This is a genomic window from Actinomadura violacea (genome assembly GCF_017573465.1).
Taxonomy (GTDB): domain Bacteria; phylum Actinomycetota; class Actinomycetes; order Streptosporangiales; family Streptosporangiaceae; genus Spirillospora; species Spirillospora violacea.
Genome location: NZ_JAGEPF010000026.1, coordinates 1 through 57,671, shown reverse-complemented (window position 1 = coordinate 57,671; position 57,671 = coordinate 1). Strand labels below are relative to the sequence as shown.

44 protein-coding genes (1 of these 44 running past the window's edge) are annotated in these 57,671 nt (G+C 74.0%); 18 read left to right on the top strand and 26 right to left on the bottom strand.

The window, feature by feature from the left end:
- Window positions 1-3,752, bottom strand: partial view of an ATP-binding protein gene (locus tag J4709_RS37165; protein ID WP_208248172.1) — the 5' portion only. 1,750 nt of this gene lie to the left of the window's left edge; the window shows 3,752 of its 5,502 coding nt (coding positions 1-3,752); it begins with the start codon at window positions 3,750-3,752; its stop codon lies off the left edge, out of view.
- A gap of 173 nt (window positions 3,753-3,925) precedes the next feature.
- Complete coding sequence (locus J4709_RS37160) at window positions 3,926-6,037, bottom strand: SpoIIE family protein phosphatase (RefSeq protein ID WP_208248170.1); 2,112 nt, start codon at window positions 6,035-6,037, stop codon at window positions 3,926-3,928.
- A 209-nt stretch (window positions 6,038-6,246) separates the two neighbouring features.
- Between J4709_RS37160 and J4709_RS37155 the strand changes: the two genes are divergently transcribed.
- On the top strand, window positions 6,247-6,633 hold the full coding sequence (locus J4709_RS37155; RefSeq protein WP_208248168.1) for a hypothetical protein: 387 nt from the start codon (window positions 6,247-6,249) through the stop codon (window positions 6,631-6,633).
- A gap of 122 nt (window positions 6,634-6,755) precedes the next feature.
- Window positions 6,756-7,550, top strand: coding sequence for an SAM-dependent methyltransferase (locus tag J4709_RS37150; protein ID WP_307801879.1), 795 nt, complete (start codon window positions 6,756-6,758; stop codon window positions 7,548-7,550).
- A gap of 3 nt (window positions 7,551-7,553) precedes the next feature.
- On the opposite strand, the gene speB is transcribed toward J4709_RS37150, so the two are convergent.
- Complete coding sequence (gene speB / locus J4709_RS37145) at window positions 7,554-8,579, bottom strand: agmatinase (RefSeq protein ID WP_208248164.1); 1,026 nt, start codon at window positions 8,577-8,579, stop codon at window positions 7,554-7,556.
- 26 nt (window positions 8,580-8,605) lie between these two features.
- Entirely contained in the window at window positions 8,606-10,036 is a 1,431-nt protein-coding gene (locus J4709_RS37140) for a purine-cytosine permease family protein (RefSeq protein ID WP_208248162.1), read from the bottom strand.
- A 69-nt stretch (window positions 10,037-10,105) separates the two neighbouring features.
- On the opposite strand from J4709_RS37140, the gene J4709_RS37135 reads away from it, so the two are divergent.
- Both J4709_RS37135 and J4709_RS37130 read left to right on the top strand, forming a co-directional pair.
- Entirely contained in the window at window positions 10,106-10,792 is a 687-nt protein-coding gene (locus J4709_RS37135) for a TetR/AcrR family transcriptional regulator (protein WP_208248160.1), read from the top strand.
- On the top strand, window positions 10,782-12,416 hold the full coding sequence (locus J4709_RS37130) for an amidohydrolase (protein WP_208248158.1): 1,635 nt from the start codon (window positions 10,782-10,784) through the stop codon (window positions 12,414-12,416). Before J4709_RS37135 ends, J4709_RS37130 begins: the two co-directional genes overlap by 11 nt.
- Window positions 12,417-12,428: 12 nt before the next feature.
- Here the strand turns inward: J4709_RS37130 and J4709_RS37125 are convergent, their stop codons facing one another.
- Window positions 12,429-13,349, bottom strand: coding sequence for an SDR family oxidoreductase (locus J4709_RS37125; protein ID WP_208248156.1), 921 nt, complete (start codon window positions 13,347-13,349; stop codon window positions 12,429-12,431).
- Between the two features lie 200 nt (window positions 13,350-13,549).
- On the opposite strand from J4709_RS37125, the gene J4709_RS37120 reads away from it, so the two are divergent.
- Both J4709_RS37120 and J4709_RS37115 read left to right on the top strand, forming a co-directional pair.
- Window positions 13,550-14,272, top strand: a complete 723-nt coding sequence (locus tag J4709_RS37120; RefSeq protein WP_208248154.1) for a TetR/AcrR family transcriptional regulator — start codon at window positions 13,550-13,552, stop codon at window positions 14,270-14,272.
- A gap of 152 nt (window positions 14,273-14,424) precedes the next feature.
- On the top strand, window positions 14,425-14,832 hold the full coding sequence (locus J4709_RS37115; protein WP_173095848.1) for a hypothetical protein: 408 nt from the start codon (window positions 14,425-14,427) through the stop codon (window positions 14,830-14,832).
- A 116-nt stretch (window positions 14,833-14,948) separates the two neighbouring features.
- Here the strand turns inward: J4709_RS37115 and J4709_RS37110 are convergent, their stop codons facing one another.
- Together J4709_RS37110 and J4709_RS37105 are read right to left on the bottom strand one after the other, a co-directional pair.
- Window positions 14,949-15,653, bottom strand: coding sequence for a response regulator (locus tag J4709_RS37110; protein ID WP_307801876.1), 705 nt, complete (start codon window positions 15,651-15,653; stop codon window positions 14,949-14,951).
- Complete coding sequence (locus J4709_RS37105; RefSeq protein ID WP_232384629.1) at window positions 15,650-16,948, bottom strand: sensor histidine kinase; 1,299 nt, start codon at window positions 16,946-16,948, stop codon at window positions 15,650-15,652. The genes J4709_RS37110 and J4709_RS37105 overlap by 4 nt, the downstream gene beginning before the upstream one ends.
- Before the next feature lie 223 nt (window positions 16,949-17,171).
- Here J4709_RS37105 and J4709_RS37100 point away from each other — a divergent pair, with 223 nt between their 5' ends.
- Together J4709_RS37100 and J4709_RS37095 are read left to right on the top strand one after the other, a co-directional pair.
- On the top strand, window positions 17,172-17,864 hold the full coding sequence (locus J4709_RS37100) for an ABC transporter ATP-binding protein (RefSeq protein ID WP_208248152.1): 693 nt from the start codon (window positions 17,172-17,174) through the stop codon (window positions 17,862-17,864).
- Window positions 17,861-20,224, top strand: coding sequence for an ABC transporter permease (locus J4709_RS37095; protein WP_208248151.1), 2,364 nt, complete (start codon window positions 17,861-17,863; stop codon window positions 20,222-20,224). Before J4709_RS37100 ends, J4709_RS37095 begins: the two co-directional genes overlap by 4 nt.
- 66 nt (window positions 20,225-20,290) lie before the next feature.
- Here J4709_RS37095 and J4709_RS37090 read toward each other — a convergent pair whose 3' ends face one another.
- Window positions 20,291-21,196: an oxygenase MpaB family protein gene (locus J4709_RS37090; protein WP_232384628.1), complete on the bottom strand. Its 906-nt coding sequence runs from the start codon at window positions 21,194-21,196 to the stop codon at window positions 20,291-20,293.
- Between the two features lie 84 nt (window positions 21,197-21,280).
- Between J4709_RS37090 and J4709_RS37085 the strand changes: the two genes are divergently transcribed.
- Window positions 21,281-21,898 carry a TetR/AcrR family transcriptional regulator gene (locus tag J4709_RS37085; RefSeq protein WP_208248149.1) on the top strand — a complete coding sequence of 206 codons (618 nt, stop codon included), beginning with the start codon at window positions 21,281-21,283 and terminating at the stop codon, window positions 21,896-21,898.
- Here J4709_RS37085 and J4709_RS37080 read toward each other — a convergent pair.
- A complete protein-coding gene (locus J4709_RS37080) occupies window positions 21,883-22,557 on the bottom strand; it encodes a phosphatase PAP2 family protein (RefSeq protein ID WP_208248147.1) in 675 nt (224 codons plus the stop codon). The two genes, J4709_RS37085 and J4709_RS37080, sit on opposite strands and share 16 nt — an antisense overlap.
- Before the next feature lie 176 nt (window positions 22,558-22,733).
- Between J4709_RS37080 and J4709_RS37075 the strand changes: the two genes are divergently transcribed.
- Window positions 22,734-24,020 (top strand): extracellular catalytic domain type 1 short-chain-length polyhydroxyalkanoate depolymerase, encoded by a 1,287-nt coding sequence (locus J4709_RS37075; RefSeq protein ID WP_208248145.1) that lies wholly within the window; start codon window positions 22,734-22,736, stop codon window positions 24,018-24,020.
- 63 nt (window positions 24,021-24,083) lie between these two features.
- Here the strand turns inward: J4709_RS37075 and J4709_RS37070 are convergent, their stop codons facing one another.
- Complete coding sequence (locus J4709_RS37070; RefSeq protein ID WP_208248143.1) at window positions 24,084-25,004, bottom strand: NADP-dependent oxidoreductase; 921 nt, start codon at window positions 25,002-25,004, stop codon at window positions 24,084-24,086.
- Between the two features lie 29 nt (window positions 25,005-25,033).
- Window positions 25,034-26,230 (bottom strand): MFS transporter, encoded by a 1,197-nt coding sequence (locus J4709_RS37065; protein ID WP_208248141.1) that lies wholly within the window; start codon window positions 26,228-26,230, stop codon window positions 25,034-25,036.
- On the opposite strand from J4709_RS37065, the gene J4709_RS37060 reads away from it, so the two are divergent.
- A complete protein-coding gene (locus J4709_RS37060; RefSeq protein WP_208248139.1) occupies window positions 26,229-27,326 on the top strand; it encodes an ArsR/SmtB family transcription factor in 1,098 nt (365 codons plus the stop codon). The genes J4709_RS37065 and J4709_RS37060 overlap by 2 nt on opposite strands.
- 23 nt (window positions 27,327-27,349) lie before the next feature.
- Here J4709_RS37060 and J4709_RS37055 read toward each other — a convergent pair whose 3' ends face one another.
- Complete coding sequence (locus J4709_RS37055; RefSeq protein ID WP_208248138.1) at window positions 27,350-27,787, bottom strand: hypothetical protein; 438 nt, start codon at window positions 27,785-27,787, stop codon at window positions 27,350-27,352.
- A 299-nt stretch (window positions 27,788-28,086) separates the two neighbouring features.
- Entirely contained in the window at window positions 28,087-28,701 is a 615-nt protein-coding gene (locus J4709_RS37050) for a TetR/AcrR family transcriptional regulator (protein WP_208248136.1), read from the bottom strand.
- Window positions 28,702-28,853: 152 nt separating this feature from the next.
- On the opposite strand from J4709_RS37050, the gene J4709_RS37045 reads away from it, so the two are divergent.
- Window positions 28,854-30,023, top strand: coding sequence for an acyl-CoA dehydrogenase family protein (locus J4709_RS37045; RefSeq protein ID WP_208248133.1), 1,170 nt, complete (start codon window positions 28,854-28,856; stop codon window positions 30,021-30,023).
- 1 nt (window position 30,024) lies between these two features.
- Window positions 30,025-32,130: an acetate--CoA ligase family protein gene (locus J4709_RS37040; protein WP_208248132.1), complete on the top strand. Its 2,106-nt coding sequence runs from the start codon at window positions 30,025-30,027 to the stop codon at window positions 32,128-32,130.
- A 54-nt stretch (window positions 32,131-32,184) separates the two neighbouring features.
- Here the strand turns inward: J4709_RS37040 and J4709_RS37035 are convergent, their stop codons facing one another.
- Window positions 32,185-33,324, bottom strand: coding sequence for a thiolase C-terminal domain-containing protein (locus J4709_RS37035; RefSeq protein ID WP_208248130.1), 1,140 nt, complete (start codon window positions 33,322-33,324; stop codon window positions 32,185-32,187).
- Window positions 33,321-33,800 (bottom strand): Zn-ribbon domain-containing OB-fold protein, encoded by a 480-nt coding sequence (locus J4709_RS37030; protein ID WP_208248128.1) that lies wholly within the window; start codon window positions 33,798-33,800, stop codon window positions 33,321-33,323. The genes J4709_RS37035 and J4709_RS37030 overlap by 4 nt, the downstream gene beginning before the upstream one ends.
- Before the next feature lie 135 nt (window positions 33,801-33,935).
- Between J4709_RS37030 and J4709_RS37025 the strand changes: the two genes are divergently transcribed.
- The gene (locus J4709_RS37025; RefSeq protein ID WP_208248126.1) at window positions 33,936-35,444 is read left to right on the top strand and encodes an MFS transporter; all 1,509 of its coding nucleotides are present in this window, start codon (window positions 33,936-33,938) and stop codon (window positions 35,442-35,444) included.
- 48 nt (window positions 35,445-35,492) lie between these two features.
- Here J4709_RS37025 and J4709_RS37020 read toward each other — a convergent pair whose 3' ends face one another.
- Entirely contained in the window at window positions 35,493-38,294 is a 2,802-nt protein-coding gene (locus J4709_RS37020) for a hypothetical protein (protein ID WP_208248124.1), read from the bottom strand.
- A gap of 60 nt (window positions 38,295-38,354) precedes the next feature.
- Window positions 38,355-39,512 carry a M20/M25/M40 family metallo-hydrolase gene (locus J4709_RS37015; protein ID WP_208248122.1) on the bottom strand — a complete coding sequence of 386 codons (1,158 nt, stop codon included), beginning with the start codon at window positions 39,510-39,512 and terminating at the stop codon, window positions 38,355-38,357.
- 177 nt (window positions 39,513-39,689) lie between these two features.
- Here J4709_RS37015 and J4709_RS37010 point away from each other — a divergent pair, with 177 nt between their 5' ends.
- A complete protein-coding gene (locus J4709_RS37010) occupies window positions 39,690-40,457 on the top strand; it encodes a GNAT family N-acetyltransferase (protein ID WP_208248120.1) in 768 nt (255 codons plus the stop codon).
- Window positions 40,457-41,575, top strand: a complete 1,119-nt coding sequence (gene menC, locus J4709_RS37005) for an o-succinylbenzoate synthase (protein WP_208248118.1) — start codon at window positions 40,457-40,459, stop codon at window positions 41,573-41,575. The genes J4709_RS37010 and menC overlap by 1 nt, the downstream gene beginning before the upstream one ends.
- Window positions 41,576-41,634: 59 nt before the next feature.
- Here menC and J4709_RS37000 read toward each other — a convergent pair whose 3' ends face one another.
- The 4 genes from J4709_RS37000 to J4709_RS36985 form a co-directional block, all read right to left on the bottom strand.
- Entirely contained in the window at window positions 41,635-42,450 is an 816-nt protein-coding gene (locus J4709_RS37000; RefSeq protein ID WP_208248116.1) for a serine hydrolase, read from the bottom strand.
- A 73-nt stretch (window positions 42,451-42,523) separates the two neighbouring features.
- Window positions 42,524-43,930 (bottom strand): SLC13 family permease, encoded by a 1,407-nt coding sequence (locus J4709_RS36995; RefSeq protein WP_208248113.1) that lies wholly within the window; start codon window positions 43,928-43,930, stop codon window positions 42,524-42,526.
- A 50-nt stretch (window positions 43,931-43,980) separates the two neighbouring features.
- The gene (locus tag J4709_RS36990; RefSeq protein ID WP_208248111.1) at window positions 43,981-45,576 is read right to left on the bottom strand and encodes an N-acyl-D-amino-acid deacylase family protein; all 1,596 of its coding nucleotides are present in this window, start codon (window positions 45,574-45,576) and stop codon (window positions 43,981-43,983) included.
- Between the two features lie 13 nt (window positions 45,577-45,589).
- Entirely contained in the window at window positions 45,590-46,282 is a 693-nt protein-coding gene (locus tag J4709_RS36985; protein ID WP_208248109.1) for a MurR/RpiR family transcriptional regulator, read from the bottom strand.
- Between the two features lie 331 nt (window positions 46,283-46,613).
- Between J4709_RS36985 and J4709_RS36980 the strand changes: the two genes are divergently transcribed.
- Both J4709_RS36980 and J4709_RS36975 read left to right on the top strand, forming a co-directional pair.
- Window positions 46,614-47,861 carry an acyltransferase family protein gene (locus J4709_RS36980; protein WP_232384627.1) on the top strand — a complete coding sequence of 416 codons (1,248 nt, stop codon included), beginning with the start codon at window positions 46,614-46,616 and terminating at the stop codon, window positions 47,859-47,861.
- A 143-nt stretch (window positions 47,862-48,004) separates the two neighbouring features.
- On the top strand, window positions 48,005-48,889 hold the full coding sequence (locus J4709_RS36975) for a tellurite resistance/C4-dicarboxylate transporter family protein (RefSeq protein ID WP_208248108.1): 885 nt from the start codon (window positions 48,005-48,007) through the stop codon (window positions 48,887-48,889).
- A gap of 16 nt (window positions 48,890-48,905) precedes the next feature.
- Here J4709_RS36975 and J4709_RS36970 read toward each other — a convergent pair whose 3' ends face one another.
- From J4709_RS36970 to J4709_RS36950, 5 genes are all read right to left on the bottom strand, one after another.
- Window positions 48,906-50,315 carry a DHA2 family efflux MFS transporter permease subunit gene (locus tag J4709_RS36970; RefSeq protein ID WP_208248106.1) on the bottom strand — a complete coding sequence of 470 codons (1,410 nt, stop codon included), beginning with the start codon at window positions 50,313-50,315 and terminating at the stop codon, window positions 48,906-48,908.
- A gap of 115 nt (window positions 50,316-50,430) precedes the next feature.
- Window positions 50,431-51,174: a respiratory nitrate reductase subunit gamma gene (gene narI / locus J4709_RS36965; protein WP_307801870.1), complete on the bottom strand. Its 744-nt coding sequence runs from the start codon at window positions 51,172-51,174 to the stop codon at window positions 50,431-50,433.
- Window positions 51,171-51,806, bottom strand: coding sequence for a nitrate reductase molybdenum cofactor assembly chaperone (narJ, locus tag J4709_RS36960; protein WP_208248104.1), 636 nt, complete (start codon window positions 51,804-51,806; stop codon window positions 51,171-51,173). The genes narI and narJ overlap by 4 nt, the downstream gene beginning before the upstream one ends.
- Window positions 51,803-53,458 (bottom strand): nitrate reductase subunit beta, encoded by a 1,656-nt coding sequence (gene narH, locus J4709_RS36955; protein ID WP_208248102.1) that lies wholly within the window; start codon window positions 53,456-53,458, stop codon window positions 51,803-51,805. The genes narJ and narH overlap by 4 nt, the downstream gene beginning before the upstream one ends.
- Complete coding sequence (locus J4709_RS36950) at window positions 53,458-57,141, bottom strand: nitrate reductase subunit alpha (protein WP_208248100.1); 3,684 nt, start codon at window positions 57,139-57,141, stop codon at window positions 53,458-53,460. The genes narH and J4709_RS36950 overlap by 1 nt, the downstream gene beginning before the upstream one ends.
- Between the last annotated feature and the right edge of the window lie 530 nt (window positions 57,142-57,671).

Below are 57,671 nucleotides of genomic sequence, written 5' to 3'. Positions count from 1 at the left end.
GCGTCGAACGACAGCCGCACCGCGATCTTGGTCAGCTCGGCGGTGTCCCGGTCCCGCTGCCGGCCGATGAGCAGGATCTCCTCCAGCCCGGCGCCCGCGGTCGTCGGCAGCACCCGCCCGACGATCATCTCCAGCTCCGCGCGGGTGAGGTCGATCGGCGGCCACACGTACAGCACGATCCGGTTGGTGTTGAACCGCTTCTTGGACGGCCGCCGCGACTGGGCGCGCCGGATCGAGTCCAGGCAGGTGGCGATCGAGTACTCCGCCATCGGCAGCGTGGCCAGCCGGCCCTCGTTGTCGCGCAGCTCGGTCAGGTCCCGGACCTGCGCGAACGCGACGAGCCGCTCGTCAGAGGGGTTCTCCCGCGCCGCGCACTGGAACAGGTAGACCTCCTCGTCCGCCGACGGCAGCCGGGTGAGGTCGAACTTGCTCAGCCGCTCCAGCTGCATCCGCTGCGCGATGTAGGGGTGCAGGCCGCGGATCAGCCGCTCCTCCGCCATCCCGGTGGTGGACGGGCGGAACGTGAAGTGGTGGTGCATGACCGCGCCGGCGCTGCCCGCGACGGTGGCGGTGAGCCTGCGGACCTGCTCCGGCAGCGGCTGCGCGGCGATCACCTCGTGCAGCGCGGCGGCCATCGCGTCGAAGTCCTCGGGCTGGTTCTCCCAGGCGAGGTAGATGTCGGCGTCGACGGCGTCCTCGCCGGCAGCGAGGTCCGCGAGCCCGCGCAGCGCGCCGCCGAGCTCCTCGAACCGGACGGCGGCGGACGCCACGGACGAGCCCGCCCGCTCGGCGACCACGAACGCGCAGCCCGCGCCGTCGCCGGAGCCCTCGCCGGGGGTGCGGACGGTGCGGACGCCGGTGAGCCCCTTGTTGCCGTAGTAGCGGCGGGTCAGCACCTCGAGCATGACCGAGTTGTCGCGGTCGTGGCGGACGAGCCGCTGCCCGAGCAGCCGCACCAGCGGCTCGGTGCTGCGCACCATCTCGGCGACGCGCTCGGCGCGGTCCGGCGCGTCCGGGTGCGCCTCGAGGTGGCGCAGGTGCCGGCGGACGGCGGCGTAGACGCGGGCGCGGTTGCGGCGCAGCAGCGGCTGGGCGAACCAGGCGAACACCACGCCGCAGGCGAGGTCGTAGACGACCGGGAAGCGCACCTGCGTCGCGGCGACGAGCCGCTCCAGCGCGAGGCCGACGGGCTCGCGCAGCGCCTCGTCCGGCGGCGGCTCCTGCAGCCAGGCGCGCAGCAGCGCGGTGACGACGGCGGCGTCGGTGGACGCGCGCTGCTGGGCGAGGAAGATCCGGAACACCGCGGCCTCGAGCTCGGGCGAGCGGTCCAGGCCGGTGACGCCGTAGTGGCCGAGCGCCTTGGCGAGCTTGGCCCGGAACTCCTCGGGCAGCCCGGCCCGTTCGACGTCGAGGCTCTGCAGGTAGGTGTGGAAGTGCTCGCGGGCGCTGTGCACGTGGCCGGTCGCGCCGGCCGCGTCGCCGTCGGCGGCGGCGGCGGCGGTGTTGCGGGTCAGCTCGGCGAGGTCGGCGAACACGTCGACGAGCGCGAGCTCCTCCTCCACGGGACGGTGGCCGCCGGCGGCGGCCGCCCCGCGGGCGGCGAGGTAGCCGTCGAGCGCGCGGCGCTCGTCGTGCGGGTCGGCGTCGAAGCCGAGCAGCAGGCTGCGCAGCTCCTCCAGGCCGCGGGCGGCGCGCACGCGCGCCGGGACCTCAGCGGGCTCGGCGGGCAGGTCGATCTCGACGGCGCCGGCCGCGGACACCTCCTCGGCCTCGGCCTCGTCGGCGAGCGGTTCGAGCCGCAGCAGCGGCGCGCCGGTCTCCACCTGGCCGCCGACCGAGACGACGCACTCCTTGAGCCGCGCCTTGAACGGCGCGCGCAGCACCGTCTCCATCTTCATGCTCTCCAGCACCAGGACCGGCGCGCCCGCCTCGACCTCGGCGCCGACCTCCAGCGGCGTCGCGACGACCAGCGCGGGCGCGGGCGAGCGGACGACGCCGCCCTCGTCGCGGCTGACGCGGTGCGTGACGCCGTCCACCTCGACCAGGTGGACCGGCCCGTGCGTGCCGGTGACCAGCCGGTACCGGGCGCCGTTGACGATGATCTGGCCGGTGTGCCGGTCGAAGCGGTCGAGCTCGACGGTGGCGGTGCGGACGTCGTCGCCGGCCTCGATGCCGACGCGGAAGCGCTGCGCGCCGATCCGGGCGACGCGCACCCGGTAGCCGGCGCCGCGCAGCTTGAGGTCCAGCGGGCGGCCGCTCTCGTGCCGCACCTGCGGGCGGCCGCCGGACGCCGTGGACAGCAGCCGCCCGCGCTCGGCGCCCTCCTCCGTCTCGTAGGCCTCGATGGCCGCGGCGGCCAGCGCGACGGCGGAGTGCCGGTGCGAGACGAGCCCGCCCTCGGCGCGGACGCGGTCGATCCAGCCGGTGTCGGCGCTGCCGTCGATCACCTCGGGCCGGTCGAGCAGGTCGAGCACGAAACTCTTGTTGGTCGCGCCGCCCTCGATGATGACGGTGGTCTCGGCCATCGCCCGGCGCAGCCGGCCGAGCGCCTCGTCGCGGTCCCGGCCGTAGGCGATGATCTTGGCGATCATCGAGTCGAAGTCGGCGGGGATGGTGTCGCCCTCGGCGACGCCGGTGTCCACCCGGACGCCGGGCCCGGCGGGCAGGTCGAGCCGGGCGATGCGGCCCGGGGACGGCGCGAAGTCGCGGTCGGGGTCCTCGGCGTTCAGCCGGGCCTCGACGGCGTGCCCGCGCTCGGCCGGCGGCGGGCCCTCCAGCCGGCCGCCGGACGCGACGTGCAGCTGCGCCTTGACCAGGTCGAACCCGGTGGTGGACTCGGTGATCGGGTGCTCGACCTGGAGCCGGGTGTTGACCTCCAGGAAGGCGAGCAGGTCGTCGCCGGGGTGGTAGAGGAACTCGACGGTCGCCGCGCCGCGGTAGCCGACCGCGACGGCGAGCCGCTCGGCGGACGCCTTGAGCTCGGCGGCCCGCGCGGGGGGCAGCACCGGCGACGCCGACTCCTCGATGACCTTCTGGTTGCGGCGCTGCACCGAGCAGTCGCGCACGCCGAGCGCCCACGCGGTCTCGCCGTCGGCGATCACCTGGACCTCGACGTGCCGGGCGCCGGTGACCAGGCGCTCCAGGAAGACGACGCCGCTGCCGAACGCGCGCGCGGCCTCCTGGCTGGTGCGCTCGTAGGCGTCGTCGAGCTCGTCCTCGCTGGTGATGACGCGGATGCCGCGCCCGCCGCCGCCGGCGGTGGCCTTCAGCATCAGCGGGTAGCCGATCTCGGCCGCGGCGGCGCGCGCCGCCTCCAGGGTCTCGACCGCGCCGCGGCTCCACGGCGCGACCGGCACGCCGACCTCCTCGGCGATCAGCTTCGCGCCGATCTTGTCGCCGAGCCGGCGCATCGCGTCCGGGCCGGGCCCGACGAACGCGACGCCGGCCTTCTCGCAGACCTCGGCGAACGCCGGGTCCTCGGCGACGAAGCCCCAGCCGACCCAGGCGGCGTCGGCGCCGGTCTCGACCAGCGCGCGTTCGAGCACCTTCATGTCGAGGTACGGGCGCGCGGACGCGGGACCGAGGTCATAGGACAGGTCCGCCTCGCGCACGAAGGTGGCGGACCGGTCGACGTCGGTGTACAGGGCGACGGTCTCGATCCGTGTCCCGGTCTCCGCGGCGATGTCCCGTACGGCGTGGATGAGCCGCACGGCGGCCTCTCCACGGTTGACGATGGCGACACGACTGAACACGCGTCCGAGCCCTCCTGTTGACCACGCTGTCCGCCGGGAACGACGGCTCTCGGCTGTGCCCACCCTTCCGGTTACCGGCGGGTAGCTCCATGTCGCAGACATCGCAGGCTGCGCGGCCCGAGTTGTGGGAAACCTGCAAAAGCCGATCGGCCGCGACCCGGACGCGCGGCGCCCTACACCCCCGCCGGCGGCTCCGTCGCGTGCCGCTCCGGCGGCACGCGCAGGGCGATCATGGCCATGTCGTCGATGCCGGCGGTCGGCAGGTGCGTCAGCAGCCCGTCGCAGAAGGCCGGCAGCGACCTGCGGGCGAACCGCCCCGCCTCGTCGCGCAGCCGCTTCAGCCCCTCGTCGAGGTGCTCGCCGGGCCGTTCGACCAGGCCGTCGGTGTACAGCAGCAGCGTGCAGCCGGGCCGCAGGGTGAGCTGCGCGCTCCGGTACGGCTCGTCGAACAGCGCCCCCAGGCCGAGCAGCGGATTGGCGGCGTCCTCCAGCAGCCGGGTCGTGCCGTCCGGGGCGACCAGGACCGGCGGCGGATGGCCGGCGGCCGCGTACTCCAGCCGCGGACCGCCCGGGCCGTCCGGCGCGACGCGGGCCAGCGCGCAGGTCGCCGAGCCGTCCGGGATCAGCGTCTCCATCGCGATGTTCAGCCGGCGCAGGATGTGCCCGGGGCCCTCCTGCCGGTCGACGATCAGGGCCCTCAGGATGTTGCGCAGCTGGCTCATCGCCACCGCGGCGGCGAGGTCGTGCCCGGTCGCGTCGCCGATCGCCAGCACCGCGGTGCCGTCCGGCAGCACGAACGAGTCGTACCAGTCGCCGCCCACCTCGGCCGTCGCCGGGCTCGCCCGGTACCGCGCGACGATCTCCAGGCCGGGGACCCGCGGCGGCTCGGCGAGCAGGCTGTGCTGCAGCGCCAGCGCCACCCGCTGCGTCCGGTGGTACTCGATCGCGCTGCTCAGCCCGTCGTGGGCGTGCTCGAACATCTGCCGCATCAGGTCGACGTCCTCGCGGCTCAGCGGCTCGCGCTCCCCGCAGACGGCGGCGGTCACCACGGCCGCCACGGCCCCGTCCACGGTCACCGGCATCACCACCACGCTGTTGGCGTCCGCCGCGGCCAGCCACTCGGTCGTGCCCTCGGGCAGCATGTCCGCCGGCGGCCGGCCGGGCGGGAACGTGTGGTGCAGCGGGCGGCTGCGCTGCACCGTCCGGGTGAACCCGCTGTCGGCGGCGTACCACTCCACGCCGAACGGCGGCTGCCGCGGCAGCCCGGACCGCGCCGCCGTCGCGACCCGCTCGGTGAGCAGCGGCGCGCCGTCCGGCCGGTCGACGTAGTCGGGCAGCAGGTGGACGCCGCAGCCGTCGGCGAGCGCCGGCACGAGCACGTCGGCGAGCGCGCCGAGCATCTCGCGCAGCCCGGTGCGCTCGGCGGTCGCGGCTGCGGCCCGGTCGAGCAGCCGCGTGCGGCGCTCCCGGCGCCACTGCTGCTCGATGTCGGTGCAGGTGCCGACCCACTCGACCACCACGCCGTTCTCGTGCACCGGCGCGGCGTTGACCTGGAAGTGCCGGTAGCCGCCGCCGGCCGTCCGCAGCCGGTAGACGTACCGCCAGGGACGGGCCTGCGCGAGCGCCCGCTCCCACGACCGCACGGCGTCCTCGCGGTCCTCGGGGTGCAGCGCGCTCTGCCAGCCCTTGCCGCGGAACCCCTCCCAGTCCTGGCCGGTCACCCGCTCCCAGCCGGGGCTCGGCTCGACGGGCTCGCCCGCCGGGGTCGTCACCCAGACGATCTCGGCGCTCACCCGGATCAGGCTCTGGAACCGGCGCAGGGCGCGGCGCTGCTCGTCGGCCGTCCGCCCGGCCCGCCGGGCCGCGCCGACGTGCTCGCTGACGTCCACGCCCACCGCGAGCACGGCCGGCTCGCCCCCGGCGGCGCGGGACAGGCCGACGCGGGACAGGCTGACGCGGGACAGGCTGAAGGAGAAGAAGCGCTCCTCGTAGCCGGTGTCGGGGAAGAACAGGCTGACCGGGGCCTCGGCGAGGGTCACCGGCTCGCCGCCGTCGAGCACGCGGGCGAGGAGGTCGAAGTAGCCGGTCTGGACGAGGTCGCCGAACGCCCGGCGGACCGGTTCGCCGATCGCGCGGTCGCCGAAGGTCGCGCGGAAGGCGATGTTGGTGTACGCCAGGCGCTGCTCCGGCCCGCTGATGACGGCGACGGTGGCGGGCGCGACGTCGAGCGCCCGGAGCGCCCCGGACGCGGTCCCGCCGTCCCCCCTCGGCCGCTCATCGACCATGGCGTCTCCCCCAGTCGCCGCCCGGGTCGCTATCGGCACTTCACCTCAACATACATCGGGCCCCGTCCTCACCAGCGCTGCGGCCCCGCCGGCGCCGGCCCGGCCCCTGCCCCGAACCGCGGGTTCGAGTTCTGCCCCGCGCTGTAAGGTTCAGTCAGTCCCGCAACGGCCCGGCCGCCGTAACAGTTCATTCGAGCAGAGGTGAGTGGATGTACCCGGTTACTCATGGTGGCGTCGAGCCCGTTCTGCTACAGATCGGCGACATGTCCCTGACGAGTACCCATGTCATTCTCCCGTACGGCAACTACCCTCTGCACGGCTCCCACTGGACCGTTCAGGACTCCGGCCAGGTCACCGAAGGAATCCCCGTGGTCGCCATCGTGCTGACCGTCATCTTCGTCTGGTTCTGCCTTTTGGGACTGCTCTTTCTCCTGATGAAGGAGCGTCGTTATGTCGGATTCGTGGCCATCTCCGTGACCGGCCCCGGCTTCCACCACGCGGCCCAGTTCCCGGCCGGGCCCCAGACGAGCGCATGGGCCGCCCACGCGGTGGCGCAGGCCAGGTCCATCACCGCCGCCGCACCGCCCCTGGCCTGACCGCCGCGGGAGGACGCTCCGGCACCGGAGGGATTCCGCGGCCCGCCATTTCCCTGCGGGCGGGCGAAGATCCGGCTGCTACTTTGTCCCCGAAGGGCGAACCGCGAATTGGGGAGTGTGCCGTGACCGAGGAGCCGGGCAGCATCATCGACACGTCCGTGCCGCATTCCGCGCGTATCTGGAACTACTGGCTCGGAGGCAAGGACAACTATCCCGTCGACCGCGCCGCAGGCGACCAGTATCTGCAGGTCTACCCCGGAATCGTGGACATCGCCCGGGCCGGCCGCAACTTCCTCGCCCGCGCCGTCCGCTTCCTGGCGGGCGAGCAGGGGATCCGGCAGTTCCTCGACGTCGGGACGGGGCTGCCGACCGTCGACAACACCCACGAGGTGGCGCAGCGGGTCGCGCCGGAGTCGCACATCGTCTACGTCGACAACGACCCGCTCGTCCTGTCGCACGCGCACGCCCTGCTGACCAGCCGTCCCGAGGGCGAGACGAGCTACGTCCAGGCCGACATGATGAAGCCGGAGCAGGTGCTGGCCGCGGCGCGCGAGAAGCTCGACTTCGACCGGCCGGTCGCGGTGATGCTCATGGGCGTGCTCGGCCACGTCGACTCCTACGACGACGTGCTGGACATCATCCGCACGCTGACCGGCGGCCTGTGCCCCGGCAGCTACCTCGCCATCTACGACGACACCGACACCGACGCGGCGCACAACGAGGCGCAGCAGCAGTACGACGACACCGGCGCGGTCCCGTACCGGCTCCGCCCGCCCGCGCAGATCACCGGCTACTTCGACGGCCTGGAACTGGTCGAGCCCGGGGTGGTGGCCTGCGAGGACTGGCGCCCCGAGCCCAACCCGTTCAACGACGCGCCGAAGACCTCCACGCTCTGCGGCGTCGCCCGCAAGCCGTAACGCCTAGCGGCCGTCCAGAAGGGGCCGGCGCGGGTCCCAGGTGGTGCCGTCGCGGTCGTCGCGGCGGCGCCGCGCGAGGCCCGACAGCGCCTCCAGCACGACGCGGTTGGCGAGCGCCGAGGTGATCTCGGCGTGGTCGTAGGGCGGTGACACCTCGACCACGTCGATGCCGGCGACCGGCAGCTCGTAGGCGATGCGGCGCACCGCGTCCAGCAGCTGCCGGGCGGTGAGGCCGCCGGGCTCGGGGGTGCCGGTGCCGGGCGCGTGGCCGGGGTCGCACACGTCGATGTCGACGGACAGGAACACCCCGTCGCACTCGTCGGTGGCGATCGCGAACGCCTCGGTCAGGCACTCCTCCAGCCCGCGCGCGACGATCTCGGTCATCTCGTAGGAGCGCATGCCCTGCCCGGCCATCCACGCGAGCGTCTCCGGGCCCGGCCAGTAGCCGCGCAGGCCGAGCTGCAGGAACCGGTCGCCGCGGACGGCGCCGGACTCCAGCAGCCGGCGCATCGGGGTGCCGTGCCCGACCAGCGAGCCGAACTCGATGTCGCCGGTGTCGGCGTGCGCGTCGAAGTGGATCATCGAGACGCGGCCCTGGCCGAGGTGCTGCGCGACCCCGGCGGCGTCGGGCCAGGCGATGGTGTGGTCGCCGCCGAGCACCAGCGGGATCGCGCCGTTGCTCGTGATGGTGTGCACCGCCTCCTGCAGGTCCCGGACGGAGCGCTCGGCGTCGCCGGAGTACATCTCGACGTCGCCGGCGTCGTGCACGGTGAGGTCGCCCCGCAGCCCGTCCACACGCAGCGCCAGCGACGGGCGCGACCCGTCCTGCGGCAGGTAGCAGGTCTGCCGGATGTACTGCGGGCCGAACCGGGTGCCCGGCCGGTGGCTGGTCCCGCCGTCGAACGGCGCGCCGAGGATGACCACGTCGGCGTCGGCGTAGGTCGCGGGGTCCGACCAGGTGCAGCGCGGCACTCCGAGGAAGGTGATGTCGGGGCCGTACTGCGGTCCGTACCGCTGCGACGTGGTCATCGGCGTCCTCCGGTTCTTCGTGGGTGTCAGGCGGCGGCGCGGCGGCCACGCATCAGCACGGCGTAGACGGCCGCCGAGATCAGGATGCCCGCGGGCAGGGAAAGGTCAACTCCGCCGGCCGCCTTGGCGAGCTCGCCGGTGTAGAGGGTGGTGTTCAGGCACTGGGAGGCGACGGCGGCGCCGGCGAGCAGCGCGACCGCACCGGCCCGGTTGACGCCGCCGCGGTACCAGAACGGCCCGTCGCGGGACTCGTCGCTCAGCTCGCGTCCGTCGTAGCGGTTGCGGCGCCACAGGATGTCGGTGGCGTAGACGGCCATGGCGGGGCCGATCAGCGCCACCATGAGCTGGAGCATGTTGTTGACGGTGTCGAGGAAGTTCGAGACGAGCAGCGCGTACAGGGTGAGCGCGACGCCGAGGGCGCCGTCGAGGGCGACGCTGCGCGAGCGGCGCAGCCGGACGCCGACGGCCTGCAGCGCGAGGCCGGAGCTGTAGGCGGTCATGGCGTTGTTGGCGATCGTGCCGAGGACGACCGAGAGCAGGAACACCGGGGTGAACCAGGACGGCAGGATCGTCGCGAGCGCGGTCTGCGGGTCGGACATGTCGAGGACGGTCCCGCCGAGGGCGCCGAGGGCGGTGAACACGACGCTGGGCAGGAACGCGCCGAGCGCCGTCCAGCCGGCGACGGCCTTCGGCGAGGCGCCGGACGGCAGGTACCGGGAGAAGTCGGCGCTGTTGGTGTAGGAGAGCGGCCCTGACGCGACGAGCGCGAGGCCGGCGGACAGGGCGGCCCACAGCGCGGTCCCGTGCAGCGCGTGCTGCGGCCGGTAGTCCCACTGCGCGTGCGCAGCGATGTATCCGGCCAGGATGACGAACGCGACGGCGAGCACGCAGGTCAGCGGCCCGTAGAGCTTCACGATGGTGGCGTGGCCGTAGACGCTGATGGCGAGCGTCGCGGCGGCGATGGCGACGATGGTGACGACCTTGACGGGCGTGCTGGTGCGGACGCCGGCCTCGTCCAGCAGCCCGAACGCGGCGAGCGAGGCCGCCGCCCAGTTGAGCGCGAGGTAGCAGACGGAGACGAACCAGCCGTTGACCGCGATGTTCACCCGGTTCCCGCGGACGCCGTACATCGCCCTCATGATCACTTCGCTGGGCGTCCCGGCCGCCGGGCCGCTCACCGCGAGCAGCCCGACGAGGATCCAGAACAGGTTGCCGAGCAGGGTGAGGACGAGCGCCTGCACGAGGTCCAGGCCCATGAGGACGAGGGCGCCGCCGATGACGAGGGCGAGGTAGCTGACGTTCGGCGCGGCCCAGACCGCGAACAGCTCGCGCGGCCGGCCGTGCCGTTCGGCCTCGGGGATGAACTCGATGCCGCGCGCCTCGACCCGGCCCGCCCGGTCGGCGGCGTGCGGGGGTGCGGGGGCCTGCTCCTGCGGGTCTGGAATCGTGGACGCCATGCGTGTCCTCCGGGGGGGTGGAGCACCGGAACCTTGTCTATTGGTCGCATAACCAATAACGTGGAGGCGATGTTGTCAAGAGCCGCACCCAAACGCGTCCGCAAGACGCCCGAGGCCCGCCGCGCCGAGATCGTCGCGGCGGCGTCCGCGCTCGCGCTCACCGAGGGCCTGGAGTGCCTCACGCTGCGCCGGGTCGCCGACGAGCTGGCCGTCCGGCCCGGCCTGATCAGCCACTACTTCCCCGCGGTGGAGGATCTGGTCGCCGAGGCGTTCGGCGCCGCGGCGACCGCCGAGCTGGACGACCTGATCCCCGCGGACCGGCCCGCCGGGAGCCCGCTGGAGCACCTCGCGCGCTTCTTCGTGCTGACGACCGGCCCCGGATACGACGGGGTGAGCCGGCTGTGGCTGAACGCCTGGCACCTCAGCCGCTACCGGCCGGCACTGCGCGAGCGCGTCGACCGGCAGGAGACGCTGTGGCGCGAGCGGCTGGCCGGGCTCGTCCGCGACGGCGTCGAGCACGGGTCCTTCGAGGCCCGCGACCCCGACGTCACCGCCGCCCGGATCCTCGTCGTCCTCGACGGGCTCGGCTCGCACGCCAACACCGACCGGTCCGACCGCCCTCCGGAGGTGACGCACCTCGCCGTCGTCATCGCCGAGCGGGAGCTGAACCTGCCGGAGGGCAGCCTCGTCGCCCGGGTGACCGCGGCGCACGTGCCCCGTCCGGCCCCCGACGAAGGAGCCGCCTGTGCCCGCTGACCTGGTGCTGCTGTCCGCCCGCCTGCTCGACCCGGCGGACGGGCGGCCGCTGCCGCACACCGCGCTGGCCGCCGAGGGCGGCCGGGTCACCGCCGTCGGTGACGACCGGGAGGTCCGCGCGCTCGCCGGGCCGCGCACGGCGGTGCTCGACCTGAAGGGCGCCGTCGTCACGCCCGGCCTGGTGGACGGGCACATGCACCCGATCGGGGGCGCCGAGCGGACGATGGGCGTCGACCTGTCCGGCTGCGCCGACCTGCCGGCCGTCCGGGAGGCCCTCGCCCGCGCGGCCCGCGACCTGCCGCCCGGAGGGTGGCTGCGCGGCTGGGGCCTCGACCCCAACGTGTTCGGCGGCGGGCCCGTCACCGCCGCCGCGCTCGGCCCCGCCTTCCAGGACGTCCCCTCCGCCGTCGACCTGTTCGACGCGCACTCCATGCTGGCCGGCCCGCGCGCGCTGGAGCTCGCCGGGATCGACGGCCCGCGCCGGTTCGACCAGGGCGCCGAGATCGTCGTCGACGACGACGGCCGCCCCACCGGCCTGCTGCTGGAGGACGCCGCCTGCGAGCTGGTGGAGGCCGTCGCGCCCCGCCCGACCGCCGCCGAGCGGCGCGAGCGCGCCGCCGCGGTGCTGCGCGGCATGGCCGCCGCGGGCCTGACCGGCGGCCACGTCATGGACGCCCTCGGCGACACCCTCGCCGCCCTCGCCGACCTGGAGGCGCGGGACGCGCTGCCCCTGCGGCTGCGCGTCGCGCCGTGGTGCCAGCCGGGCGGCGACGCCGACGACCTCGCGCGGCTCATCGCCGAGCAGGGCACCGGCGGGCGGCTGTGGCGGGTCGCGGGCGTGAAGCTGTTCATGGACGGCACCATCGACAACGGCACCGCCTGGCTGGAGCACCCCGACTGCCACGGCGAGTCCACGCACGCCTTCTGGCCCGACCCGGACGCCTACACCCGCGTGATCGGCGAGCTGCACCGCGCCGGGGTCCCGACCGCCACGCACGCCATCGGCGACGCGGCCGTCCGGCACGTCCTCGACTCCGTCGAGAAGGCGGCGGCGCACCCCTTTCCGCAGGGCGGCGCGGCGGTCCGGCACCGCGTCGAGCACATCGAGACGGTGCCCGACGACACCGTCCGGCGCTTCGCCCGGCTCGGCGTCACCGCGTCCATGCAGCCGACGCACTGCTGCGAGTACACCCGCGCCGACCACACCGACAACTGGTCGCGCCGCCTCGGCGAGGAGCGGGCGTCGCGCGCGTTCCGCTGCCGGGACCTGTGGGACGCGGGCGCCACGGTCGTGCTCGGGTCGGACTGGCCGATCGCGCCGTTCCCGCCGCTCGCCGTGATGGCGGGGGCGCGGCACCGGCGGCCGAGCCGCGACCTGAGCGAGCTGCCGCACGGCCCGGCGCAGGCCCTCACCCCGCTGCAGGCGCTGCGGGGCTGCACGATCAACCCGGCGCTGGCCGCCGGCGAGGAGGCGGTGGCGGGCCGGATCGCCGCCGGCCGCCGCGCGGACCTCACCGTCCTCGCCGACGACCCCCTCTCCGTCGCCGACACCGACCTCGCCGCGCTGCCCGTGCTGCTCACCGTCCTGGACGGGCGGATCACCCACCGCGACGCGGCGCTGTGAACCGCCCGGCGGTCAGGCGCCGCCCTCGGGGGTGACGCCGTCGGGCAGGACGTTCGGGCGCGCCTTCTCCACCAGGGCGGGGATGACGTCGTCCAGCTCGTGCGGGTCCCAGCGGGCGCCCTTGTCGACGACCGGGCCGGCGCGCCAGCCCTCCGCGACGCTGATCCGCCCGCCGCGCACGTTGAACACCCGGCCGGTGATCCCGCGCGCCCCCGGGCTCGCCAGCCACACCACGAGCGGCGCGATGTTGGACGGGTCCGCCGGGTCGAAGCCCTCGCTGGGGCGCGCGCGGCCCGGCACCAGGTTCTCGGTCATCCGGGTCAGCGCGGCGGGCGCCACCGCGTTGACCGTCACGCCGTACCGGCGCAGCTCGCGGGCCGCGATCACGGTCAGCGCGGCGATCCCGGCCTTGGCCGCGCCGTAGTTGCCCTGCCCGGCGTTGCCGTAGATGCCCGACGAGGAGCTGGTGTTGATGACGCGCGCGTCGACGTCGTGCCCGGCCTTGTGCCGTTCCCGCCAGTACGCGGCGGCGTGCCGCAGCGGCGCGAACGTCCCGCGCAGATGGACGCCGATCACCGCGTCCCACTCCTCCGCGCTCATGTTCACCAGCATCCGGTCGCGCAGGATGCCCGCGTTGTTCACCAGGACGTGCAGGTCGCCGAACCGCTCGACGGTCGCGGCGACGAGCCGCCGGGCGCCCTCGAAGTCGGACACGTCGGTGCCGTCGGCGACGGCCTCGCCGCCCATCGCGCGGATCTCGTCCACCACCTCGCCCGCCGGTCCGGTGGACGAGCCGGTGCCGTCCACCTGCGCGCCGAGGTCGTTGACGACGACCCGGGCGCCGTGCCGGGCGAACTCCAGCGCGTGCTCGCGGCCGATGCCGCGGGCCGCCCCGGTCACGATGACCACCCGTCCGTCGGCGATCGCGGTCATGGTCGCTCCCTTCGTCCCGGGCGGCGGGCGGGCCGGGCGTCCGGGGCCGCCGCACATTAGAAGCAATTTCTAGAATTAGCTTTCAAAAACGATGCGACGCGAACCCCCCGATGTCAATGGGCCGGCGCCACCGGCCGCCGCCCGGATCCGGATGAACGGGACACCGGCGCCACGAGGGCCGATGAGATAGCTTTCCAACGGTGGAAACCGCTGGAGTGTCCCTCGGCGGGGCGCGGCGGCCCGGCCGGGACGACGGCACGCGCGCCGGCGGCGCCGCGCCCGCCGGGAGCGCGGCGTCCTTCCGCGGGCGCCTGCTGGCGGGCCTCGCCGACTCGATCCGCGAGCGCGGCTACCGCGACACCACCGTCTCCGACGTCGTCCGGCACGCCCGCACGTCCCGGCGCACGTTCTACGAGGAGTTCCCGACCAAGGACGCCTGCTTCGTCGAGCTGCTCCAGGTGACGAACCGGATGCTGCGCCGCCGCGTCGCCGAGGCGATCGACCCCGCCGCGCCGTGGGAGGCGCAGATCCGCCAGGGCGTCGAGGCGTACGTCGAGATGGTCGCCTCCGAACCGGAGATCACGCTCGCCTGGATCCGCGAACTGCAGGCGCTCGGCGCGGACACCGCCCGGCGGATGCAGCGCGAGGCGGTCGACACGCTGTTCCGGCTGCTGCGGGACGTGTCCGGGAACCCCGAGATGCTGCGCGCCGGCGCGCACCCGATCACCCGACCGTTCGCCCTCATGCTGATCGGCGGGCTCCGCGAGCTGACCGCCACCCTGGTGGAGGACGGCGCGGACGTCCGGGACATCACCGAGGTCGCCGTCGAGGCGACGATCGCGCTGTTCCGGCCGGTGCCGGAAAACCGCGGCGGCACGCCGTCGGCGGCTTCCCGCGGCGGTTTTCCCGACCCCCGGAACTGACCTTTCCGGCCCCGGCCGCGAGGCCGCCGAATTCCCTTCTCCAGCACGGTAGGCGCGCGTACGGCACCGTGGTACCGTCCCGTACCACACCATCTCCGTGCCCGTGGCACGCGAGGCCGCCATGCCGAGAGCATCGTCCAGAAGAGCGCGCGATGACCGACATTGACCAGGACGACTTCACCGAGCACGCCGTCCACCTGGAATACACATGGCGGACCTGGCGGTACATGCTCACCAGCGCCTCCGCGCCGGCCCTGCTGTGCGTCAGCGCGAACGGCATCCTGCGGCTCGGCAGCTTCGTCGACTGCACCGCCGCCGAGCGGGTGTTCTGGGACGTGGTCACGCTGGCCATCCAGGACGCCGGGAACCACCTGGCGGACATGCGCGTCAACAGCACCCGGGCCGCCGTCGTGCTGGAGGGCCCGCCGGACGGCCGCGCGCATCTCGCGGTCCGCTCGGCGTCCGGATTCAACCTCGCGCACTGCTACGACACCTCCTACGAGGCGCTCGACGCGTGGGCGCAGATGGCGAGCGAACTGGCGCTCGGACCGTGCGCATGATCGAGTTACATGATCGGGTTCCGGGCGCGTTTTCCGGGAATGGCGCAAGAACGCGATCTTGATCGGGCGCCCCGCGAATTCGCGGCGCGGCTGAAAACGGTGCGCGGAAGGCGCGGTCAGCGCCCGGAATCGGCACTTCCCGACGGCCCGCGCCCCGCCGACACCAGCCCCGTCTCGTAGGCGAGCACGACGGCCTGGACCCGGTCGCGCAGGTCCAGCTTCGACAGGATCCGCGCGACGTGCGTCTTGACCGTCGCGGCGCTGAGGGTGAGCCGGTCGGCCAGCTCGGCGTTCGACAGCCCGGTGGCGAGCAGCCCGAGCACCTCCAGCTCGCGCGGCGTCAGCCTCGACAGGTCGCGGTGGACCGCGGGCCGCGCCTCGTCGCGCGGCGCGAACCGCTCGATGAGGCGGCGGGTGATCGCGGGCGCGAGCAGCGCGTCCCCCGCCTGGACGAGCCGGACGGACGCGGTGAGCCGCTCGGGCGTCACGTCCTTGAGCAGGAAGCCGCTGGCGCCCGCGGTGAGCGCCGCGTAGACGTAATGGTCCAGGTCGTAGGTGGTGAGGATGAGCACCCGGGCGCCGCCGCCGGCCGCGGTGATCTCCCGGGTCGCCTCGATCCCGTTCATCTCCGGCATCCGGACGTCCATCAGCACGACGTCGGGGCGGGTGCGGCGGACCGCGGCGACCGCCTCGGCGCCGTCCGCGGCCTCGGCGACGACGTCGATGCCGTCGGCGGCGAGGATCATCCGGAAGCCGGTGCGGACGAGCGCCTGGTCGTCGGCGATCACCACGCGCAGGGCGACGCCGCCGGCCGCGGTCACGGCGCCCTCCAGGGGATCGTGGCGGCGACGCGGAACCCGCCGGTGAGGGTGCGGCCGGACTCCAGCGTCCCGTCGTAGACGGCGAGCCGCTCGCGCAGGTTGATCAGGCCGCGGCCATTGCCGATCCCCGCGCCCGACCCCGCGCCCGCCCCGCCGCCCGTCCCGCCGCCGGTGTCGGTGATCTCGATGCGCAGGTCGTCGCCGTCGCACCGGACCGCCACCGCGGCGGACGCGCCGGACGCGTGCTTCATCGCGTTGGTCAGCGCCTCCTGGACGACCCGGTACGCGGTGAGGTCGACGCCGGGCGGCAGCGGCCCCGGCGGCGGGTCGATGTCGGCGGTGACCCGCAGGCCGGTCGCGCGGACCCGGTCGATGAGCGGGCCGAGCCGGTCCAGGCCCGGCTGCGGGACCGGCACGCCGCCGTCCCCCTGGCCGTCCCCGTCCCCCGACGGCGCGAGCAGGCCCATGACGTGCCGCAGCTCCGCCATCGCGGCGCGCCCGCTCGCCTCGACGTCCAGCATCGCCTTCTTCGACAGCTCGGGATCGGCGTCCACCACCTTGCGGGCGGCGCCCGTCTGGATCACCATGACGCTCACGTTGTGCGTCACCACGTCGTGCAGCTCCGCCGCGATCCGGGCGCGCTCCACCTCGACCGCGCGGCGCGTCGCCTGCCGCTGCTCCCGCTCGATCTCGGTGAGCCGGCGCCGCCACGTCCGCACCGCCATCGCGAGCGCGCCCGCGGCGAGCAGCACGAAGAACGGCGCCGACCAGTCGGGCAGGGCGACGGCGGTGCCGCGGTAGCCGACACCGGCGAGGACTGCGGCGACCCCGAGGCTCGCGACGGCCTGCACGCGGTACCGGCTGTGCGCGATCGCGCTGAAACCGGCGATCAGGCAGGCCAGCACCGTCACCCACGTCATGCCGTGGCGCAGCGCCCACGCCGCCACCAGCACCGCCCAGAACGTGCCGAGCGGGTACCGGCGCCGGAACGCCAGCGGCAGCGTCGACAGGACGATGAGCGCCCACCCCTGCCGGACGGGGTGCGAGATGTCGCCCGGCGGTGCGAGCGGCGGACGCGGAGCGGGTCCGTCCAGGACCACCTTCTGGACCGCGTCCACGCCCGCCCTGTCCGCCACGTACAGCGCGAGCACGGTCAAGGCGACGGCGAGGAGCGCGTCGGCGGCGAGCGCGCGCCGGGACGGCCCGCCGCCCGCCGGCTCCGGGCGCAGCAGGTCGCGCACCCGCCCGCGCCAAGCGCGCCGACCGCGCCACTCGCGCGTCCCGCCCACGTCCATGCCCACATTGTGACGTCCGCCGCGTGAACCCGGTATCGGCTTCGCGGGCGGGACGGTCCCGCCGCGCGGACTACATCGCAGGGATGATGCTGCGGCGGGATCGTCCGCGCGATGTACCGGAAGTCGGTGCGGCGGCCGACGCGCCGGCAACGCGCCCGCGCCTACCGTCACCTCCGCTGGGAGGACGGCGGCGCGCCGTCCGCGGGCGGAGAGCGGGAGCCTCATGGGACATGTGATCGAGCTGGACGCCGCGACGAAGGACTACGGCGGCGCGGGCACGCCGGCGCTCGGGCCCCTGTCGCTGGACGTGGCGGAGGGCGAGGCGCTCGCGGTCGTCGGGCCGTCGGGCAGCGGGAAGTCGACGCTGCTGAACCTGGTCGCCGGGCTGGACCGGCCGTCCGCCGGGACGGTGACGGTGGACGGCCGGCGCGTCGACCGGCTCGGCGAGGCGGCGCTCGCCCGGTTCCGGCGGGAGCGGATCGGGTTCGTGTTCCAGTTCTTCAACCTGCTCGACGACCTCACCGTCGCCGACAACGTCCGGCTGCCCGCGCAGCTGGCGGGGACGCCGCGCCGCAAGGCCGCGGACCGCGCCGACGAGCTGCTCGGGATGCTCGGCGTCCACGAGCACGCGGGCTCGTATCCGGGGCGGCTGTCGGGCGGGGAGCGGCAGCGCGTCGCGGTGGCGCGCGCGCTGGTGAACCGTCCGGCGCTGCTGCTGGCGGACGAGCCGACGGGCGCGCTGGACACCGCGTCCGGCCACGAGGTGCGCGAGTTGCTCGCCGAGGTGCACCGGAGCGGTCAGACGATCGTGCTGGTCACGCACGACATGGCGCTGGCGCGGTCGCTGGCGACCCGGACGGTGACACTGGTCGACGGCGCGATCTCGGCCGACGAGCGGGCGGGGGCGGCCCGATGAGCGCGGGGTCCTCGCTGGGGGCGCTGGGCCGGGTGGTGCGGTCGGGCGTGGGACGGCGGCGCGTCCAGACGCTGGTGGTCGCGCTGGCCACGCTGATGTCGGTGGCGTCGGCGGTCGTCGCCGGCTCGCTGGTCGTCGCGTCGTCGGCGCCGTTCGACCACGCGTTCGCGCGCGGACACGGCGCGCACCTCACCGCGCAGATCGACGCGGGGCGGGCGACGGCGGCGCAGGCTGCGGCGACGGCGCACCTGCGGGGCGTCAAGGCGAGCGCCGGGCCGTTCCCGGTCGCGATCATCGCGCCGGCCGCGCTGCCCCGGCTCACCGTGGCGGGGCGCCCCTCCCCCGGCGGCCCGGTGGACCGGCTGGAGGTCACGGCGGGACGGTGGGCGTCCGCCGCGAACGAGATCGTCCTGCCGGCCGACCTCCCGCCGGAGGTGGCGCGGCCGGGGACGACGCTGACCCTGCCGGGCGGGCGGACCCTGACGGCCGTCGGGCAGGCCCGCTCGGTCACCGGCTCCGCCGACGCGTGGATGACGCCGGTCGGGGTCGCCGCGCTCGGCAAGGCCGGGGCGCCCGCGACGACGCAGATGCTCTACCGCTTCTCCGGTTCGCCCGGGAAGGCGGCGCTGGCCGCCGACCGCACGCGGCTGAAGGCGGCCCTGCCGGCGGGCGCCCTGCTCGGCGGCCAGACCTACCTGGACGTCAAGCAGGCCGCCGACCGGGAGGCCGCCACGTTCGTCCCGTTCCTGATGGCGTTCGGCGCGCTCGGCCTGGCCATGGCCGTCATCGTCGTGGCGGGCGTCGTCGGCGGCGCGGTCGGCGCGAACCTGCGGCGCATCGGCGTGCTGAAGGCCATCGGCTGCACGCCCGCGGAGGTCGTCCGCGCCTACGTCGCGCAGGCGCTCGTCCCGGCGGCCGCCGGCACGCTGCTGGGCGTGGTGCTCGGGAACCTGGTGGCGTATCCGCTGCTCGGCGACGTGCAGCGGGTGTACGGGACGACCGGTCTCGCGGTCGCCTGGTGGGTGGACGCCGCGGTGGCGGCGGGCGCGCTGCTGGTGGTGGCGGCCGCCGCGCTGGTCCCGGCGCTGCGCGCGGGACGGCTGCGGACCGTCGAGGCGATCGCGGTCGGCCGCGCGCCGGGCACCGGGCGCGGCCGGCGCGCGCACCGCCTCATCGGGCGGCTGCCGCTGCCGCGCACGGTGTCGCTCGGGCTGGCGACGCCGTTCGCGCGTCCCGTCCGGTCCGCGTCGATGCTGCTGGCCGTCGCGTTCGGCACGGCCGCGGCGACGTTCGCGATCGGCCTGGCGGTGTCGCTGAACACCATCGGCACCGCCCGCGACCCCGACGCGGCCGCCGCGGTCACGGTGGTGCCCGCCGCCCCGGACGGCGCAGGCCCGCAGGGCGCCGTCCCGACGGGCCCGTCGGCGGGGCCGCCCGCCCTGGACGAGGCGAAGGTGCGGGCCGCGATCACCGCCCAGCCCGGCACGGCGTCGTTCTACGGCGTGAGCGACAGGCAGGTGACGGTGGCGGGGGTCGTCGGCCCGGTCGAGGCGAACCTCTACCGCGGCGACCTGCGGGCCGGGGCGTACGAGATCATCGCGGGCCGCTGGATCACCGGCCCCGGGCAGGCCGTGGTGCCGACGCGCTTCCTCGAGGTGACGGGCCACCGCATCGGCGACACGATCACGGTGCGGGACGCGGACACCACGGCGCGCCTGCGGATCGTGGGCGAGGCGTTCGACCTGCGGAACGCGGGGATGCGCGTGCACGCCGCCGCGGCCTCGTTCTCCGGCGCCAAGGACCCGGACGGGATGGACTCCTACCTGATCCGGGTGAAGCCCGGGGTGTCGGTGGCGTCGTACGTGGACGGCCTCAACGCGGCGCTCCGCACGGCCGACGCCCAGGCCATGACGTCCAGCCGGGGCGTCGGCAGCGTGATCGCCGTCCTGGACTCGCTGGCGGCGCTGCTCACCCTGATGCTGGTCACCGTCGCGGGGCTCGGCGTCCTCAACGCGGTCGTCCTGGACACCCGTGAGCGCGTGCACGACCTGGGCGTCTGCAAGGCGATCGGGATGTCGCCGCGGCAGACCGTCGCGATGGTGCTGGCGTCGGTCGCGGGCCTGGGCGCGGTCGGCGGGCTCGCGGGCCTGCCGGTGGGCGTCGCCCTGCACCATCTGGTGATGCCGCTGATGGGCGACGCGGCGGGCACCCGTCTGACCCACCACATGGTCGCCGTCTACGACGTGCCGCTGCTGGTCCCACTGGCGCTCGGCGGCATCGCGATCGCGCTGCTGGGCGCGCTGCTCCCCGCAGGCTGGGCCGCGAAGGCCCGCACCGCGACCGCCCTCCGCACCGAATGACCCGTTGACTTGCGGCGTGTCGGCCTTAAACCCGCGGTCATAAGGCCGACACGCCGCAACTCAACGTCAGAGGGGGCGGGTGTCGAGGACCTCGCGGAGCTTCTCCTGGGCGCGGGCGGCCTGCCGGGCGCGGTAGGCGATCGGCATGTAGCGGACGCGTTCGGGCAGCAGCGGCGTGCTGCGGCCGATGACCTGCCCGACGGCGCGCAGCCGCCGCTCGTCGGCCTTGCTCCACGACAGCCCGAGCTTGTCGCGCGCGGCCGGCGGGAGGGTGCCGACGGAGATGAAGCGCCCGAGCCGTCCGGTGGCCGCGATCAGCGGCGCGGCCACCGGGCGCAGCGGGGCGGGCACGCCCGGCGGGAGCTTGTCCATCCGGTCGAGGACTTCGAGGGCGACCTTGTGCGGGACGAGGGTGTTCTCCACCATGTCGTCGAAGTACGCCCAGTACTCGTCGATGGTGCCGGGCAGCATCCGCTCGGGTACCCGGAGGATGCGGCCGAGGTTGAGGAACTCGTCGAACACCTGCTGCTGCTCGGCGTCGTCCATCGGCTCGGGCGCGAAGTACTTGGACGCGGTGACGGCCGCGTAGAAGCCGGTGAGGTGCACCCACGCCCACGGCTCCGCTGACAGCGCGTGGTGGCTGCGGCCCTCCTCGTCGACGGCGCTGAGCGGCTTGTGCATCTCGCGGAGCCGCCGGCCCTCCTCGATCGCGGTCCGCCCGCCGTACACCCAGGTCTGCACGGACGCGAAGCTGCGCGCGGCGCGGCCGAGCGGGTCGCGGCGGAAGCTGGACAGCCGGTCGACGACGGTGCCGATCGCCGGATGCATGGTCTGCAGGATGAACACGCTGTTGCCGGCGATCGCCGACGTGTAGAGCCCCATGGTGTCCCAGAGGATCGAGCCGGGCTCGAACGGGACGGGCTCGGGGCGCGCGACGGCCCGTCCGGAGGGCGCGTGCTCGGTCATCGTCATGGTCTCGCCTCCCGATGGCGTCTCGGTTACAGTGAAACGCGAATAAGTAGTCGCTTACAAGTCGCGTCCGGGGAGGCCCCGCCGATGCCCCGCCCACCTGCCCATTCACCGCGCAGAACGCCCCGCCAGGACCGGTCGCGGCACACGGTGGAGCGCATCCTGGACGCCGCCACTCGCGTTCTGTCCGAGCGCGGGTACGACGGCGCGTCCACCAACCGCATCGCCCGCGCCGCCGGGATCAGCAACGGGTCGCTCTACCAGTACTTCCCGAACAAGGACGCCATCGTCATCACCGTCATCGACCGGTTCGCCGACCACCTCGCCGACCGGCTCGGCGCGCAGATCGAGTCGACCATGCACGAGTCGTGGCAGGAGGCGGGCCGGGCGCTGCTCGACGTGCAGATGCGGCTGTTCGAGGAGCAGGCCGACCTGCTGCGCGTCGTCGTCGAGCAGATCCCGCGGCTCGGCCCGTTCGACAAGCTCGCCGCGCTGCAGCGCCGGCTGACCGACCTCGTCCGGGTGTACCTGCTGGTCAACCGGGACGCGTTCCGCGACGACCTGGACGTGGACGCGGCGCTGTGGATCCTCGCCGAGACCGTCGGCACGCTGTCGATCCGGTACGTGCTGGACCGGCCGCCGATCCCCCGCGAGCGGATGATCGACGAGCTCGCCGAGCTGGTCATCCGCTATATCCGCGGGTAGCGCCCGCGGTACGGCTCATCGCGCCACAGCGGGCGGGTGAACGGCTCCGCCGCCACCAGGCCGGTCAGCAGCACCGGGCCGAGCGCCAGGCTGAACAGCACGTCGGTCGGCCAGTGCTCGTCGGCGAGGGTCAGCGCCGCGCCGGTCAGGAACCCGGTGACCAGCGCGAAGTCGCGCCGGCCCCGCGCCGTCAGCCACCGGTCGAGGACCGGGACCACGACGATCAGCAGCTCGATCCCGACCCAGACGAGCACGAACCCGTTCAGCGTGTGCCCGGACGGATAGGCGTCCCCGTGCTTCCACAGAATGTCGGTGTCACTGAACGGATACGTCCGCGGGATCACCGACTTCAGGCCCTCCTGCAGCAGCGAAAGCAGAAGGACCACGACGACGGGCACCAGCAGCGGACGCAGCGACCGCGCCCGGACGATCCCGAGGACCGCCAAGGGGACGAGGGCGTATTTTGCGAGGACGCCGCGTTGCCCGAGCTGGGTGAAGACATGGACGACCGACATCCACCCGCCCCGCACCCGGGTGTCGCAGAACCGGTGGACCGTCCAATCGAGATGCCGGAGCGGACCGTCCGCGAGCACGTCCGCGGTGACGACGGCCATGACGACGACTGCGAGGACGTACCAGCCCCACGACCGTCGGCCCATACAGACGGTCTTCCCAGCCCGCATCCCGCGACGCATGGGGAGCAGCGCCATATCGGGGCCGGTCCGGCATGGGGTCGCGACACATTTCCAAAGGGCCGGGGACGGGTTTGACTGCGTGCTGGGCGCCCCTCCTTCCCGATCCCCATCCCCGCTCCACCGATCCGGGAGAGCCCTTCATGCACCGACCATCCCCGCGCGTTCTGCGGCGCGTCACGAAATGGCTCGCGTCGTCCGCCGCCTTCGCATTCCTCGCCGCCGGGCCCGGCATGGCCGCCGCCGCGACGCCCGCGCACGCCGCACCCACGCAAGCCGCGCCCGCACGAGCAGCAACCGGCACCTATCAGCAGGTCACCGGCTTCGGGTCCAATCCCGGGAACCTGCAGATGTACGAGTACGTGCCCGCCGGGCTGCCGTCCGGCGCCCCGCTCGTCGTCGCCCTGCACGGCTGCACGCAGAGCGCCGACGACTACTACAACCATTCCGGCTGGCCGAAGTTCGCCGACCAGTGGAAGTTCGCGGTGGTGTTCCCGCAGACCACCACGTCCAACAACATCCAGAAGTGCTTCCAGTGGTTCGATCCCGCGAAGGACGCGCGCGGCGGCACGGAGGCGGCGTCGATCGTCCAGATGGTGTCCTACGCCGAGCAGAAGCACGGCTCCGACGCGCACCGGGTGTTCGTCACCGGCCTTTCGGCGGGCGGCGGAATGACCGCGGACCTGCTCGCCGCCTACCCGGACGTGTTCGCCGGCGGCGCGGTCGACTCGGGCCTTCCCGCGCAATGCGCGACGAGCCTCGTCGCCGCCAGCGGATGCCAGATGAACGACCAGAACCTCACGCCAGCCCAATGGGGCGACAAGGTCCGCGGCTCCTATCCGGGGTACACCGGGCCGTGGCCGCGCGTCGCCATCTGGCAGGGCACCGCCGATTACACGGTCTATCCGGTGAACGCCACGGAACTGCGCGACCAGTGGACGAACGTCTGGGGCATTTCACAGACGCCGTCGAGCACGCACAGCCTTTCTGGCGGCACGACCCAGAGCGTCTACAACGACGCGAACGGCAAACCCGCCGTCGAGGTCTACTCCATTTCGGGAATGGGCCACGGCCTCGCCGTCGACCCCGGATCGGGCGCCGACCAGTGCGGCAGCACAGGCGCGTACTTCCTCGGCGCCATCTGCTCCACGTCGTACACGGCGAAATTCTGGGGCCTCGACGGCTCGGACGGCACCAACCCCGGCGATCCCGGCGACCCGGGCGACCCCGGTGATCCGGGCGGCGGGACCCCGCAGTGCTTCACCGCCACCAACTATGCACAGGTCACGGCCGGGCGGGCGCACACCAGCGGCGGCTACACCTACGCGAACGGCTCGAACCAGAACATGGGCCTCTACAACGTGTTCGTCACGCACACGCTGAAGGAGACGTCCGCGAACTACTACGTCATCTCCAATTCCGGCTGCTGAACCGTCCGGGCCGGGCCGTCCTCCGCGGCGGCCCGGCCCGGCTCGTCCGGCTCGTTCGCGGACTCACGGCGTGATGACGAGCTTCCCGCGCGTGTGGCCGTTCCGGCTCTCGTCGAAGGCGGCGCCGACGTCGTCCAGCGAGAACGTCTTGGCGACGTCGACGCGGAGCGCGCCGCGGTCGGCCATGGCGCCGAGGTCGGCGAGCTTGGCGCCGTCCGGGCGGACCCAGATCCAGTGGCCGCCGTGCTGCTCGACGCTGTTGTCGGCGACGGACACGTGCCGCCCGCCGGGCGCGAGAACGGCGAGCGTCACGTCGAGTTGCCCGCCCACGAAGTCGGCGACCGCGGTGACGCCGTCCGGCGCGAGGTCTCGGACCCGCTCCACCAGCCCGTCCCCGTAGGACACCGGCTCGGCGCCGAGTTCGCGCAGGTAGGCGTGGTTGGCCTCGGACGCGGTGCCGATGACGCGGGCGCCGCGGTCGACGCCGATCTGCACCGCGAAGCTCCCCACTCCCCCGGACGCGGCGTGCACCAGCAGCACGTCGCCCGGGCCGACCTCCAACCGGTCGAGCGAGCGCTGCGCGGTCATCCCGGCGAGCGGCAGCCCGCCCGCGTGCTCCCAGTCCAGCGCGGCGGGCTTGCGCGCGCAGTGGACGGCCGGGACCGCGACGTACTGCGCGAACGTCCCGGCGTGCACGACGCTCTTGCGGGCGTAGGCCATGACCTCGTCGCCCGGCGCGAACTCCGGCGTGTCCGGCCCGGTCCCGCGGACGACCCCGGCGACGTCCCAGCCGGGGATCACCGGGAACACCGCGTCCATCATCGCGTCGAGCCCGCCGGTCATCACCTTCCAGTCGACCGGGTTGACGCCCGCCGCGCGCACCTCGACCAGCACCTCGCTCGGGCCGAGTTTCGGGTCGGGCGCCTCGCCGGCGGTGAGGCGGGAGTTGTCGGAGGCATAGGAGTCGTAGGTGACGGCACGCATGTTCTCCAGCCTGCCTCCCGTCCCGGCCGCTAAACCCGCTGCGCGGCGGCCTCACCGGACGGCGCCCCGGGGCGTGCCCGCAGCGCGGGCGCGAGGGCCGCCGTCACCGCGACCGACGCCGCCGCCATCACCGCCATCCCCGTCGCGGGCGAGGTGAGCTGGGCGACCGCACCGGCGAGGGCGGCGCCGACGCCCTGCATGCCGAGCATCCCGGACGAGTGCAGGCCGAGCGCGTGGCCGCTCAGATCGTCCGGGGTCAGCTCCAGCAGCCGCTCCTGGAGCAGCAGCGTCGCGCAGTACCCGACGCTCGCCACGGTGATCGCGGCCACCGCGACGGGCAGCGGCGGGCGCAGCGCGAACACCAGGTAGGGCGCGGCGAGCAGCAGCCGCATCGGCGCGTCCAGGCGCCTGCGCCACCCGGCCGGGACGAACCGTCCGGCCAGCGTGTCGCCCGCGAACATGCCGACCGCGCTCGCCGCCGCCAGCAGTCCCGCGAAGCGCGGTGCGTACGGGACGTACAGCGACTCGCAGCCGACGATCAGCCCGTTCGGCACCCACAGCGCGAGGTAGACGGCCCGGCGCCGCCGCGACGACCACAGCCGGACGTTGTCGCGCCAGGTCTCGCCGAGCGTCGCCCGCCCGGTGGCCCGCGGCCTGCGGTCGCTCAGCCCGAACCGTCCGGCGCCGGCCGCGGCGAGGTGCAGCGCCGCGCCGGCCAGCAGCGTCCCGCGCGGCGACAGCGCGGCGACCATGACGCCCCCGGCCGCGAACCCGAGGATCTGCATGAGCCCGACGGACATGTTCAGCACCGAGCGGCCGAGGACGTAGCCGTCCCGGTCGAGGATCTCGTTCAGCAGCCCGTACCGCACCCCGCCGCCGACCGCGCTCGCCGCGCCGAGCACCAGGACGATCGCGAACACCGCCCAGACCGGCATCCCCGGCACGGCCTGCACGGCGGTGCCGGCGGCGAACAGCAGCGACAGGCCCGCGAGCGCGGCGCGCGGCGGCAGCCGGTCCGCCGCCGACAGCAGCGCCAGCGCCCCGGCCAGCTGGGCGAGCGCCGGGCCGAACATCGCCAGCGACGACAGCAGCGGCGAGCCGGTCCGCGCGTAGACGAGCGTGCCGAGCGCGAGGCCGCTCACCGTCTGCGCCGCGACGTTGCCCGCCGTCGTCAGGAACAGCGGCGCGAACTCGGGCGTGCGGAACAGTTCGCCATAGGTGCGCATGTCCGGAGTCTCCGGGGCGCCGCCGCCGGCCGGTTACTCTTTCGCGGGGAGGCGAAACCAGTGGGAGATCAACGCGGACACCCTCGCGGGCGGCCGGTTCACCGTCTCGCCGCTGGCGGAGGCCACCGCGTGCCTGAAGGCGCTGCGCTGGGAGCAGGCCGCGAACCCGGGCGAGCGCGGCTGGCTGGACGCGCACCTGCCCGCGTTCCGCGCGCGGATGGCCAGCGACCCGGTCACGGCCCTGCTCGTCCGGTCCGCCTTCGTGCCGGGGTGGAACGCCGACTTCGTGACGCCCGCCCAGAGCGGCGAGCCCGGCGCGACGTTCGCCGGTGAGCTGGAACGGGTCCGGGCCGCGCCGCCGGACGCCGCCCGCGCGGACCTGGCCGTCGCGCTGAACGGGCCGGTCCCGGCCGCCCTCGACCGCGACGACCTGCCGGAGCGCGCCGCCGCCCTGATCGAGTGGGTGTGGACGGAGACGGTCCTGCCGGACTGGCCGCGGCGGCAGCGGATCATCGAAGCCGAGATCGTGGCGCGCGTCGCGCGGCTCGGCCAGGGCGGCTGGGCCGCCGCGCTCGCCGACATGCGCCCCGGCATGCGCTGGCTCGGGGAGAACCGGCTCCAGATCAACACCCGGGACCACCCGCCCCGCGACCTGTCGGGCAAGCCGCTGGTGTTCGTGCCGGTCACGGTCGGCCAGAGCTGGTCGTCCTGGGACCGGGAGGCGTCCCGCTACGCCATCGTCTACCCGTGTTCGGGGGCGCTCGCCGGCGCGGGCGCCGTGCCGGTGCCGGGCGCGCTGGGCGCATTGCTCGGGCCGGTGCGGGCGTCCGTGCTCGTCCTGCTGGACACGCCGAAGAGCACCACGCAGCTGGTCGCGCTGACCGGGCGGGGGCTCGGCTCGGTGGGCCGCCACCTGAAGATCCTGCTGGACGCGCGGCTCGTCGAGCGCCGTCGCGCCGGGCGCTCGGTGCTCTACTACCGCACGGCCGCCGCCGACGCCCTCGTCGCCGCCCAGCACGAGCCCGCCCGGCGCGAGCCCGCCCGCCCGGCCGGTGCGGCGGGCGGGCGGGACGGGGCTCCGGAATCGCGGCGCTGAAAGGCCGCGGGCCGGACGGCGGATCAGCAGCCGTTCGCGGTCAGCCTGATCTTCCAGGCGGGGTTCCAGTCCATCTCGTAGGTGATGCGGGCCGCCCGGAGGCAGTCGATCTGCCTGCCGCGGGCGTCGTAGACGCGAACGGCGGCGCCACCGGTCTGGGCATTGGTGAGACCGCCGCGGCCGCTCCAGTGGCTCAGCGAGTAACTGCCGTACCTGTAGAAGTCGAAGACGTAGTAGCCGCGGCCATAAGCGACGATGGCGCACGCATGCCCGGAACGGCACGGCGGGATGTTCGCGGGATTGCCGTAGTACTTGTGGGAGACGGTCGGCGACGTCGACGGCGCCGTCGCCGCGCTGGCCGGAGCGGCCGTGGCGACGACCGCGAGCGCGGCCACCGCGATGCCCCCGGCCGCCGCCGCCTTGCGCCGCCCGATCCTTGAGATTCCGTGGAAAGGCTTCACGAATTCCCCCTGTCCTCGCTCTGCCGAGGGTGCACACCCCGTGGTCGGCATCTTCGATCACCGTCGGTTATGGGCGGTGACGGAGATGACTCTAGGTTGCATGACTCGACCTGTAAAGACAGAGAAAGGCAATTTTTTAGGGCCCGCCACCACCTCCCCGGAATCGACGCGCTTTTTCCTTCGATAGAGCCGCCCGCAACGCGGCGAGCCGGACAGAAAGAACCGATTTAACCCATTTCCAGGTGATCAGCATTCGGCCCCGCCGGGCCGCCGGCGGGAGACCGCATCCGGCCAGGGAGTCAGGAGGCCGCGGCGCGGTCGAAGCGGCGGATCAGCTCGATGGCCGCGTCCATGATCTCCTGCGCCTCGGCCTCGTCCTCGCTGGTGGCGACCTCGCGCCCGGCCTCGCCGATCACGGTGGTGAGGACGGCGACGGTGAGGCGGTCGATGGCCTCGCCGCCGAGCGCGAGCAGCACCGCGTTCTGCCGGACCCAGTCGCGGCGGCGGGTGCGGCGCATCAGGTCGAAGCCGGGCGGGCCGTCGCCGTCCATGAACAGCCGGGCGAGGTCGCGGCGCTCCCAGGAGCCGGCGAGGAACGCGCGGGCGCCCGCGATGAACAGCTCGACCGGGTCGTCCACGCCGGCCTTCTTGGCCTCGGCGACGCTCGCGGTCGCGGCCTTCTCGTGCGCGCCCTCGTGCTCCTCCCACAGGGCGAGGAACAGCTCGGTCTTGCCGCCGAAGTGGTGGTAGAGGCTGCCGACGCTGGAGCCGGCGCGCTCGACGACCTCGGAGATCGCGGCGTCGGCGAACCCGTGCGCGCAGAACACCTCGCGCGCCGCCTCGAGCATGGTGCGGCGCGTCTGCGCGGTGCGGCTCCATTCCCATCCGCCCCTGCCGCTGGGCCTGCGGGCCATCGGTCCCCCGTCCGGTGCGGCGGCCGCCGTCCGGCCGTCGTTGAAGCAGATTCTAGAAAGCGGGCCGGACGTCTTGACGCCGGGACGGCCCCGTGCGCAGCCTAGAACCGATTCCTAGAAATAGATTCTAGGATTGATCGGAGGGCCGGTCCATGGACTTCTCGCTGAGCGCCGAGGAACGACAGATCCGCGACACCGTCCGCTCCTTCGTCGAGAAGGAGGTCATGCCGCTCGAACCCGAGGTGCTGCGCAACGAGCGCGCCGGGCGCCCCGGCCTCGACCCCGCCGCGCTGCGCGAGCTGCGGGACAAGGCCCGCAGGTCCGGGTTCTGGGGGATCAACACGCCCGAGGAGTACGGCGGCGCGGCGCTCGGCCCGCTGATGTCGGCGATCGTCGCGATGGAGACGGGCCGGACGTTCGTCCCGTTCAGCTTCGGAGGCACGGCCGACAACATCCTCTACGCCTGCGACGAGGCGCAGAAGCGCGCCTACCTCGTCCCGACGATCGAGGGCGAGCGGCGGTCCTGCTTCGCGATCACCGAGCCGGGCGCCGGGTCCGACGCGCGCAACATCCGCACCCGGGCCGTGCGCGACGGCGACGACTGGGTGATCAACGGCGAGAAGACGTTCATCACCGGCGGCAACGAGGCCGACTTCGTGATGGTGTTCGCCGTCACCGACCCCGAGCTCGGCGCCGACGGCGGCGTGACGTGCTTCCTCGTCGACCGGGACATGGGCTGGAAGTCCGAGCCGATCGCGACCATGGGCGAGTGGGGGCCGGCGTCGCTGGTGTTCGAGGACGTCCGGGTGCCCGCCGCCAACGTGCTCGGCGAGGTCGGCAAGGGCTTCGACCTGGCGATGCGGTGGATCGGGCAGGGCCGCTACATGATCCCGGCGCGGGCGATCGGCGCGGCGGAGCGGATGCTGCAGATGGCCGTCGACTACGCCAAGGTCCGCGTGTCGATGGGCCACCCCATCGCCGACTACCAGGCCATCCAGTGGATGATCGCGGACTCGCAGGTGGAGATCGAGGCGGCGAAGTGGCTGACGCTGTACGCGGCGTGGCGGGTGCAGCAGGGCCTGGACGCGCGGCACGCCTCGTCGATCGCGAAGCTGAACGGCGCGACGATGGCGAACAGCGTCGTGGACCGGGTGCTGCAGATCCACGGCGGCATGGGGTACACCAAGGAGCTGCCGATCGAGCGCTGGTACCGGGAGCTGCGGCTGCTGCGGATCTTCGAGGGCACCGACGAGATCCAGCGCCGGACGATCGCCCGCAACCTGCTCAAGGGCCACGTCCGCCTCGGCCTCGTCGGGGAGTGAGATGGGCTCTCGGGATCCGCGGGCCGGGGTCCGCGCGCTGTTCAACCCGGGGTCGATCGCGCTGGTCGGGGCGAGCGAGAAGTCCGGCTGGTCGCTGAGCACGTTCGGGAACCTGCGGGCGCACGGGTTCGCCGGGCCCGTGCACCTGGTCAACCCGCGCGGCGGGCTCGTCCACGGCCAAGCCGCCTATCCGAGCCTTGCGGAGCTGCCCGGGCCGGTCGACCTGGCGTACGTGATGGTGCCGACGCGCGCCGTCCTGCCGGTGCTGAAGGAGGGCGCCGCGGCCGGGGTCCGGAACTACGTCGTGCTGACCGCCGGGTTCGGCGAGGCGGGCGAGGACGGCGCGCGGCTGGAGGCCGAGGTCGTCGCGTTCGCGCGGGAGGCGGGGCTGACCGTCCTCGGCCCGAACGGCAACGGCTACATCAACGCCGCCGCGGGCATCACTCCCTACGGCCTGCCGATCCCGCCGCCGCTGCTGCGCGGCCCGGTCGGCGTGGTGCTGCAGAGCGGCGCGCTGGCGAGCTCGGTGCTGGCGTTCTCGCAGGCCCGCAACATCGGGCTCAGCCTGCTGACGTCGATGGGCAACGAGTCGCTGGTCACCGTCCCGGACGTCATCGACTACCTGGTGGACGACCCGGCGACGAAGGTCATCGCGCTGTTCCTGGAGTCGGTGCGGGACCCGGACGCGTTCGCGCGGGCGGCGCGGCGGGCGCTGGCGGCGGGCAAGCCGGTCGTCGCGCTGAAGATCGGGCGCAGCCGGCTGGCGTCGCGCACCGCGCGGGCGCACACCGGCGCGCTCGTCGGCGACGACGCCGTGGTGGACGCGGCGTTCCGGCGGCTCGGGGTGATCCGGGTCCGGTCGCTGGAGGACCTGATCGTCACCGCCGGGCTGCTGGCCTCCGCCGGGCCGCTGCCGGGCCCGCGGATCGGCGTGGTCACCCCGTCCGGCGGCGCGTCGGAGATCATCGCCGACCGGGCCGAGGACGAGGGCCTCGACCTGCCCGCGTTCGCGCCCTCGACGGTGGAGGCGCTCGCGGAGATCCTGCCGCCGTTCGCGACCGTGCAGAACCCGCTCGACGTCACCGGGTACGTGCTCATCGACCGGACGCTCCTCGGCCGCGCGCTGGACGTCGTCGCCGCCGATCCCGGCATCGACGCGGTGATGCTGCTGACCGACCTGCCCCGCTTCGTCCCGCCCGACCCGTCGGTGCCGATGGCGAACTTCGAGGCGCACGCCCGGCGGATCGCCGCGTCGCCGCGTCCGGTGGTGGTGGTCGGGAACACGCTGACCGACGTGTCGGAGTTCGGGCGCTCGGTGCAGGAGAGGACCGGGTTCCCGCACGTCGTGGGCGGGATCGAGCACGGGATGCACGCGATCGGCGCGGCCGTCCGCTGGTCGGCCGAACGGGAGCGCGCGCTCGCGCGGCGCCCTACGGCCGGCGAACGCGTCGCTGTGGACGGCGCGTCCGGCGTGTGGGCCGAGCACCGCGCCGCCGCGCTCCTCGCCGGCGCCGGGCTGCCCGTGGTGCCGTCCGAACTGGTCGGCGGCGAGGACGCGGCGGTCGCGGCGGCGGACCGGTTCGGTTACCCGGTCGTCCTCAAGGCCGCGGCGGACGGCCTCGCGCACAAGAGCGACATCGGCGGCGTCCGCCTCGGCCTGACCGGCCCGGACGCCGTCCGGGCCGCGTACCGCGAGGTCATGGCCGCGCTCGCCGGGCACGACGGCGCGGGCGCGCTCGTCCAGCCGCAGCGGTCGGGCGGCGTGGAACTGCTCGCCGGGATCGTCCGCGACCCGGCGTGGGGCCTCACGCTCGCGGTCGGGCTCGGCGGCGTGTGGGTCGAGGTGCTGCGCGACTCGGCGCTGCGGCTGCTGCCGGTGGACGCGCGGGACGTCCGCGAGGCGCTCGGCGAGCTGCGCGGCGCCGCCCTGCTCGACGGCGCGCGCGGCACCAAGCCCGCCGACCTCGACGCGGTCGCCGGCGTCGTCGCGCGCGTCGCCGCGCTCGCCGCGTCCCTCGGCGACCGCCTCGAGTCGCTGGAGATCAACCCGCTCCGCGTCGACGGCTCCGACGTCGAGATCCTCGACGCCCTCGTCACCTGGACCTGAGATCTGCGGCGTGCCGCCCCGATGACGGCCGGCCTGGGGGCGGCACGCCGCGGCTCAGCGATGCGAGGCCAGGACGAGGACGGCGGCGGACATGAACATGCCGCCGTTGCCGAGGACCACGCTGACCTCCGCGTCCGGGACCTGGGCGGCGGCCTCCTTGCGGAGCTGGCGGACCGCCTCCTGGATCGCGAACATCCCGTACATGCCGGTGTGGGTGTAGGACAGGCCGCCGCCGTTGGTGTTCAGCGGGAGGCGGCCGCCGGGCGAGGTGTGGCCTTCGGCGATGAACGCGCCCGCCTCGCCGCGCCCGACGAAGCCCATGTCCTCCAGGCCGTAGATCGGCAGGTGCGCGAACGCGTCGTAGATCATCAGGTGGTCGACGTCGCCGTGCCCGACGCCCGCCTCGGCGAACGCGGCGCGCGACGCCCTCCGGAACGCGGCCGAGCTGGTCAGGTCCGCCATCTGCGAGATGATCGGCGACTCCGCCGACTCCCCCGCGCCCAGCAGGTGGACGAGCGGGCGGCGGGTGCCGAGCGCGCGCGCCCTGTCCTCGGAGGTGACGATGAGCGCGCCGCCGCCGTCGGTGACCAGGCAGCACTCCAGCAGGTGGAACGGGTAGGCGACCATCCGGGACGCGAGGACGTCCTCGACGGTGATGAGGTCCCGGTACATCGCGCGCGGGTTGAGGTTCGCCCAGCGGCGCTGCGCGACGGGGACCTCGGCGAGCTGCTCGTGGGTGAGGCCGGTCTCCTTCATGTAGCGCAGCGCGGTGAGCGTGAACGCGCTCGTCGGGCCGAGCACCCCGTACGGCGCCTCGAACTGGCCGCTCAGCGAGTCGGGGGTGCGGGCGTAGCGGGGTGCGCCGACGCGCGAGCGGCCCGATTCGCCGTGCGTGATGAGGACGGTCCGGCACATCCCGGCACGGATCGCGGCGGCGGCGTGCCGGACGTGGAACAGGAACGACGAGCCGCCGACCTGCGTGCCGTCCAGCCAGGCGGGCTCGATGCCGAGCGAGTGCGCGATCTCGACCGGGCCGGGCGTGCCGACGGTGGCGACGCCGTCGATGTCGTCCTTGGTGAGCCCGGCGTCGGCGAGGGCGTTGCGCGCGGCCTCCAGGTGCAGCTGCCGGGTGGAGTGGCCGGGCAGCCGGCCGATCTCGTCGGTCTCGGCGGCGCCGGCGATGACGATGTTCACCGGGCCTCCGCAGGGGTGAACAGCGGCAGGTGGACGTCGCCGCGCGGCTCGAAGACGACGCGGAGCGGCAGGTCGAGCGGCAGGTGCTCGGGGTCGGCCGGGACGCCGACGAGGTTGCTCATCATCCGGACGCCTTCCTCCAGCTCCACGATGGCGATGACGTAGGGCGCCTCGTCCGCGAAGCCGGGCGCCGGACGATGGTTGATCACGTACGAGTGCAGGGTGGCGCGCCCAGAGGCCGTCACCCACTCGACGTCGCCGGAGCCGCAGTGCGGGCAGGCGGGGCGGGGATAGAAGAAGTGCCGGGCGCAGCCGCGGCAGCGCTGGACGCGCAGCTCACCGGCGGCGGCGCCGTCCCAGAACGGCCGGGTGTCGGGGGTCGGCCGGGGGACGGCCTTGGGCGTGGTCTCGGGCGCGGCCTTGGCCGCGGTCGCGGGCGTGGCGCCGGACGCGGCGGGCCTGGAGGCGGTGGACATCGCCCTCCTCGAAATAGTTCTAGATCGAGATTCTAGAACTTAGCTCTGGAAAATTTAAGGACCCGAACCTAGAGTTCGCCTCAAGAACCACCGGGCCCGAAAGCCCCCCGCCGGGACAACCGGAAAGAGGTGCCCATGACCACCCTCGAACACCCGGCCGCCCCCGAACCCCGAGCCGCGATCGACCGCCTCTGGAAGCGCGACCTCGACCGCTACCCCGAAACCGGCCCCCGCGTGTGGTACCTCGCGGTGGTCGTCCTCGCCACGATCGTCCTGTACTGCGAGCAGTACGTGACCGGCGGCGTGGCGCCGCTCGTGCTCGCCCACTTCGAGATGTCGTTCCTCTTCTACGTCAACGCGCTGGTCGTCGGGGGCCTGGTCGGCGCGTTCGGCGCGCTCGCCGCCGGGCTCTGCGACAAGTGGGGGCGGGCGAACCTGGTCGCCTACGGGCTCGGCGTCACGGGGGTGCTGACGCTGCTCGTCCCCTCGATGCCGAACAAGTGGGCGTTCGTCGTCCTGCTCACGGTCATCGGGATGGTCGAGGGCGTGATCCTGGTGGCCACGCCCGCGCTGGTCCGGGACTTCTCCCCGCAGATCGGCCGCGCGTCCGCGATGGGCTTCTGGACGCTCGGCCCCGTCGTGGCGAGCCTCATCGTCAGCTTCGTCGCGAACCGGACGCTGGAGCGGCTCGACGACAGCTGGGCCAGCCAGTACTACATCATGGGCGCCTTCGGGCTCGTCGTGTTCGCCATCGCGCTCGCCGGCCTGCGGGAGCTGAACCCGGGCCTGCGCAGTCAGGTCATGGTCAGCGCCGAGGACCGCGCGAAGGTGGAGGCGCGCGCGGCGCAGGCCGAGGCGAGCGCCGACCTCGGCCGGCCGTGGGCGCAGATGCTGAAGTTCGACATCCTCGCCCCCGCCGCCGGGATCTCGATCTTCCTGATCATCTACTACACCGCGGTCGGGTTCTTCACCATCTACCTGACCACCACGTTCGGGTTCTCCACGTCCCGCGCCAACGGGATCAACACCTGGTACTGGGCGATGGACGCGATCGCGCTGGTCGTCGTCGGGCTCGTGTCCGACCGGCTGCGGGTGCGCAAGCCGTTCATGGCGGGCGGCACCGTCCTCGCGGTGGTCATGACGTACGTGTTCCTGACCCGCGCCACCCATCCGCACACGAGCTTCGGCGCGCTCGCGACGATCGTCAGCCTGCTGGCGGTCGGCCTCGCCATCGCGTACGCGCCGTGGATGGCGGCGTTCACCGAGACGATCGAGCGGCGCAACCCGGCGCTGATGGCGCACGGGCTGGCCGTCTGGGGCTGGACGACCCGGATCGCCGTCGCCGGTTCCATCTTCGTGCTGCAGTACGTGGTGAGCAGCGCGAACACCCTGGTCAGCGCACCCGAGAAGCTCGCGGAGGCCAAGGCGGCGAAGGAGGCCGGGCATGCCCCGTCGGCGGCGCTGATGCAGCACCTCGCCGACATCAAGCAGGCGGCCGCGGACGCGCCGCACCAGTGGCAGCACTGGTGGTGGGTGTGCATCGTCGCGCAGCTGCTGTTCTTCGCGCTGATGCTGCCGCTCGCCGGGCGGTGGAGCCCGCGCGCCGCGAAGGCCGACCTGGAGGCGGCCGAGGCCGAGAAGTAGGAGGTTCTGAGGCGGCGTCCCGCGGGCCGACGGTCCGCGGGACGGCCGTCAGTGGCGGGCGTGGGCGCGGGACCACAGGGCCGTCCAGCCGCCCGCGCCCAGCCAGGACGCGGGGACGCGCAGCCCGTGCGCGGCCGTCGCGTCCCAGAAGGCGCCGGTGTCCGCGCCGAGCTCGGCGGCGCCGGGCAGCGCGCGCTGCCACGGGCCGTCCTCGTCCTTCAGGGTGGACGCCGGGTAGCCGGGAACGTGGATCTTGCGCGGCGGGACGACGGTCGCGAGCGGGATCTCCGGCGCGGCGCAGGTCACCAGGACGGCCAGCGCGCACAGCAGCGGCCCGGCCGGCCGGTGCGCGACGGCGCGGGAGACGGCCGGGTCGTCCTGCAGCGCCAGCCGCCCGATCGCCGCGCGGACGCGGCGTCCGGCAAGGTCGAGCGCGTACGGGTCGGCGATCGCGGGCAGCCGGACGAGCCGGCGCAGCGTCTTCGGCAGCGGCGGTTCGCCGAGCAGCAGCGGCAGCTGGTCGTAGCGCTCGCGCAGCGCCGGGTCCAGGCCGTCGAGCGCGGCGGCGAGCGGCCGCGCCGCCGTCGCGTCCCACAACCGGGCGAGCGGCACCGCCCCGGTGTCGAGCGCGCGGCGGACGGCGGCGGTGAGCTGCGCGGATCCGAGGCGCCGCAGCCGGATCGGCGCCGCATCCGGCGGGGTCGCGGCGACCGCGGCGAACACGTCCAGGGCCGGGGCGCCGGAGACGTCCCACGCCGCGCGGGCGAGGTCGCCGAGCGCCGGTCCGACCTCCTCGACCAGGCGCGGTGCGGCGGGCCGCCGCGCCGCGCGGGCGGGCGGGACCTCCTCCGGCGCCGGCGCCTCGGCCGGCCGGGCGCCGGGGATCGTGCCCACCCACGCGCGGACCCGGCGCTCCAGCTCCTCGCCGGGCGCCGCGTTGAACCGCGCCGCGATCTCCGAGACCCGCCAGCCGCGCGCCTGCGGGCGGAGCGGGCTGATCTCCGCGTTCGCGACGAGCACGCCGTTCTCGCGGTAGAAGCCGAGCAGCGCGATCTCGCCCTTGCGGGCGTCCTCGATGTACCAGTATCCGGCGATGCAGTTGCCCATGTAGTCCGACCATTCGGCCAGGTCGCGCGCGCTGCGGGCGACCCGCACCCGGACCCCCGCGCCGGGCACGGCCGACCCGTCGGCGGCGGCCACGGCCGGCGGCACCGCGAACTCGCCGGTCAGCGCCTCGCTGATCGCCGTCCCCGCGGTCAGCCCTTCGGCGAACGCGGCCCAGGTGCGGGCGCCCTTCGGCGGGGCGCCGCCGAGCGCGACGATCTGCGCCGCGCCGCACACGGCGAGCGTCACCGAGTCGAGCCGCGGCGTGAGCGGCTCCGGGTCGGCGGGCGGCGGGTCGTGGTCGAACCAGGGCGCGCCGGTGCCGTCCACCGAACGCGCCGCGTCGTGGCCGTGCAGCCGGGCGAGCGCGTCGATCAGGTCGACGTACCAGAGCAGGTCGCCGTTCAGCTCCTCGCGGTCGCGCAGCGGTTCGCGGTCGCCGAGGAGCGGGCCGGTCCACGGCGCGATGCCGTCCCACCCGGCGGGCGTCCGGCCCGCGCCGTACCCGGCCACCGAGCGCCATTCACGCAGGTGGGACTCGGTCCCGCCCCAGGCGCGCAGCACGTCGTCGCGCTGCCCGACCATCCGTTCCATCACCGTCTCGGCGGTCTCGATGACCAGGAGGGCGAACTCCCGCGCGCGCGTCAGCCGCGGCTTGACGAAGCCGATGAGCCGCGCGTCGACCGGCCTCCCGGCGGACAGCCTGCCGTGGATCTCGCCCACGTGGACGCTTGGCCGGGCGGGCAGCCCGCCGTCGCGGCGGCGGCCGTCGCTCCACGCGGGGCACCGGGCGACGACGGCCTCGATGAGCGGCGCGAAGCGCGCCAGGCCCTCCTCGTAGCCGTGGTCGGCGACCGCGACGGCGGTCCGCAGCAGCGCGGTCGCGGCGATCGCGTCGTCCAGCAACCGGGCGAGCTGGCCGTGCCAGTAATGGTCGGGCGGGGTCCACCGCGCCGCGTCGGCGAGGGTCGGCTCGTCCAGGCACAGCGCGGCCTTCAGATGCCGGACGACCAGCTCGTCCTCGTAGCGGGCGCGGAGTTCGCGCAGGTCGGACAGGCGGTCGCGGCGGCCCTGCGTGGCCAGCCGGCGGGCGCGGCGGCCGCGCCGGTCGCGCTCGCCGAGGACCCGCCCCCACAGGTCGAGGAGCAGGTCGAGGCGGCGCGGGCGCGGCACCCCCTCGAACACCTGGCGCAGGTACCCGGCGAGCAGGGACGGCGCCGCCGGGACGAGGGCGTCGGGACCGTCCAGGTCGAGGACGCGTTCCAGCTGCTCGGGGCCGAGGACGTCGCTCGCGGCGGACGCCAGGTGCAGCGCGGCCCACCGGCCGTCCCCGGCCGCCTTCGCCGCCGCCGCGCCCACCCGCCGGGTGACCGCCGGGCCGAACAGCGCGACGAGGAACCCGGCGCGGTCCCCCAGCCGTCCCGCGTTCTCCAGGCCGAGCGCCCGCAGCGCGGCGAGCACCGCGTCGCGCTGGTCGCCGCGCGCGCCGTCCAGCCGGGCGGACCGGAACCCGCCGCCGAGGTCGACGCCCGCACCGGCGGCGGTCGCCCCGCCCGCCTCGACCAGCGCGGACAGCCGCGCGAGCGCGCGCCGGACGTCCTCGCCGGCGGCGTCCGCGGGGCCCAGCGCGACGGCCGCGCCGGGCTGCGCGGACGAGGCGCCGGCGACCCGCTCCGGACCGGCCGGACGCGCGATCCACGCGGCCAGGTCCGAGGCCACCACGCCGCCCGCGAGCCGAACTTTCACGCCGGTGATTCTGCTCGCCCCGGCCTGGCCGCGTCGACCCGGTTTCGCCCGTTTCCGGGGTCAGGGCCGGTACGGGACGGCGAACAGCGCGGCGAGCAGCGCGGCGCAGCGGGACAGGTCGGCGGCCTGGACGTGCTCGTCGGCGGCGTGCGCGCCGCGCCCGCGCGGGCCGAGGCCGTCGAGCGTCGGCAGGCCGCGCGAGCCGGGCAGGTTCGCATCGCCCGCGCCCGCCGCCGGACGGCCCCGCACGTCCCGCCCGAGCGCGGCGCCGAGCCCCGCCAGGTGCGCCAGCAGCGGGTTGGCGGGGTCGTCCTGCCAGGTCGGCCGGGACGTCAGCACCTCCGCCTCGACCCGCGCGCCGTCCCGGGCGGGGCGGGCGCCGGCGAGCACGTCCAGCATCCGGCGCTCGGATCCGGCGTCGGTAAAGCGGAGGCCGATCTCCGCCCAAGCGTCCCCGGCGATCACGTTGGCGCGGCTGCCGCCCTCGATCCGGCCGATGTTGAACAGGGTGGTGCCGTCGTCCGGGACGGCGGCGCGGACGGCGGCGAGCTGGTCGAGCAGCTCGTCGATCGCGGACACGCCGCGGCCCGGGTCGAGGGCGGCGTGCGCCTCGCGGCCGCGGACCCGCAGCGCGACGCGGGTGCTGCCGCGGCGCGCGGACTTCAGCGCGCCGTCGGGGTGGGGCGACTCCAGCCCGATGACGGCGGCGGCGCCGTCCATCTCGGCCTCGACGAGGTCGCGGCCGGTGGGGCTGCCGACCTCCTCGTCGGCGACGACGACCGCGCGGACGGGCGCGGGGACGGCGATCCCGGCGGCGTCGAGGGCTTGGAACGCGGTCTCCAGGGCGACGAGGCCGCCCTTCATGTCGAACACGCCGGGGCCGGTGATCGTGGTGCCGTCGTCGGTGTAGGGCATGTCGGCGAGGCGGCCGACCGGCCAGACGGTGTCGTAGTGGCCGACGACGAGCAGGTGCCCGGGGCCGTCCGGGCCCCACGAGGCGACCAGGTGGTCACCGCTCGGGGACGGCACCCGCCGCACCCGGCCGCCGGCGGCGGCCTGCCCGGCCTCGACCAGGTCGGCGCAGCGGGCCAGGGCCGCCGCGTCGCCGCTCGGCGACTCGGCGAGCGCGTACTCGCGCAGGCGGGCGCGGGCAGGATCCAGCAGGGCGGCGGCGGCCTCGCTGATGCGGGTCGCGGCATCGGGGTCGAGCGCGGTCATGTCCCTCCAGGTCCCGGAAGATCATCGACGAACATACGAATCGTATAACCGTCACGATCACGACGATATTTGACGCTGACAAGGCGTGATGCTACAACGAGGACATAGATCTACAACATATCTAGGTCAGGACATGTGCTGACAGTTAGCGATGCGATGCCTGTGAGATCCCCGGCCGTGCACGTGCGGCCCCTGTCCGGGCCCGCGGAGATGCGCGCCGCGGTCGCCCTCTACCGCGAGGTCTTCCGGCTCGGCGACACCGACCCCGCGGTCAGCCCCCGGCTGCTCATCTCCCTCGCGCACAACGGCGGCTCCGTCGTCGGCGCGTTCGACGGCGGCGACCTCGTCGGGTTCGCCTACGGCTTCGGCGGCGTCGACCCCGCCGGCCGCGTCTACCACTACTCCCAGATGGCCGCCGTCCGCGACGACCAGCAGGGCCGCGGCGTCGGCCGCGCCCTCAAGCTCGGCCAGCGCGAGCAGGTGCTCACCACCGGCGTCACCGCGATGCGCTGGTCGTTCGACCCCGTCCGCACCCGCAACGCGCACTTCAACCTCGACGTCCTCGGCGCCGTCGCCCGCTGGTTCGAGCCGAACCTGCTCGGCATCGAGGACGTCGGCCGGGACCGCGGCATGCGCACCGACCGGCTCATCGTCGAATGGGACCTGACCGCCGCCCTCCCCACCGCGCGCGACCGGGCACCCGCGCCGCCGCCCGTCCCCTGGGGTGAGACCGCCCGCGACGGCGACGCCGTCCTGTTCGGCCTGCCCAGCGACTGGGACGCCCACGTCGCCGCCGGCCGCGAGGAGTCCATCGCGCTCCGCGAACGGGTCGCGGACGCCCTGGGCCGCCTCGTCGCCGACGGCTACGCGGCCGTCTCGTGCGCGGTCGCCTCCCCCGGCACCGCCGTCTACCGGTTCGTCCCCGACCCGCAGGAGAAGCACTGATGCCCGCCGTCGCCGCCGTCGAGGCGTTCCGGCTGAGCCTGCCGCTCGTCCACACCTTCCAGACCAGCTCGCACCGCAAGTCGCACCTGGAGCACATCGTCGTCCGGGTGACGGGCGCCGACGGCGCGTCCGGCTGGGGCGAGATCGCCTCGCCGAGCGACCCGTACTACTGCCCCGAGACCGTCGACACCTGCTGGATGATGCTGCGCCGCTACCTCGCGCCCGCGCTCGTCGGCACCGAGTGGGAGCACCCGTCCGAGGCCGGGCGCGCCTGGGCGAGGATCCGCGGCCACCACTTCGCCAAGGCCGGCCTCGACATCGCCTGCTGGGACCTGTGGACGCGCGCGTCCGGCAGCCCGCTCGCCGCCGCGCTCGGCGGCACCCGCGACCGCATCGCCGCCGGCGTCAGCCTCGGCATCGAGCCGACCGTCGACGACCTGCTCGCGCAGGTCGGGCGGCACGTCGCGGACGGCTACCGGCGCATCAAGCTGAAGATCGCGCCCGGCTGGGACGTCGCGCCGACCCGCGCCGTCCGGGAGGCGCACCCCGACCTCGCCGTCCAGGTCGACGCCAACGGCGTCTACCCCGAGTCGCTCGAGGCGCTCGCCACCATGCGCGAGCTGGACGAGCTCGGCCTGCTGCTCATCGAGCAGCCGTTCGCGCCCGGCGCCCTCGCCGCGCACGCCCGCCTCGCCGCCACGATCGGCACGCCCGTCTGCCTGGACGAGTCCGTGGACGACCTCGACCAGCTCGACACGGCGATCGCCCTCGGCGCCGGGAGCATCCTGAACGTCAAGGTGTCCCGGATGGGCGGCCTCACGGCGGCGCGGGAGGCGCACGACCGCGCCGTCGCGGCCGGCTGGAAGGTGTGGTGCGGCGGCATGCACGAGTTCGGCGTGGGCCGCGCCGCGAACGTCGCGATCGCGTCGCTGCCGGGCTTCGACCTGCCGAGCGACGTGTCGGGCTCCGACAAGTACTACGCGCACGACATCGTGGCCCCGCCCATCCGCGCGACGGACGGCATGGTCCCGGTCCCGTCCGCGCCCGGCCTCGGCCACGAGGTAGACGAGTCCCTCATCCGGAGCCAGGCCACCGACACCTTCCACACCTCACGTTGACTTGCGGCGTGTCGTCCTTAAAAGCAGCGCCATAAGGACGACACGCCGCAACTCAACGGTTACGGGGCGGGGACGGGTGGGGTGGGGGGTGTAAGGCCGGTCGCGGCGTAGACGGCGCGGCCGGTGTCGGCGATGAGGGTGGCGGCCTCGGCCTCGCTCTCGATGCCCTCCGTCATGGCGACGAGGACGATCGGGTCGCGGTCCTGCAGCAGGACGATCCCGGCGTCGTGGCAGACGGCCGCCAGCTCGCCCGTCTTGTGCGCCATCGTCGCGCCGGCGGGCAGATGGCGCGGCAGGCGCTCGTTGTAGTGCTGGCGGGCCAGCACGTCGAGCGCGAACGCGGTCGACGCCTCGCCGAGCAGCTCGCCCCTGACCAGGCCGGTCAGCAGCGCCGCGACGTCGGCCGGGGTCGTGACGTTCTCGTCGCCGCGCGCGCGGGCCGCCGCGTCCATCATCACGCGGCCGAGCTCGGTGCCGTGCAGGCCGTGGCGGGCGCACCAGGCGTTCACCGCGTCCCTGCCGACCAGGCCGATCAGCAGGTTCGTCGCGGTGTTGTCGCTGACGATGATCATCAGGATGAGCAGGTCGCGGACGCTGAACTCCGCCGCGTCCGCGAGGTCCTTGATGATGCCGCTGCCGGGGACGCGGGCGTCCGGCGGGGCCGGCAGCCGGTCGTCGAGCGACCGGCCGCCGGCCTCGGCCTCCGCCAGCACGGTCGCCATGACCGCCAGCTTGATCACCGACGCGGAGGTGAAGCGGCGGTCCGCGTTCACCTCCGCGCGCTCGCCGGTGCCGAGGTCGTGCGCGACGACGCCGAGCGTCCCGCCGAGGCGGCCGGCCCGCCGTACCAGTCCGTCGAGTTCGTCGTCGCGCATGTCAGACCTCCGGGAGCAGTTTTTCCCGAGGGGGGACGACCCCCCGCACCCCCCCGGGCCGACTTCGTCGGAATTAGAGCAGAATCGCGAACAGAACGAGGAATCCCGCGGTGTTCGCGACCATGATGGCCCAGCCGTTGAACAGCATCATCCGCAGATCGCTGGAGCGGGCGAGGCCCATCTGCCCCATCATGTCCGCGGTCGGGTACGGGCCGAGCTGGTCGATCTGCGCGGTGCCGAGCAGCGACACCGCCCACGCCGCCGGCGGCACGCCCAAAGACGTCACCAGCGGCCCGAACAGCTTGTTGATCAGGACGACCTGGGCGACTGCCGCGCCGGGCACCGCGTGCACGTACCCGAGCAGGACCACCAGCAGCAGGAACACGTACGGGCCGACGTCGGGCATGACGCCCTTGAGGTGGTCGAAGATCGTGTCGAACGCGCCGGTCTTCTGCACCAGGGTCAGCAGCGGGTCCAGCAGCCAGAACAGCATGAACAGCCAGATCAGCCGGGCCGCGCCCGCGTAGACGGCCTCCGCCGTCCCCTTCGCGCCGAGCCCGCCGGCCAGGCCGGTCGCGGCGGCGGTGACCACCATGACGACCAGCGCGTAGGAGTAGCCCGCCTTGACCCACACGCCGTACACGGCGAGCGCGACGAGCACGCCGATGAAGGCGAGCGCCGCCCACTGCCCGCGCTTGTCCGGCGGGGCGTCCGCGTCGTCGTCCTGCGCGGCGTCCTCCGGCGCGTACTCCTGGTCGGTGTGCTTCTGGATCCAGCGGGCCATGAAGAACCCGGTCACGATGGTGATCGCGCCGACCGGCAGGCCGGCGTGCAGCAGGTAGTCGCCGTACGACAGCTTCGCCGCGGCGGTGATCGTCACGACCGGCGGGGTGAACGGGCCGAGCATCAGCCCGGCCGCGCCCGCCGCGTGGAACATCGCCGCGACCGCCGGCGGCCGCCAGCCCATCCGCGCCGCGATCGGGATGACGATCGGCGCGATGATCGCGTTGCCGCCCGCGAGGGTGCCGAGCGCGCCCACGATGACCAGCGACGACACCATCACGCCGAGCTGGACGCGGGTCGGCGTGCTGAGCCCGATGCGGCCCATCACCGTCCGGACGAGGGTCTGCGCGGCGCCGGTCTCCTGCGCGACGTGGCCGAGGCCCGCGCCGAGCAGGATGATCAAGCCGATCACCGCGACCAGCGAGCCCATGGACGTGGCGAGCTGTTCACCCAGGGGGACGGGGGCGGTCCTGGTCATGATCGCGGCGACGATGACCGCGCCGATGGTGGCCAGCACGACGTCCACGCCGAGCAGTGCCAGCACCGCGTACATGATGATGGGGACGAGGCCCCAGAGGCCGGCCTTGCCGCCTGCGACGGCCAGCACGATGCCCGCGACGACGCAGACCGCGAAGCAGGCCACCGAGGTGAGCTGCCTGCGGTCCAGCCGTCCGCCGAGCGAGATGGCGCTGCTCAATCGCGCTCCTGTTCAACGGGGATCCCGGGGGGATCCGGTAAACGACGTGCTCAGCCGGCACGGCGCAGCACGCGTCCGGGACGCGCGCCGGTGGCCGTGCCGTCGCGCAGCACGGGGACGCCGCGCACGAGCACGTGCCGCACACCCGTGGCGAGCCGCCACGGGTCTGCGAAGTCGGAGTTGTCGACCACCGCGCCGGGGTCGAACACGGCGAGGTCGGCGACGCGGCCGGGCCGGATCTCGCCGCGGTCGGCGAGCCCGAGGCGGGCGGCCGGGAGGGAGGTCATCTTCCGGACGGCCTCGGGCAGCGACAGCAGCCGGTCCTGCCGGACGTAGCGGCCGAGGACGCGCGCGAACGTGCCGAAGCTGCGCGGGTGGGGGCGGCCGTCGCCGGACGCCGCGAGCGTCCAGCCGTCGCTGGCGACGCTGACCAGCGGGTGCGCGAGGACGGCGGACACGTCGGCGGCCGACATCGCGTGGTTGACGATCGAGACGGTCGCGTTGTGCGCGGCGAGCAGTTCGAGCGCCGCCTCCGCCGGGTCGGTGCCGATCTCGGCGCCGATCTCGGCGAGGCTGCGTCCGGTGAACCGGGAGTAGGGGCCGTCGGGCAGTTCGGCGACGACGACGCCGGCGGGGTCGATGTCGTGGCCGAAGCGGGCGCGCAGCCCGGTCGCGATGCGGGACCGGGTGGAGCGTTCCATCAGCCGTTCGAGCAGCCGCGCGGCGCCGCCGTCCATCGCCCAGCCCGGCAACCGGGACGTCAGCGTCGTGGACGAGGCGGTGTAGGGGTACACGTCGGCGGTCACGTCCACGCCCTCGGCGCGGGCCGCCTCGATCTTCGCGAGCGCCTCGTGCACCGCGCCGTGGTTGGCCGGGCCCATCGCCTTCAGGTGCGAGATCTCCAGCCGCACCCCGGACCGGCGCGCCGCGTCCAGCGCCTCGCCGACCGACGCGAGCAGCTCGTTGCTCTCGTTGCGCATGTGCGTGGAGTAGAGCAGCCCGTGCCGGGCGGCCTCGGCGGCGAGCGCGGCGACCTCCGCGGACGACGCGTACGACCCGGGCGCGTAGATCAGCCCGGTGGAGAACCCGAACGCGCCCTGCTCGGCGGCGGCCGCCAGCAGCGACCGCATCGCCGCCAGCTCATCGGGGGTGGCGGGCCGCTCGTCCGGGCCCATCACCAGGGTGCGCAGCGCCTGGTGCCCGACCTGCGTCGCCATGTTGATCGCGGGCCGGTCCGCGTCGACGGCGCGGGCGTAGCCGTCCAGGTCCGTCCACTGGAAGTCGACGCCGGACGCCAGGAACCCGGCGGCGCCGCGCAGCTCCTCCGCCGCCGCGACCGGGAACGGCGAGAACCCGCAGTTGCCGCCGAGCAGCGTCGTCACGCCCTGGTGGACGGCCGTGTCGGCCGACGGGTGCTCCTGAACGGTGAAGTCCGCGTGCGAGTGCAGGTCGATGAAGCCGGGCGCGACGACCAGTCCGGTGGCGTCCAGTTCAGGGCCCTCGTGCGTCTTGCCGGGCGGGACGACGTCCTGGATCCGGCCCTCGCGCACCACCACGTCGGCGCGCCGCGCGGGCGAGCCGGTGCCGTCCAGCACCTCGCCGCCGGTGATGACGACGTCGTCCGCCTGGTCCGTCGTGTGCCTCATCGCTGCGCGCCCCTCATTCGTCGGAGTAGATCGCCAGCGCGTGGGCGAGGCCCTCGCGCCTGGCCAGCCGCCGCCGCGCGCCCTTCGCGCTGGCCGCGGTGAGCGTGGCCAGCGCGTGCACGACGGCGGAGATCGCGGTCGGGGAGTCGGCGAACGACGCGCTGCCGGTGCCGACCACCACGGTGGTGTGCGCCGCGCCGGCGAGGGGGCTGCCCGCGTCGTCGGTGATCGCCACGACGTGCCCGCCCGCCGCGGCGAACTCGCGCGCCACGACGATGGTGGGCCGGGCGTAGCGGCGGAACGAGAACGCGATGAGCACGTCGGTGGGCCGCACGTCGCTGAGCACGTCGATGGCCCGGACGGCGCCCTCGTCGATCAGGCTGACGCCGGCGAGGCTCGCCGACAGCTCCAGGTGCAGGAGGGTCGCGTGCGCGCGGCTCTTGGCGCTGCCGAGGATGAACCGGCGCCGGGCCGCGACGATCCGTCCGGCGGCCTGCTCCAGCGTCCCGTCGGCCTGCAGCGCGGTCATGGTGCGCTCGAGGTTGGCGCGGTCGGCCTCGACCACCGCGTTCAGCAGCACCGAGGCCGAGGACTGCCGCCGCAGCCGCGCGCCGTAGCGGGCGTCCGGGCTGGTCAGCCGGCGGTTCTCGGCGGCCGCCTCGGCCTGGCGGTCCGCTGCCGGAGGCCGGGGGGACTCCTCGCTCACAGGCCTCTCCCGTCCGTGGATACGTAACCTATGTTGCCGCGCCCCGTTTCTAGCAGTATGGCGCTGCACACGTCAATGATGCTGCTCAATCCAAATCTATGCCGGTCGGGCCGGGAGACCAAAGCCCGCGTCGGCCGCCGCCGATATGGAACGTATCCGACCCATCCCGGGCGATCGGGGCGACACGTGTGCTAGCATCGCTAGAACTTCTGCTATTGCTCTTGAATCTGCCACCGAGCGCGCGAAGGAGGTGTCGCCGTGAACCTTGAACTTTTCTGGAGAAGTTGACGAACTTAGCGGCGTTTCTCCTGGATCGGTCTAGCCTGTCGGGATGATCCCGCCATTAGGTGTTTCCACCACCACGGCGCGTCTCGGATGGCTGGACGTGCTGCGCGGGTGGGCGGCACTGGCGGTGGCCCTGCACCACGCGAGCTACGTGTACCTGCCGCACGTGCGGATCGCGCTGCAGGGCTGGTTCGACCCGGGAACCTACGGCGTCCTCGTGTTCTTCCTGGTCAGCGGCTACATCGTGCCGGCATCGCTGGAACGGCGGGAGAGCGTCCGCGGGTTCTGGATCGGCCGTTTCTTCCGCATCTACCCACTGCTCGCGGTGACGTGCCTCCTCGCGGTGCTGCCGTTCCTGCTCGGCGTGCGGGGCCTGCGCGCCGGCCTGGAGCACTACCACCCGGCGACCGCGATCCTCGCGCACCTGACGATGATGCAGGACCTGCTCGCGGTCCCGAACGCGATGAACGTGCTGTGGACGCTGTCGTACGAGATGGCCTTCTACCTGCTGGTCGTGGCGCTGTTCGTGATCCGCGCGCACCGCCGGTCGGCGCCGGTCTCCGTCGGGCTGACCGCCGCGGCGCTGGCGGCGGGCGGGCTGCTGCCGACCTGGCTGCTGTCGGGGCTGCTGTCCCGGACGGCCGGCGTCGGCGCCGTCGTCGCGGTCTGCTCCGCCGCGCTCGTCGCGGCGATCGCGGCGGCGGTGTCCGGGCGCGCTGCGGCGCGGGTCGCGGGCGGGCTGCTCGGCGGGCTGCTCGCAGCCGTCCTGGTGGCGCTGAACGGCCGGGTCGGCGTGTGGCAGGGCCTGGCGATGATGGCGCTGATGTTCGCGGGGACCGCCGTCCACCGCGCCGAGCACGGGCAGATCCCGCGCTGGTCCGGCGGCGCCGCCGCCGTGCTGGTGCCGGCCGGCGCGCTCGCCGCGGGCGTCTGGAACCTGCACGGCGACTGGCACGCCCAGCTCGTCTGGGCGGGGACGGTGCTGGCGGCGGTGGCGACGTTCGGGGCGGGCTGGCTGCTGCGGCACCGCGGCTTCCCGCGCTGGGCGACGGGCCTCGGCACCGCGAGCTTCTCGATCTACCTGCTGCACCCGCTGCTGCTGATGGTGGCGGCGCAGTTCCTCGGTCAGTCCGGCCGCGAGGACGTGCTCGGCATGCTGGTCTTCCTGGTGGTGCTGCTGGCCGCCGGCTGGGCGTCGCAGCGCTGGATCGAGGCGCCCGCGCAGCGGCTCGGCCGCCGACTCGCGCGCCGCGCCCCGTCCAAGGCCGCCGAACGCCCCGTCCTGGTGTCCTAGACGGCTCCGGACCCTCGACGGCCCGCGCCGGCGGCGAGGCGCCCGCTTCGCCCGGGGGCGGGTCGCGCGTCCGCTATGGCCGGGGGTACAAGTGACCGGTGGGCGGTCGAGAAAGTGCGCGGGGTCCCCAGCCATGGGGCGCGATGGTCATGGCGACGGGCATCGTCGCGGTGGCGCTGGACCTCGCCGGGTTCACCTGGGCGACGCGCGTACTCCTGACGGTCACGGCCGCGCTGTGGGCGGTGATGGCGGTGGCGTTCGCGCTGCGGCTGCGCGGCGGGCGGGACAAGCGGCGCGCGGAGGAGTGCAAGCCCGTCACGCTGACCAGCATCGCGGGCAGCGGGGTGCTCGGCGTCGGCCTGCTGCTGTTCCGCCACGAGGCGGCGGCCGAGGGGCTGCTCGCGCTGATGGCGGTGGCCTGGCTGCTGCTGTTGCCGCAGGTCGTCCGGCATCTGCAGCGGCGGCTGCCGGGCGCGGCGTACCTGGTGACGGTGGCGACGCAGTCGCTGGTGGTGCTGGCGTCGACGCTGGCGAAGCAGCTGCCGGCGCGCTGGCTGGTGTGGCCGGCGGCCGTGCTGCTCGCGCTCGGCCTCGTCCTCTACCTGTTCGTGCTCGGCCGGTTCGACTTCGGGCAGGTGCGGGACGGGGCGGGCGACCACTGGGTGCTGGCGGGCGCGCTGTCGATCTCGGCGCTGGCCTGCGGGAAGCTCGCCGCGGCGGCCGGGCCGCCGGTGCCGCGGCCGCTGGAGGCGCTGATGCTGCTGGTCCTCGCCGTCGCGCTCGCCTGGTACGTCCTGCTGGCCTGGGCGGAGATCAGGACGCCCCGCACGGGCTACGACGGGCGCCGCTGGTCGACGGTGTTCCCCCTCGGCATGACGGCGGCGGCCGCGATGACGGCCGGGACGGTGTCCGGCCTGCACTGGCTCGACGTGCTCGGCCACGTGCTGCTGTGGCCGGCGGTCGCCGCCTGGGCGGTCGTCGCGGTCGGGGCCGTCCGGCATGCCGCCGCCCCGCGCGCCCCGGGCTGAGGCGCCGGGACGGGGGTCAGCGGCGCGTCCGGGGCAGGAACGCGACCAGCGCGGTACCCGCCGCGGTGATGATCGCGGCGATCAGGAACGCGGTCGAGTAGCCGTCCGCGAGGTCGGAGCCGGACCGGGCCGCCGCGGTCGCGAGGATCGTGAGGCCGATCGCGCCGCCGATCGTCCGCGAGGTGTTGACGACGCCCGCGACGGCGCCCGCCTCCGACCGGTCCGCGCCGGCCGTCGACGCCTCCACCAGCGGCGTCATCAGCAGTCCGAACCCGGTCGCCATCACGATGCCGGGGCCGAGGATCGACCCGGCGAACGTCCCGCCCGCGTCCAGCACGGCGCTCTGCCACGCGAACCCCGCCGCGGCCATCAGCCCGCCCCCGGCGGCCAGGATCCGGGCGTCCATCCGCGCCATCAGCGTGGGCGCGAGCTTCGAGCCGAGGATGATGCCCGCGGTGTGCGGCAGGAACGACACCCCGGTCCGGACGGCGCTGTAGTGCAGGACGTTCTGCATGTAGAGCGACAGGAAGTACCAGAGCGCGAACCCCGCCATCGTGCTGACGAGGGTGGCGAGGTTGCCGACCGCGACGCTGCGCAGCCGGAACAGCCGCAGCTGGACGAGGGGCTGCGCCGTCCGAGCCTCGACGGCGACGAACAGCGCCAGCAGGACGAGCCCGGCGAGCAGCGGGACGAGCGAGTCCGCCGACGTCCAGCCGTGGTGCTCGCTCTGCCCGATGCCGAAGGCGAGCAGGCCGACACCGCCGGTGACCAGGACCGCGCCGGGCAGGTCGAGGCGCTGCCGGGCGGCGGCCGCCGCCTCGTCCCGCAGCCACCGGCCCGCGACCACCGCGACGGCAGCGCCGATCGGCACGTTGATCAATAGCACCCAGCGCCAGCTGAGGTAGTCGGTGAGCAGCCCGCCGACGAGCCCGCCGGTGGCGCCGCCGGCGGTGCCGACCGCCGTCCACATCGCGATCGCCCGGGTCCGCGCGGGCCCCTCCGGGAACGTCCCGGTGATCAGCGACAGCGTGACGGGCGCGAGGATCGCGGCGCCGAGCCCCTGCACGGCCCGCGCGCCGATGAGCATCCCGGCGTCCTGCGCGAGCCCGCCCGCGAGGCTGGCCGCGGTGAACAGGCCGAGCCCGGTGATGAACACCCGCTTGCGGCCGAACAGGTCCGCGGCGCGCCCGCCGAGCAGCAGGAACCCGGCGAACGCCAGCGAGTAGGCGTTGACGACCCACTGCAGGCTGGTCGCGCCGAGCCCGAGCCCGGCGCGCATGCCGGGCAGGGCGACGTTGACGACGGAGATGTCCAGGACGACGAGGAACTGGCCGACGGACGCGGCCAGCATCGCGGCCCACGCCGGGGTGCCCCCGGCCCGGCGCTCCCCCGCCTGGACGGCGTCGCTTTCCTTGATCGTGGTCATGGACCCATGCTGGCCGCGGGGCGTGCCGCCGCGCGTCGGCCGCCGGACCCAGACGGCCACGTCCGATCGTCCTAGGACCCCGTCTCGGAGGTGGTCCGCCCGGGCCGGGGGCGGGTCAGTACGGGACGCCGATCTTCCGCCAGCGCCGGCCGCCGGTGCCCGGCTCGGGCGGGGGGCCGGCGCGCCGGTCCCGGTAGACGACGTAGGGCCGCCACAGGTACCACAGCGGGTAGCTCCAGGCGTGCACGAGCCGGCTGAACGGCCACACCGCGAAGATCATCCAGGCGGCGGTGGCGTGCACCTGGTACATCACCGGCGCGTCGCCGATCGCCTTGTAGTCGGGGGTGCCGGCGAACAGGCTGCGGAACCACACCGACACGGTCGTCCGGTAGTCGTAGCCGCTCCCGAACTCCTGCACGCCGAGCGTCAGGTAGATGCCGAGCAGGCTGATGACGCCGAGCAGGATCAGCGCGAGGTAGTCGACGCCGCTGGTGGTGGCGCGGACGCGCGGCACGCCCATCCGGCGGAAGATCAGGATGCCGGCGCCGATCAGCACCCCGATCGCCGCGACCGAGCCCGCGATGCCGGAGAACAGGGTGTACGCCCGCTCCGGGATGCCGAGCCACTCGGTGAACGACCGCGGGATGAGGATGCCGATGACGTGCCCGGCGATCGCGGCGAACGCCGAGTAGTGGAACAGCGGCGCGCCCCATTTCAGCAGCCGCCGCTCCTGCAGCTGCGTCGACCGGCTCGTCCAGCCGAACTGGTCGTAGCGCCAGCGCCAGATGTGCCCGACGACGAAGACGACCATCGCCGCGTAGGGCAGGATCACCCACCACCACAGTTCGAAGCTGCTCACCGCCGTGCCCCCGTTCCGCTGCCGTCGAGGTACTCGGGCGGGGCGAACGGTTCGAGCCCCACCTCCTCCTCGGGTGGTCCCTTCTCCCAGAACCGCCCGACGAGCGCCGTGTCCCGGCGGCCCAGCCTCGGTAGCCGGGCGCACACCGCCGCCACCACGTCCGCGTAGGGGGTGCCCGCCTCGGCGAGCGCGCGGCGCAGCAGCTCCAGGTCGGCGCGGTGCCCGCGCAGCAGCTTCTCGCCGCGCGGGCTGAGCGCCGCGAAGTCCAGGACGAGCGGCAGGTAGTCGGGCAGCTCGTCCTCCGACGGGTCGAACCCGGCGGCGCGGTAGGCGGCCTTGAAGGTCAGCATCGCCATGCCGCGCTTGCGGGTGTCGCCGTACCGGTAGTACGTCAGGTACAGCGCGCAGCGGCGGCGCAGGTCGAACGTCTCGACGTAGTGCTGCGCGACCTCGGTCGGCGGGGTGGCGCGCAGCCAGCCGAGGAAGCGGGCGAAACCGTCCCTGGCCGCGCGCGGCGAGGCGGCCGCGGCGGCGGCGTCGAGGTGGTCGAGCCCGTCGAACAACGCCCGGGTCGGGTACTGGAGCAGCACCGAGGCGAGCTTGTACGGGTCCACGCCGCTGTCGCGGGTCATGAGCCGTCCGCCTCGGGGACCTCGGGGACCTCGGGGAAGAGGTGCGGCGCGTCGCCGCGCCCGTTCCAGCCGAGCAGGTTGAAGCGCGTACGGCCGTCGTCGGCCCGGAACGTGCCGCCGCCGGCGGCGGTGTTCGGGGTCCTGCCGGGATGGAAGCTCTCCACGCTCGGCGGGCCGTTGCCGCCCATGCCGGGGCCGCCCTCGCCGTCCAGGCTGCAGAACAGCTGCTCGTGCTGCGCCATCAGCCGGCCCGCGTCCTCGGCATGCGCCTTCGGGACGACGTAGCGGTCCTCGTACTTGCCGATGGCGATCAGCCGGTACAGGTCGTCGAGCTCGTCGGCGGTCGCGCCGACGGACGCGGGCAGGTCCTCGTCCAGGTCCAGGCCGAGCTGCCCCGCCCGCATCACGGCCCGGACCGCGGCCAGCTTCCGCAGCACGTCCCGGACCGTTTCCGTCTTCCCCGCGGTGAACAGGTTCGCCAGGTACTCGATGGGGATCCGCAGGTCGTCGATGGTGGCGAACACCCTGTCCGGGTCGCCGTGCTCGTACCCGGCGGCGTGCGCGACGTCCGCGACCGGCGACAGCGGCGGGATGTACCAGACCATCGGCAGCGTCCGGTACTCCGGATGCAGCGGCAGCGCCACCCGGTGCCGGACGGCCAGCGCGTACACCGGCGACCGCTGCGCCGCCTCCACCCAGTCCGCCGGGATCCCCGCCTTCGCGGCCTCCGCCTGCACCTCCGGGTCGGACGGGTCCAGGAACACCGACAGCTGCGCCTCGTACAGGTCCTGCTCATCGGGCGTCGCGGCGGCCTCGGTGACCTTGTCGGCGTCGTACAGGAACAGCCCGAGGTAGCGGAGCCGGCCCACGCACGTCTCCGAGCAGATCGTCGGCTGCCCCTCCTCGATGCGCGGGAAGCACAGCGTGCACTTCTCCGCCTTGCCGGTCCGGTGGTTGAAGTACACCTTCTTGTACGGGCAGCCCGACACGCAGAACCGCCAGCCCCGGCAGCGGTCCTCGTCGACCAGCACGATCCCGTCCTCGGACCGCTTGTACATCGCGCCCGACGGGCACGACGCGACGCATGACGGGTTCAGGCAGTGCTCGCAGATCCGCGGCAGGTAGAACATGAACACCTGCTCGAACTCCATCTTGACCCGATCCTCCAGCCCCGCGAGGTTCGGGTCGGACGGCGCCGTCTCGGGCGCGCCCGCCAGGTCGTCGTCCCAGTTGCTGCCCCAGCGCAGCTTCATGTCGCGGCCGGTCAGCGCGGAGATGGAGTGCACGCTCGGGTTCTGCGTGCCGAGCGGCGCGTTCACCACCGTCTGGTAGTCGTAGGTCCACGGGTCGCCGTAGTCGTCGATCGACGGCAGGTTCGGGTTGTAGAAGATCGACAGCAGCTTCAGCAGCCGCCCGCCCGCCTTCAGCTGGAGCCGCCCCTTGCGGTCGAGCGTCCAGCCGCCCTTCCACCGCTCCTGGTCCTCGTACCGCCTCGGGTAGCCGATCCCCGGCTTCGTCTCGACGTTGTTGAAGTACACGTACTCGGTGCCCGGACGGTTCGTCCACGTCTGCTTGCACGTCACCGAGCAGGTGTGGCAGCCGATGCACTTGTCGAGGTTCATCACCATCGCGACCTGCGCCATCGGCCTCATCAGAACCGCACCTCCTGGGACCGCTTGCGGATCACCGCGATCTCGTCGCGCTGGTTGCCGGTCGGGCCGTAGTAGTTGAACGCGAAGCTGAGCTGCGCGTAGCCGCCGATCATGTGGGTCGGCTTGATGACCAGGCGGGTCAGCGAGTTGTCGGAGCCGCCGTGCCAGCCGGAGATCTCCGATCGCGGCGTCATCAGATGACGGTCCTTCGCGTGGTACATGAAGACGGTCCCGCGCGGCATCCGGTGCGTGACGACGGCGCGGCAGGCGACCACCCCGTTGCGGTTGTACGCCTCGATCCAGTCGTTGTCCCGCACGTCGATCCGGGCCGCGTCCTGCGGGCTCATCCAGATCGTCGGGCCGCCGCGGAACAGCCGCAGCATGTGCAGGTTGTCCGCGTACTCCGAATGGATCGACCACTTCGAATGCGGAGTCAGGTACCGGACGGTGACCTCCGGACGGCCCTCCTCGCGCATCCCCAGCTCCTGCGCGAAATGGCGGACATAGCTCAGCGGCGGCCGGTAGGCCGGCAGCGCCTCGCCGTACTCCTGGATCCAGTCGTGGTCGAGGAAGAAGTGCATCCGGCCGGTCAGCGTGTGCCACGGCCGCTTCCGCTCGACGTTCACCGTGAACGGCGAGTACCTGCGCCCGCCCGACTCGCTGCCACTCCATTCCGGGCTGGTGATGACGGCGCGCGGCTGAGTCACGGTGTCACCGAACGAGATGTGCTCCCCGGCACGCTCCTCGGCCAGGTCGACCAGATCCATGCCGGTGCGTTTCTCCAGGTCCTTCCAGGCCTGGACGGCGACGCGCCCGTTCGTCGTGCCCGACAGCGCGAGGATCGCCTCGGCGACGTGCACGTCGCGGGTCAGCGCGGGGCGGCCGTCCGCGATCCCGCCGCGGATGGTGCCGTTGGACTTGCGCAGGTACTCGACGGCGCCCTTCGGCACCCACGTCATGCCCTTCACGGACGTGCCGAGCGTGTCGACCAGCGGGCCGAGCGCCGCCATCTTCGCCGCGACCGCCGTGAAGTCGCGCTCGATCGTCACCAGCTTCGGCATAGTCACGCCGGGCACCGGATCGCACTGGCCCGCCTTCCAGTCCAGCACCCGGCCGCCCGGCTGCGCCAGCTCGTCCGGGGAGTCGTGCATCAGCGGCACCGGCAGCACGTCCGTGCGGGTGCCCAGATGGTCCTCGGCCAGGCGGGAGAAGTCCTCGGCGATCAGCCGGAACGCGTCGAAGTCGGTGCGGGTCTCCCACGGCGGCGCGATCGCCGGATTGAACGAATGCACGAACGGATGCATGTCCGTGCTCGACAGGTCGTGCTTCTCGTACCACGTCGCCGCCGGCAGCACGACGTCCGCGTACGTGCACGAACTCGTCATCCGGAAGTCGATCGTGGTCAGCAGGTCGAGCTTGCCGCGCGGCGCCTCCTCCCGCCACGCCACCTCCGCCGGGCGCAGCTCCGGCGGCGACTCCTCCGCGCGGACCGCGTCGTCCGTCCCCAGCAGGTGCCGCATGAAGTACTCCATGCCCTTGCCGGACGAGCCCAGGACGTTCGCCCGCCAGATCGTCATCACCCGCGGCCAGTTCCACGGCGCGTCCGGATCCTCGCCCGCGAACCGCAGCCGGCCGGACTTCAGCTCGTCCACGATGTGGTCCGCGACCGGACGCCCCGCCGCGGCGGCCTCGTCGGCGAGATCCAGCGGGTTGCGGTCGAAGCCGGGATGGCTCGGCGTCCAGCCGAGGCGGGACGCCTGCGCCAGGCAGTCGGCGAACGTTTTGTCGCGGAACAGGCCGCGGCCGAGCGGCGTCGCCATCTCCTGCGGGCCGAACGTCTCGTACCGCCACTGGTCGGTGTGCAGGTAGAAGAACGACGTGCCGGTCATGTGGCGAGTCGGGCGCTGCCAGTCCAGCGCGAACGCCGTCTGCTGCCAGCCCGTCAGCGGACGCACCTTCTCCTGCCCGACGTAGTGCGCCCAGCCGCCGCCGTTCACGCCCTGGCAGCCGCACAGCATCACCAGCGTCAGGAACGTCCGGTAGATCTCGTCGGAGTGGTACCAGTGGTTCGTCCCGCCGCCCATGGCGATCATCGACCGGCCGCGCGACACCTCCGCGTTGCGGGCGAACTCGCGCGCCACCCGGACGGCGGCGTCGGCCGGGACCGTGGTGATCTCCTCCTGCCAGGCGGGGGTGCCCGGCTGGGACGCGTCGCCGTAGCCGTCCGGCCACTCCCCCGGCAGGCCGTCGCGGCCCACCGCGTACTGCGCCATCAGCAGGTCGAGGACCGTCGTCACCAGCCGTCCGCCGACCCGGCGCACCGGCACCCCGCGCCGGACCACCGCACCGCCCTCGGTCTCGCCGACGTCGAAGCGCGGCAGATCGATCGGCCGTGTCTCCTCGTGGCGGCCGTACAGCGTGAGCAGCGGATCCGTCTCGCCCAGATCGAGGTTCCAGCGGCCCACGCCGGATGGGGTGAACCGGAACCCCAGCGACCCGTTCGGCGCCACCGGCTCACCCGTCTGGGCGTCCAGCAGGACGGGCTTGTGCGCTGCGCCCTCCCCCTCGTCGCCCAGCTCGGCCGCCGTGAGGAACCTTCCCGGGACGACCGCGTCGCCGCGCTCCTCCAGCGTCACCAGGAAAGGCAGATCCGTATAGGTCTTGGTGTACTCGGTGAAATACGGCACCTGCCGATCGCGGAAGAACTCGGACAGCACCACATGGCCCATCGCCATCCCGAGCGCCCCATCGGTGCCCGGCGCCGCGGCCAGCCAGTCATCGGCGAACTTCGTGTGATCGGAGAAGTCGGGCGACACCACGACGACCTTCTGCCCCCGGTACCGGGCCTCCGTCATGAAATGCGCGTCCGGCGTCCGCGTGATCGGCAGATTCGTGCCCCACACGATCAGGTACGACGAGTTCCACCAGTCACCCGACTCCGGAACGTCCGTCTGGTCGCCGAACACCTGAGGCGACGCGACCGGCAGATCCGCGTACCAGTCGTAGAAGGACAGGATCGTCCCGCCGATCATCGACAGGAAACGGGTGCCCGCCGCATACGACACCATCGACATCGCCGGAATCGGCGAGAACCCCACCACCCGGTCCGGGCCGTACTCCTTCACCGTGTGGACGTGCGCGGCCGCGATCAGCTCCGTGACCTCCGCCCACGTCGACCGCACGAACCCGCCCTTGCCGCGCGCCCCCTTGTACAGCGCCGACCGCGCCGGATCACCCGTGATCTCCGCCCACGCCGCCACCGGATCACCGAGCCGCCGCCTCGTCTCCCGCCACATCTCCAGCAGCGGCCCCCGCACATACGGATACCGGACCCGCGACGGCGAATACGTGTACCAGGAGAACGACGCCCCCCGCGGGCAGCCCCGCGGCTCGTACTCCGGAGAGTCCGGGCCGACCGACGGATAATCGGTCTGCTGCGTCTCCCAGGTGATGATGCCGTCCTTGACGTACACCTTCCACGAACACGAGCCCGTGCAGTTCACACCATGGGTCGAGCGGACCTCCCGGTCATGCCGCCACCGCTCCCGATAGAACTCCTCGGCGTTCCGGCCGCCGTGCCGATGCAGCCGCCGATAGTCATCGGACGGTTTCCCCGGGACGAAGAACTGCGCCTGCCGCAGCACCTTCTCGATCGGTTCACCGCCGGGCAGCAGCGGCGCCATCAACTCGTCCCGAGCATGAGGAGCCTGGGTCTCCGGACTCTGCGGATCGTCCCCGCCACCCGATCCGAGCGGTCCGGTTGCCGATGCCATGCGTCCCCCTCGTCCGCCGAGACCCGATGCCGCAGACGCACGCCGACCCCGCCGCGGACGCGCGCATACGGCCGGGTAGCTACCCCGGCCCGAGAACCCTCAACCAACCACCCCGGCCACGGTGCGCGCTGTGTGGCGGCGCGCTGTGGGGGTGCGCGCCAACGGTGCATCTCAAAGCAACGCACCAACGCAGCGCACAAACGCAGTGCGCACCGTGCGTTGCGATGGATTGGGCTCAGCCCGCCGAACCGAGATGCCCTAGCGATGTGCCCATGGGCGCCGGTCAACTGGTGGAACCGGGTAATCGAAGAAAGGGTGTTCGGGTGGTGGGGTGGCGCTGGCGTACGGGGCCGCCCCTCCAAAGTCAAGGGCGCCTTCGGCGTCGCTGCGCGATGGACTTCGTCCACCCTTGACTTTGGAGCCTCTGCGGCCCCTGAGGC

What these genes read in the sequence shown, in the direction of transcription:
- J4709_RS37025 (WP_208248126.1), top strand. Translation starts at nt 33,936, where the DNA reads ATGACCACCCTCGAACACCCGGCCGCCCCCGAACCCCGAGCCGCGATC.
- narJ (WP_208248104.1), bottom strand. Translation starts at nt 51,806, where the DNA reads ATGACCCGCGACAGCGGCGTGGACCCGTACAAGCTCGCCTCGGTGCTG.
- J4709_RS37075 (WP_208248145.1), top strand. Translation starts at nt 22,734, where the DNA reads ATGCACCGACCATCCCCGCGCGTTCTGCGGCGCGTCACGAAATGGCTC.
- speB (WP_208248164.1), bottom strand. Translation starts at nt 8,579, where the DNA reads ATGACCACGTCGCAGCGGTACGGACCGCAGTACGGCCCCGACATCACC.
- menC (WP_208248118.1), top strand. Translation starts at nt 40,457, where the DNA reads ATGCCCGCCGTCGCCGCCGTCGAGGCGTTCCGGCTGAGCCTGCCGCTC.
- J4709_RS37015 (WP_208248122.1), bottom strand. Translation starts at nt 39,512, where the DNA reads ATGACCGCGCTCGACCCCGATGCCGCGACCCGCATCAGCGAGGCCGCC.
- J4709_RS37045 (WP_208248133.1), top strand. Translation starts at nt 28,854, where the DNA reads ATGGACTTCTCGCTGAGCGCCGAGGAACGACAGATCCGCGACACCGTC.
- J4709_RS37105 (WP_232384629.1), bottom strand. Translation starts at nt 16,948, where the DNA reads ATGGACGTGGGCGGGACGCGCGAGTGGCGCGGTCGGCGCGCTTGGCGC.
- J4709_RS37065 (WP_208248141.1), bottom strand. Translation starts at nt 26,230, where the DNA reads ATGCGCACCTATGGCGAACTGTTCCGCACGCCCGAGTTCGCGCCGCTG.
- J4709_RS37100 (WP_208248152.1), top strand. Translation starts at nt 17,172, where the DNA reads ATGGGACATGTGATCGAGCTGGACGCCGCGACGAAGGACTACGGCGGC.
- J4709_RS37080 (WP_208248147.1), bottom strand. Translation starts at nt 22,557, where the DNA reads ATGGGCCGACGGTCGTGGGGCTGGTACGTCCTCGCAGTCGTCGTCATG.
- J4709_RS37140 (WP_208248162.1), bottom strand. Translation starts at nt 10,036, where the DNA reads ATGGCGTCCACGATTCCAGACCCGCAGGAGCAGGCCCCCGCACCCCCG.
- J4709_RS36950 (WP_208248100.1), bottom strand. Translation starts at nt 57,141, where the DNA reads ATGGCGCCGCTGCTGCCCGGCGGTGAACCGATCGAGAAGGTGCTGCGG.
- J4709_RS37090 (WP_232384628.1), bottom strand. Translation starts at nt 21,196, where the DNA reads ATGACGATGACCGAGCACGCGCCCTCCGGACGGGCCGTCGCGCGCCCC.
- J4709_RS37115 (WP_173095848.1), top strand. Translation starts at nt 14,425, where the DNA reads ATGACCGACATTGACCAGGACGACTTCACCGAGCACGCCGTCCACCTG.
- J4709_RS36980 (WP_232384627.1), top strand. Translation starts at nt 46,614, where the DNA reads ATGATCCCGCCATTAGGTGTTTCCACCACCACGGCGCGTCTCGGATGG.
- J4709_RS37155 (WP_208248168.1), top strand. Translation starts at nt 6,247, where the DNA reads ATGTACCCGGTTACTCATGGTGGCGTCGAGCCCGTTCTGCTACAGATC.
- J4709_RS36970 (WP_208248106.1), bottom strand. Translation starts at nt 50,315, where the DNA reads ATGACCACGATCAAGGAAAGCGACGCCGTCCAGGCGGGGGAGCGCCGG.
- J4709_RS37060 (WP_208248139.1), top strand. Translation starts at nt 26,229, where the DNA reads ATGTCCGGAGTCTCCGGGGCGCCGCCGCCGGCCGGTTACTCTTTCGCG.
- J4709_RS37040 (WP_208248132.1), top strand. Translation starts at nt 30,025, where the DNA reads ATGGGCTCTCGGGATCCGCGGGCCGGGGTCCGCGCGCTGTTCAACCCG.
- narH (WP_208248102.1), bottom strand. Translation starts at nt 53,458, where the DNA reads ATGAGGCCGATGGCGCAGGTCGCGATGGTGATGAACCTCGACAAGTGC.
- J4709_RS37070 (WP_208248143.1), bottom strand. Translation starts at nt 25,004, where the DNA reads ATGCGTGCCGTCACCTACGACTCCTATGCCTCCGACAACTCCCGCCTC.
- J4709_RS37125 (WP_208248156.1), bottom strand. Translation starts at nt 13,349, where the DNA reads ATGACCGCGATCGCCGACGGACGGGTGGTCATCGTGACCGGGGCGGCC.
- J4709_RS36990 (WP_208248111.1), bottom strand. Translation starts at nt 45,576, where the DNA reads ATGAGGCACACGACGGACCAGGCGGACGACGTCGTCATCACCGGCGGC.
- J4709_RS37085 (WP_208248149.1), top strand. Translation starts at nt 21,281, where the DNA reads ATGCCCCGCCCACCTGCCCATTCACCGCGCAGAACGCCCCGCCAGGAC.
- J4709_RS37000 (WP_208248116.1), bottom strand. Translation starts at nt 42,450, where the DNA reads ATGCGCGACGACGAACTCGACGGACTGGTACGGCGGGCCGGCCGCCTC.
- J4709_RS37160 (WP_208248170.1), bottom strand. Translation starts at nt 6,037, where the DNA reads ATGGTCGATGAGCGGCCGAGGGGGGACGGCGGGACCGCGTCCGGGGCG.
- J4709_RS37095 (WP_208248151.1), top strand. Translation starts at nt 17,861, where the DNA reads ATGAGCGCGGGGTCCTCGCTGGGGGCGCTGGGCCGGGTGGTGCGGTCG.
- J4709_RS37050 (WP_208248136.1), bottom strand. Translation starts at nt 28,701, where the DNA reads ATGGCCCGCAGGCCCAGCGGCAGGGGCGGATGGGAATGGAGCCGCACC.
- J4709_RS36975 (WP_208248108.1), top strand. Translation starts at nt 48,005, where the DNA reads ATGGTCATGGCGACGGGCATCGTCGCGGTGGCGCTGGACCTCGCCGGG.
- J4709_RS37135 (WP_208248160.1), top strand. Translation starts at nt 10,106, where the DNA reads ATGTTGTCAAGAGCCGCACCCAAACGCGTCCGCAAGACGCCCGAGGCC.
- J4709_RS37030 (WP_208248128.1), bottom strand. Translation starts at nt 33,800, where the DNA reads ATGTCCACCGCCTCCAGGCCCGCCGCGTCCGGCGCCACGCCCGCGACC.